The organism is uncultured Adlercreutzia sp. (assembly GCF_958431955.1).
Classification (GTDB): Bacteria; Actinomycetota; Coriobacteriia; order Coriobacteriales; family Eggerthellaceae; genus Adlercreutzia.
This window is the reverse complement of the sequence record NZ_CAUASN010000006.1, coordinates 1-56,341: the sequence shown is the minus strand read 5'-3', so window position 1 is coordinate 56,341 and position 56,341 is coordinate 1. Positions and strand designations below refer to the sequence as shown.

The following is a 56,341-nucleotide window of genomic DNA, read 5'->3' as shown; positions in this document are numbered from 1 at the left end:
GTAGGCGGTGGGAACGACCATGGAGGCCTTCGATTCCTTCATGGACTCGTTGACCAGGTGCATCTGGCGCAGCTTGAAGGCCATCTCGTCGGTGTGATAGAGCTCGGTGGCCTCCAGAAGCATGGCGGCGATGTCCTTCTCCACTTCGGCGAGCACCACGCGGGCATCGCGCTCGCGCTCGGCCCGTGCCTCGGCTGCCATCGACTCCTGCAGCTCTTTGGGAATGACGATGTCCCGGATTTCCACGAACAGGATGGATACGCCCCAGGCGCTCGTCTTCTCCTCGATGGCGCGGCGCAGCTCGTCGTCCAGCTGCACGCGGCGCATGGCCACGTCTGCCACGTTCTTGCGGCCGATGGCGTCGCGCAGGGCGGTTTGGGCCGCCATGGCCACGGAATCGTAGTAGTCCTCCACCTCGAGGCATGCCTTCTTCGCGTCCCAAACGGTCCAGAACACGGCGGCGTCTACGTTGATGGGCACTAAGTCCGCCGTGAGCGTCTCCTCGGCCCCGAAGCCGGTGAGCATGATGCGCAGGTCGGCATGGAGGGCGATGTGGTCGACGAAGGGGATGGTGAGATACAGGCCGGGCCCGGCCGTGCGGCTGTAATTGCCGAAGCGCAGGATGACGACGCGTTCCCAATGCGGGGCGATGCGCACGGTGAAAATGGCGAGCACGGCAACGATCAGGGCGATGCAGATGACCCAGATGTCGATGCCCCCTGTAAGGACGAGCCCTGCGAAGCCGACGAGCAGGAAGGCGATCGCGAAGAGCGCCGCGGAGAACACGACGGGGGCGTTCTCGTCGGTGTGCCTGGCTTTGGGGGAGTTGTAGCGCTCGATGACGGGGCGATCGGAAACGCCGCCGGTGTGCTGTCCTCCCGTTGCCTGCTGAGTCCGCTTGCGCCTAATGCTTGCCATCGGCATACCCCCGCTTCTCGTCGGCCGCCTCGGCGGCGGCATCGGCCATGCTCGTCACGACAGCGTCGAGGCGCCGTCGGATATCGCGGAACGAGAGCCCGAGGGCGCGGTATTCCCCGATGCACTGCTCGGCCATGGCGTCTATGGCCGCTTCCGGCGAGTCGTCCACCGCCACGTTCTTCTCCACGTACATGCCACGTCCGCGAACCGATACGATAAGGCCGCTTACCTCGAGGTCGCGGTAGGCCTTCGTGACGGTGTTGTAGTTGATCTTCCCCTCGGCCGACAAGGTGCGAAGGCTCGGCAGCTGCTCGCCGGCCTTGAAATAGCCCGAGCGGATGAGATGGGCGAGACGGTTGCGCAGCTGCACCCAGAGGGGCAGGTCGGACGACTCGTCTATAGCGAAGATCGGCTCGCCGGCGGCGGGCATCGTATCGGCGATGCCGCGGCCCTCCGGCGGTGTCTCCCGCGGCGGCTCCGGGCGCGCCGGCGGATTGGGCTCGGCTGCGGCTTGCTTGGCGTCGACAGGGTTCTTCTCGGTGATTTCCATTAGTGCACTCCACATACGATTACGGTCCAACGAAGACACAATGCGCCGATAAGGCACACGAAGTCCGAAACGGGAAGGGAGCGCTGCTCCTTGCAGAGTAGCGCGTAGGTTTCAAGAGCGAAGGGCAGCACGATGCCGAATCCCAGAGCGCCGATGAGGGCGGTGGGGAAAATGGCGTCGGAGAGAAGCAGGGCAAGCGAGGGCGCGGCAGCGGGATTGGCCTTGGCGGCCAGCAGGAAGATAGCGAGAAAAACAAGTTCGGCCGCCAGACAGGCAAGGTGCCACTTCTGAAGGGAACGGACGGCGTTGACATGCGGGGCCTCGCCGCGCGAGAAGTAGTCGATCAGCATGACGAGCGAAAGACCGGAGGAGAGCGCAGAGCAGAAGAAGAGGCCTATGAGGGCAAGGCTGTGCCAGAAGGCGATGCCGATGTTGCTGTAGAGGAACACGCCGGTGTACCCCATGACGGCCGCGGCGAGCAGCGCGCATGCGCTGTCGAGTATGTGCTTGACACGGCCCGAGAAGATTCTGAGGTGGAGCAAATTGGCCAGGGCCAGCAGCGTGCCGACGCCGAGGAGGGCGGAAAGGGCGCAGGCCCCGAAGGTGAGCACCGTGGGCCGTGCGGACGTGAAGATGAGCAGCGCGCGCTCGGGATAGTCGAGATCCCAGAGGAGGCACAGCATGGAGGAGGCGAGCGCGAGCGCGGCGATGGCGTAGGCGCGTCCGCGCAAAACGCGGAACTCGCGGCGCAGGGCATCGGATCGGACGAGAGGCCTGCGGTGCAACGCCAGGCTCCAGACAGCAGTGACCAGGAAGGCGCCGCCCGCGGCTCCTCCCAAGAAAAGGTAAGCTATGACCAGCGTCCCGTACAATACTGTCTCCTATTGCAGCATATAATCGACAGCGGCTTTGGAGCCGCGCAGTTCATCATAGCGTAAATAGGGCGAAACGCGAACCACTGAACTGCTAAAGTAATTCAGTAAAATGTATTGACTGATACACTGAATCACTATAGCATATCAGTAGAGCGGGAAGAGGGGACAAATCCTAGGCTGTTGCTTCTGCCGCCATTTCGAAAGGTGACTTGAGTCACGCATTGCGCGAGACGAGAGGGGAATCAAATGGCATTACTCGAGAAGAAGGTAGGACGCCGCAATTTCCTGAAGGGAAGCGCCGCCGCAGCTGCGGCCCTGGCCGCAGCGGGCATTTCAGGCTGTGCGCCAAACCAGGGGGAAGGAGAAAAGCTGAGCGGCACGGGCGCCGATGGGATGACGCCGCACAAGGTAGCCTCCGATGCCGTGGTGCTCGACGGCGGCGAGTGGATTACCGTCGATTGCTGGGGGAACTGCGGCGGACGTTGCGTGAACAAGGTCCTGGTTCAAGACGGTGTCGTGCTTCGCCAGAAGACTGACGATGTAGACGAGGACACTCTTGAGCATCCGCAGCAGCGTTCGTGCCCGCGTGGCCACTCCATGCGCCAGCATGTGTTCAATGCCAACCGCGTGAAATACCCCATGAAGCGCAAGAGCTGGCAGCCTGGTGGTGGCGAGAACGCCCATGGCGAGTTGCGCGGCGAAGAAGGTTGGGAGCGCATCAGCTGGGACGAGGCGCTCGATTACGTGGCAGACGAACTGAAGCGCGTCTATAACGACTACGGTCCGCGCAGCGTGGTTTGCATGGGAACCGATTGGCCGGTGCTCAACTTGCTCGGCGGCCGTCTGCAGTGGAACTCCACCGAATCCTATGGCAACTGGTACAACGCGCCCATCCGCATGGGCGGCTCCATCTCTAGCGGTCTGCCCGATTGCGGCAACAACAATGACCGCCTCGATATGCTGAATGCCGAGACCATCGTGCTCTATGGCGTGAATCCCGCTTGGCACAATGCCGGCAATGCCTCCTACTACTATCGTCTGGCAAAAGAGGCCGGTGTTCAGTTTGTGTTCGTCGGGCCCGAGTACAACGTGTCCGCCAGCATGCTCGACGCTCGCTGGATTCGCGTGCGCCCCGGTACCGACACGGCGCTTCTGCTGGCCGTGGCCTATGAGATGATTCGCCTGAATAACATCGATCTCGACTTTTTGCACAAGTACTGCATCGGCTACGATGCCGAGACGCTGCCGACCGGTGCCGAGGAGAACTTCCAGAGTTATGTGCTCGGCGAGTACGACGGAGTGCCGAAGACGCCGGAATGGGCGAGTGAGATCTGCGGCACCCCGGTCGAGGATATCACTTGGTTTGCCGAGGCCATCGGTGCCGAGCACGACGTCATGCTGCATCACAATTATGCCCCTTCGCGCTATCGCGGCACTATCGACTTGCCTCAGCTCTTCCTAACGGTAGGCTGCATGGGCGGCCATCTCGGCCGTTCGGGCAACTCCGTGGGTGCAACGTTCTCCATCGAGGCCGGCAATGGGGGCCATGCGGAGAAGCTCGTGCGCGTGGGTGCTGTCGTGGCCGAGCGCGCCACGGGCAAGACGGCGAAAAACGAGCTCGAGGACTCCCAGATGCCGAAGTCGACCATCTGGCGCGACATCCTCGCCGGCCACTACACCTGCTATGGCGACTACCGCAATGGCGAGATCGACAACGGGTTCGTGGGTCGCGACCCGAAGGAGTACGACTTCGATCCGAAGATCATCGTGAACGACTTCCATAATCCTCTGCAGGCAACCGAGGACATTAACTCCGGCATCGCCGCCTTCAAGAAGATGGACATGGTTGTCAATATCGACTATCGCTTCACGTTGACGGCCGAGTATGCCGACATCGTGCTGCCCTGCTTCACCGCATGGGAGGGCAATCTCGATCCCGCCCAAGGCGAGCTGGACGTTGCCACCAACGGCATCATCCGCATGTCGAAGTTCCAGTGCAACCGCGATTACGCTCTGTTCCCGCGTCCGGTGGTTCAGCCCCTGTTCGAGTCGAAGAACGAGCAGTGGATCTATACCCAGATTGCGGAGCGTCTGGGCTTTACGGGCGACGACATCTACCAAACGAGCAGCCTGCAGGCTTACTACGATAAGATCGAGACGGCCGAGTATCTCGACCCCGCCGATGGAGTCACCTATAAGCGGCTGGTCACTATCACCCAGGAGGACATCGATGCTTGGGGCGTGAACGGCGAGCCCCAGGAAGGCATCATCTCTCTGGCCGATGTGCTGGCTGCTGGCAAATACCAGGCGAGTCGCACCGAGGGCGATAAGTTGGGACACATCGGGTATGCGGACTTCGTCGCCGATCCAGAGGCCAATCCGCGCCAGTCCGAGAGCGGCAAGATCGAGATCTACTGCCAGAGCAAAGCGGATGAGATCAATCGCATGCAGCACGGTCCCGACGCCCTGAAGCCGTATCCGACGTTCCATGAGACTACCTGGCAGCAAAAGGACGCGGGCAACTATCACTTCCTGATGTATCAGCCCCATTACCTGCGTCGTTCGCACACTGCCTACGATGAGGGCACTTGGTTGCGTGAGGCTTGGCCGAACCCCGTGTTCATCAGCGCCGAGGATGCCGCCGCCAAGGGCATCGCCTCGGGCGACACGGTGCGCGTGTTCAACGACGCCGGCGCGTTTCTGCGCATTGCATCGGTCACCGAGACGCTCATGCCCGGCTGCATCGCCGTGCCCCACGGCGCCCGAACCTATCTGGATAAGGAGACGGGTCTCGATTTGGGCGGCAACGAGAACATGTGCGTCGACGCGCTGACTCAGGACGACTATTTCCCGACCTGCAACGGCTACAACAGCTGCCTGGTCGATTTCGAGAAGTACGATGGTGAGGCCCTGCAGCCCGATTGCCTGTTCGAGCCCGCTATCTGGACGGAGGAGTAAGCCATGAGCTTGGGATTCTATTTCGATCAGAGCCGGTGCACCGGCTGTCGCGTGTGCCAGATCGCCTGCAAAGATCGCCAGGGCTTGGAAGCGGCCGGCCCCATCCCGCGCCGTGTGACCACTTTCGAGAGCGGCACGTTTCCGAATGCGCGCCTCTACCATCTTTCGGTGGGCTGCAACCACTGCGACAGTCCGGCCTGTGTGGCCAACTGCCCCACCGGCGCCATGTACCAGGATGAGAGCGGTGTGGTGTTGCACGACGATGAGGTCTGTATTGGCTGTCGTACCTGCGTAAACTCGTGTCCTTACGGAGCTCCACAGTATGTTGAGGACCAGAATCTCATTGTGAAGTGCGACAGCTGCAAGGCGCTGCGTGACGGGGGCCTGAATCCGGTGTGCGTCGATGCCTGCATGATGCGCGCCCTGGATTTCGGCGAAGTGGACGATCTGGTTGCGAAATACGGTGCCGATCTGGTGAGCGAATTGCCAGCGCTGGGCACAGCGGAGACGAACCCGAACATCCGCATCAAGGCCAAGGAGTCTGCCTCCGAGACGTCCTTTAAGGAGGTCGTGCTGTAATGGGAGAGACGATGGCGGTCGAAGCATGCGGCGAGGAAGCCCTGAGGGCCGATGCCGAGGCGTGCTACGAGCTTGCTGCTGCTCGGGCTTACTTGTACACGCTGTTTCACAAAGTTCTCGGTGGCGAGCCGACGACCGAGCTTTTGGCCGCCATCGGCAGTGAGGCGACGGCGCAAGCCGTAGGGGAGCTGGCGAGAGAGGACGACACGCTGGCCAGCTTCGCGGCATTTGCCGGCGGAGTCGGCGATAAGGCGGAAGACGCCGCTTTCGTGGAAGAGGCGCGGGAGGAGTTCGCGCGCTTTTTCGAGGGCCCCGCCGAGCCGCCCGCCTACCCATGGGAGGGCCCTTACCTCACCCGCGAGACTATGGTGTTCCAGCCGAGCACGCTGGCCGTGCGCGCTGCTTATGCCGGTTACGGTCTCCAGGTGCGACGGCTCAAACATATTCCCGATGATCATGTGTCCATCATGGCCGCTTTCATGGCAGATCTCTCGGAACGAGCCGAGGCTGCCCTTCGCGCTGGCGATTTCGATCAGGGTCACGACCTCGTTGCGGCTATGTACCGTTTCTCCCAAGAGCACATGGCAACGTGGCTTCCGGAATATGCGGCTCAGTCTCTGCATGTGACCAAGGCGGTGCTTTATCCACAGGTCATCCATGCGCTGCGCTCGCTCGTGCAGCTCGATGGCGTTTTCCTGGGCGAGACGCTGGCCTGGCTTGACGAGGTCGGCCCAAGGCGCTTATCCGAGGTTGCCGACGATGCCGTCACAGTCAAGGCCGCAGCGCTTGACGATGCGACCGCGAAGCTGCATGGTCTGCGACTTCGCGGCTTGGAGGACAATGAGCTCATAGCTAGCCCCCGATAGCTCTTTCGTGTTGCGCCTGCCAGGCCGCTCCTCCCGGTCTGGCAGGCTTGTTGTAAAATGGGAGGCGGAAGGGGGGGGCTTCGTGGTCGAGAAAATCTCAGAGGAGAGCCTTCATCTTGTGGGGAATCGTTCGTTGCACGATTACGCCTCCCGCTATATAGCCATCGAGAACGCGTTCTGCGCGCGAGCGGAGTGCTTTGGCGTCGCCTTTGCCAAGAAGGTTCCGGGAGATGTCGGGATACGGGCCGGCGATTTTTCGAATGTCCCATCCGTCCATGTGTGCAACGACGGTAAGAGCGCCTTCGCGACATGGCGCTCTTCTGCATGCGATGCCTGCCGACTCGGGATGGGGACAGAGACGTTCGTACTCACATTGCAGTGCCCCCATCGCTGCTTTTTCTGCTTCAATCCCAATCAGGCCGATTTTGACGATCGCCGGCCAGCAGCGCGCGACGTGTGCCACCAACTCGAGATGCGTGCCGAACAGGGCGCGGCGTTCACCCATGTGGCCCTTACGGGCGGCGAGCCTCTGCTGTTTCCCGAGGAGTCCGTTGCCTTCGTGCATCGTGCGAAGGAGTTGTTTCCCGGAGTGCATGTGCGTCTTTACACGAGCGGATTCGGCGCGACCGATGAGGTGCTGCATCGCTTGGCCTGTGCGGGGCTCGATGAGATCCGCTTCAGCGTGAAGACCGATCAGGGCATGACCGATGTCGAGAAGGCGCTTGAGGTTATCGGCTCTGCCGTGGACGTCATTCCCGACGTGCTCGTGGAGATGCCAGTCATGCCCGACGAGAGCGAACTGATGAGGGATCTTCTCGTTCGGCTCGACGATCTGCGGGTTAAGGGGATCAACCTGCTTGAACTCGGATTCCCCTTCTTCAATGGTGACGAATTCTCCCGACGGGGCTATGAGCTGAAGCCTGATCCCTATCGCGTGCTCTACGACTATTCCTATGCCGGAGGTCTGCCGGTAGACGGCAGCGAGCGGGCATGCGCCGAACTGCTTGAATTCGCGCTGGGGCAGAACCTGTCCCTGGGGGTTCACTACTGTTCTCTGGAGAACAAGCATACCGGTCAGATATACCGGCAGAACGCGCGCTCTGCCGCCCTTTTCCCGCTGAGGTCGTTGTCCGCGCGCGATTACTTCCTGAAGTCCGCCAAGACCTTCGGAGACGATCGTGTCCCTGTCCGGGAGGTTTTGTCGCGCGAGAGAGTCGACTTCGACGATGCCGATGAGCTTGACTTCACGGAATTTCCCCTTGAGGCTATCTCCCTGCTGCAAGGCGAGCTTCCCGATATCGAGCTTGCCATCAGCTACGCTGTTTGCGAGTCGCGCAACGGCGAGGTTATCCTGCGCGAGCTGCGCCTCGATAAGACAACGCCAGCAACCTTTGATTTTGCGCAAGATTGGTAGCGGTTTCTGCTCTGGCGCTTGCCGGTCTTATGTAGGGTCCGCTCATTTGGGGGAGGGTGATCGGCGCTGATCGGGGTTTAAGCGACTTGCTCCGTTGGGTACTCGTAAGTCCTGCTGTAAAGTCCTTCGGGGGCGATGTCGATCTCGCCGTTGCTCCAGGTGAGAACACCATGCTCAATCGAGAACGCGGAAAAGACCTCGGCATTTCCTAAGGGCGCAAACGCCTCGAAGTCCAGTAACTCAGTGGCGTCGAGCAGTCTGGTCTCTCCGGTGCTGAACGTTACGAGCATGCATAGGTTACCAACGTACCGGGCGCTGACAATCTTCAAGTTCTCGTCTGGTTGACTGGCGCACATGTATCCCTGCGATATAAACATTTCGCTCCTCCTGTGTTATGCGAGCGGCTCGATCTTCTCGAAGGGCTTCTTCGCGACGGCGAGGTTCCATGCGCGATAAGCCTCCGCCTCATGCAGGGCGAGCCAGCCGCTCACCATTCGGTACTGGCGCAATGGCAGCTTGCCCGACAGCACTTCTCCATCGAGGCCAACTACTGCCTCTTCGTCTCCGTAAAATACATGCACATGAGGTTTGTAGTGCTGAGATACATCGTCGTAGTACATCTTTATGACGATGCCCTTGAATCGGCTGAGCTCTGGCATAATGCGGCTCCTTTCGAGATTTATGTTAGTTTACAGCACGTGTGCCGATATGACTATTCGACGGGGCCTTTTGCCGTGCTCCAGTCTCATATGTTGCCGGATGGTTGAGGCGAAGCGCTGCGACTTGTTCCGTCGGGCATTTGCAAGCTCTGTGCAGTACGGCGAAATTGGCTCGACCGCTCCGGCAATCCATCTCACCCATTCTCGGGTATATTTCGCGTTTTCCCAGTTCGTATGAGGGTAAATACCCGAATGCGGGCGATGACCTTGGGGCGGTTCCTCGGGTAGGCTGCGTTTCGTTCGGTTCGATAAGGGAGGGCCGGACGGAACCGATACCAAGGAGGATCTGCTATGGAAACCAATCTCTCTCGCCGCGGGTTTCTGACCGGCGCCGCTGCCGCGAGCGCCCTGGCCGCCATGGGGCTTGCGGGCTGCGCACCCACGACGGCGACCGAGGGCGGCACGAAGACCGCCGACACGGGAAGCGCCCCGTCTTGGCGCGACCAGCCCGAGATGCCCACCGAGTTCGTGGAGACCATCGACGCCGACATCGTCGTCGTGGGCGGTGGCAACGCGGGTATGCCGGCTGCGACGACGGCGGCCCAGAACGGCGCAAAGGTGGTCGTGCTGCAGAAGGAGGGTACCGTAGCCATGGCCCGCGAGGCCGTGGGCGCCCTGAACTCCAAGCTGGCTCCCGATCACATCGTGGACGTGCCCGAGCTTCTGAACCACGCCAACATGACCCAGTCTGGCGATGCGAACATGCTCATGTACAAGACCTGGGCCGAGAAGTCCGGCGAGATGATCGAGTGGATGGCCGACACCCTGGGCCCCAAGGGCATGCTCTTCCCCTTCGAATGGCACTGCCCCGACGACCCGCACGCCTATTATCCGGCCATGTGCTACAACCCCTGCATCGGCGAGTACAATCCCGACGGCCCGAACTACAACTCCTACGCCCACGTGGAGGTCATGGCCGAGGTGTTCCAGGAGCTCGGCGGCGAGATCCGTTTCGAGACGCCGGCTCAGCAGCTCATTCTGGACGAGTCCGGCCGCGTGACCGGCGTGGTGGCCGAGGGCAAGGACGGCTTCATCCAGGTGAACGCCTCCAAGGGCGTCATCGTGTGCACGGGCGGCTACGGCGCCAACATCGAGATGCTGAACGACCTGTGCCCGGGCAATTCCACCTGGTGCGCCCTGCGCGATTCCGTGACCGAGACCGGCGACGGCATCCGCATGGCCCTGTGGGCCGGCGCCGAGCTGGAGGCCGGCGGCGCGTGCATGGTGTGGAACCGCGCCATTCTGCCCGACGGTTTCGAGTTCTCCGAGGACCGCATGGGCGGCGACATCTTCCTGCCCGGCAGCCAGCCCTTCCTGCACGTGAACGTGAACGGCGAGCGCTTCATGAACGAGGACCAGTGCTATCCCATGAGCTATGCCGCCGGCGCGAACCAGCCGAAGCACTACAGCTGGATCGTGTGGGACGGCAACTACTGGGACGACATCGCCCAGTTCGACACTTGCGGTTGCTCGCGCCTGTACCCGGCGCCCTCCGGCACCGCCTTCAACGCCGACGTGTACGACTGCGAGGCCATCACCAAGGAGCACCTCGACGAGTTCTGGCTGGCGCCCCGTCTGGAGGCCGGCACCCTGAAGAAGGCCGACACCCTGGAGGAGCTGGCCGACATGATGGACTTCGACGCCGACCAGAAGGCGACGTTCTTGGCCACCGTGGCCCGCTACAACGAGCTGGCCGCTGCCGGTGAGGATACCGATTTCGGCAAGCCGGCCTATCGCCTCACCGACGTGGAGGCGGCGCCCTTCTACGCGGCGCGTATCGGCGGCGAGCTGCTCGTGACCATCCACGGCGTCATCACCGACGTGAATTCTCAGCCGCTGCGCAACGACGGCAGCGTGATCGAGGGTCTGTACGTGTGCGGTAACGACCAGGGCGGTTTCTACCCGCACAACTACCCGTCCAACTTCACGGGCATCAACGCCGGCCGCTGCGCCACGTTTGGCCGCATCGCCGCCAAGCACGCCCTCGGCGTGGAGTAGGCCGCAAGTTAGGAGAAACGCGCTTCCCGAGCCTGCCATCCCTCCCTTTCAGCAGGCGACCGTTTCGGGCTCCCCTTCGGGGGAGCCCTTTTGTGTTTGGGAGAAGAATGCCGCTTTTGTCCTAGCGCTGTACGAGGTCGATGAGCTCTTGGCGGGAGTGCACGCCGAGCTTCGCGTAGATGTGCTTGGCGTGGGTGGCTGCCGTCTCGCGGCTGATGATGAGCTCGTCGCGGATGTAGGGGATGGAGCGGCCCTGGGCAAGCAGCGCGAACACCTCGGTCTCGCGGGGTGTGAGCCGGTGCTCCGCGGCAAGTGCGGCAATGCGCGTCTCGGGGTCAGCTTCTGTGGCGGACTCGCTGGCGGGATCCGGCGCGGGTTGTTCGGTGGCGGCTTCCAAGAGTGTATCGGCACTATCCCGGCGAAGGGCGTTGTCGCTGGGCCTCGCATAGCTGCCGTCGCGAGCGGTGTCGGCAGTGCCGGCTTCGCTATCGAGGCCGACGCATATGTTGGAGGCTGTGTCGGTCTCGCCGGCAGCGCAGGCTTTGCCGTTACCGCCGCCGGCTTCGACGGCATCGCGCTCGGGTACGCGCAGAAAAGCCGACGTCTCGCCCATGACCATCATGGTGACGACGACGAGGACGACAATGCTCACGGTGCTGACCCACAGGACGGCCGCCGGATCAGCGGAAATCCACGGCTCCAGGGCGACCCATACCACCACGCCCAAAAGGTCGCCGGCATGCACGAACAGCCATCCGAGGCTTGATGACTGGGCCGGGGTAGCGCGTCCGGCGGCGGCGTAGTTCGCGAAGTAGATCTGCGCGATGAGGCAGAAGGTGAAGCGGCCGCCGAGCGAGGCGGCCACGGCTGCGATGCCCCCTTCGTCGCCGAACAGGATGACGGCGGCGAACCCGATGACCAGCGTGGGGCAGATCCAGCGGTAGAGGAAGAACATCGAGATGCGGCGCGGGCCCGACACGGCCAGGACGGCCACAATCGCCATCATGAGAGCACTGAACACGAGAATGGCCTGCAAGGCGAGGCCTTCCACGTGATCGGCTCGATTCATGCCCGCGATGCTGACAATGGCGAATACCGCCAAGATGCCGCAGCCTGTACGGCCGAGGCCCGCCAGAGGGTGCCGCGGACCGGTTTTTCCGGCAGCTCGGGCAGCTTGGGCCAGGCACCGCTCCGATTTGTCCGCGTTGTCGGTCCAGACGAGATGGAAGCACAGCCCCGACAGGAGGGGAAGCGCGGTTGCGACGGCGATGGACACCCAGCCCTCCATGGCCGAGACGAGCAGCACGAGCACCGCCGCCGACACTGCCGAGATCGGCGCGAGCAGTTCCGACGTATCGCGGGGGATGACCGCATAGTATTCGCCCCACATCACCCACAGAAGAGCGCTGCCGACGCCCGTCATCGTCGACCCGATGCCGAACAGCACGGCATTCGCCGCAGGATCGGTAACGGTGAGGAACAGCAGCGGCGTGCTCGCGGCCGTGAGAAGCGGTGCGGCGAGGCGCAGCGCGCGGTAGTTGGTCGGGGCGCCGAAGCGTGGCTCGGCGACGACGATGGCGATGAGGGTTGCCACCGAGGTGGCCAGCGGAAAGGCGGCGTAGTAGAGGGCCGGGCCCAAGGCCATGTCCCCTTGCCACGGCTCCGCGCTCACAGCTCCCGTGGCATTGGTGTAGAACACGCAGAACACCCAGGCGAGCAGAAACGCCCACCCCAACTGCCGCAAGGGCACCAGGTTTCGCGAACTGTCAAACATCCCACTCCTCTCCCTGTTAAGCGTTTATTGTAACGGCTACCTCGGGCCGAAGCGGTTTGTGTTTCTGAAACAGCTTGTTTTGCGCAGCAAACGCCGCGAGAGAAGCAAACGCCTTCGCGTCCCGGCGTCAACAGCTGCGTCGGCGCGCCCGTCCTTGGCGTACAATAAGCGCGATATGTCGAAAGTAGCGGAAAGGAAGTCCCTATGAGCAAAAGCGTCGTGGTGTTTCTGGCCGATGGATGCGAGCCGTTGGAGGTGGTGGCGCCCGTGGACGCGCTGCGTCGCGGCGGCGTGGAAGTGGTGCTGGCCTCCATTAAGGATGGCCTCGAGGTACGTGCTGCCCATGGGGTGAAGCTGCAGGCCGATGCCCCGCTTGCGACTCTCGATCTGACCGGTTTCGATATGGCCGTGGTGCCCGGCGGCTCGCTCGGGGTGGAAAACCTCGGCCGCAACGCCCGCGTGATGGCCGAGCTGACGCGCCGGATGGAAGCCGGCGAATACGTGGCCGCCATCTGCGCCGGCCCCACGGTGCTTGCCAAGGCCGGGCTGCTGAACGGCCGCGCGGCAGTATGCTATCCCGGCTGCGAAGAGGGCTGGCTGGCGGGCGTGTACCAGCCCGGCGCCGACGTGTTCGTGGATGGCAACCTCATCACCGCTACCGGCCCCGGTACGGCGCTTTCCTTCGGCATCCAGCTGCTGCGCACGTTGGAAGGCGACGCCGCTGCCGACGAGGTGGCCGCCGACATGCTGGCGAAGTAGCTGGTACGCCATTTCAAAATCAGCGAAAATGCACGGCTTGAAGTGCAAGACTCGCGCATATGCGCGGTTTCTGCAGCGAGCTCCCGCAAGATCTACGCATATGCGCGAGTATTGCGGGTTGTAGGTCCGACGACCGGAAGGCGCGCGGGCAGGCGTGCGGGCGGATGCGGGTGCGAGCTAGCGCAGCTTGAAGGTCATGGCCACGGGGTTGTGGTCGGAGTAGGCGAAGTCCAAGTCGACGGTGGCGTAGTCGATGCACTCCACATTGTCCGAGTAGATGAAGGTGTCCATGATCCAGCGGTCGTTGGTGCCGTCGTAGGGGCGGCCCGCATCGCGGCAGGTGGCGGCGTCGTCAAAGGCCTCGGTGCCGAGCGCGTCGAGCTTCGCCTTCGCGGCCACGGTGAAGCCCTCGGGCACGCCCTCGAAGTCGTAGGGCTTCGCCCAGCTCTCCACCGCCTCCACCTCGTTGCCGTAGATGTCGCCCGAGATGCCGATCATGTCGTGGTTGAAGTCGCCGCCCGCGATGACGTAGTTGCCGGCCTCGCGCTCGCGCACCATGACGTCGTAGAGCTTGGCGCGCTGGGCGGCCATGATGGACTCGTCGGCACCGTAGGCCGACAGGTGCACGTTGATGAGCACCAACTCGTGCCCGTTGCTGACAGGCAGGCGGCAGACCGAGAAGCAGCGGTCCAGATCGAGGAACTTGCCGAAGCCCTCGGAGATGGGCAACTGGTAGCGCACGGCCCCGGCGATGGGGAACTCGGAGAAAGTGGCCAGGCCCGCGCGGTTTGCCCCGTGGGGCGCGTAGAGGGGCCACGCGAGGAAGGCCGAGTCGTAGTTCTGGCAGAACACGGCCGCATCGGCGGGGAACTGCTCGCGCAAAAGCGCGTACTCGTCGATATGGTGGCTGCGGGTGCCGTCCACGTCCACTTCCTGGAACAGCACGAATGCCGGATCGAGCGCGGCGATGGCCTCGGCGCTGCCCTCCACGTCCGCGCGCGCCACCTCGGGGCTTTCCGCCACCGAGCCGGTTCCGCCGTCCATGAAGAAGTCGAAGGCGGGGTTGTACGCCCCGAAGCCGATGTTCGCCGAGACGACGGTCAGCTCCGCGCCTGCCTCCACGGCATCTGCCGACGGGCCTCCCGTCAGCGGCGCATCGGCGGAAAGCGGCAGCTCGTCCTCCAGCCGCTCGTAGCTGAGCACCACATAGGCGACGTAGGCTGCCGCCGCGAGCAGTGCGGCCGCGAGCAGCGTCCCGATAATCTTGCATACGGTTTTGGCCATCATCCCTCCTTGTGTGGATGCACAACGCAGGCGGCGCGACGGATCTGCGCGCGCCTGCCTTCCATTGTACCCTCTTAGAGGGGGGCGGCAGCCGACGGTTCGCAGCGCAAGGCGACGCCGTGTTGCGGGGCATTCTCTGATACCCCTTCAGTACCCTCTCGCCAGTTGAATCAAGCTCAAAGGTAATGATATGACAACGATAGGGTAAAAGCAGGCCAAGATCGAACCTTCTGCACAGTCTGTTAACAGTTAATGACAGTGCGGTAACAGTGATCTTACGCAGCGGTGCCATATTTTTGTGCAGTCGTATAGTCTCTACACACGCCATACTCAACCAGCCCCAGGCTTCCGTTCTCCGGAGCGGCTGTGGCGCCATCGAAAAGAGGAGGATCCCATGGAGACGGCACGGAAGAACAGGCGCACCACCGCGACCAGGGAAGTCCTCCGCAGCAACGACACGGCGAAGCGCTCGGCCGAGATCGTGGTGGCCGCCCGCGAATTGTACGAGGAGAAGGGGCTCGCCCACACCTCCATCCAGGACATCACCAACCACGTGGGCGTCACGCGCTCGCTGTTCTACCACTACTTCCAGAACAAGGAGGAAGTCACCTCCGCGGTGCTCGACCAGTACATCACCGACTTTCTGGAAGCCATGCAACACTGGCACGAGGACCGCGCCGCCCAGGAGACCGACGAGTCGCTGCACTCCATGGTGAAGATCATGCGCATGGTGCTCTTCGAGAAGAACACGTTCCGCATGGCGCTCTCGACCCAGGAGAATGCCGCGCTCTACCTGGACTTCCTCAACCGTTTCGCCGCCCAGGGCGCCGAGTTCATGGTGTCGCACCCGCTCGTGCAGCACACGAAGTACAGCGAGCCCTCCGATCACCTCTACGAGACCTTCTACGTGCTCATCGTGGGGCTCGTGAGCTATCTGCGCTCGCATCCCGACGCCGACGACGACGTGCTCATCGACGTGGTGTCCCAGATGCTGCACTTGGAGGAGCCGCGCACGGCGTCCTAGCGACTCCGCGCACGCCGGCTCGGTGTGGCGAATCGGTTACGTTTGACGCGCAGGCGCTCAAGTTAGCTATCATCGGTAGGTAAGGAAAATCGGCGCCTCGGCGCCCGCCCGATGAGGCCGCAGCGGCAGGAGAGGAGCGCCCCGTGGACATCAAGCGCGTGCTGGCCAGCGCTCCCCGCAAGCACGATGCGGGCCCCGCGCGTCCGCTGCTCACCCCGTGGGGCGAGGCGCTCGATCCTGCTGACGTGCGCGCCGAGCACCCCCATCCCCAGTTCGCCCGCGAGTCGTTCACGATGCTGAACGGCTGGTGGGACTACGCCATCGTGCCAGCGGGGAAGGGTCCGGCCGCACGACCCCCCGACCGCCTCGACGGCCGCATCCTCGTGCCCTTCTCGCCGGAGTCGCTCCTCTCGGGCGTGGGCCGCACGCTGGCCCCCGACGAGCTTCTGTGGTACGTCCGCCGCGTGCCGCGCCCCGAGTTGCGCGAGGGCGATCGGTGCCTTTTGCACTTCGAGGCCGTCGATTTCGCCTGCGTCTGCTCGGTGAACGGGCGCATCGTGGGCACCCACGAGGGCGGTTATCTCCCCTTCGCCTTCGACATCACCGATGCGCTCGCCGCCAGCGACGGCGAGGCGGCCCTGGCCTACCAGCAGGGAGGCGACTTCGTCATCGCCCTGGCCGTGCGCGACCCGAGCGATACGGGTACGCAGCTGCGCGGCAAGCAGCGCCTCGAGCACGGCGGCATCTGGTACACGGCCCAAAGCGGCATCTGGCAGCCGGTGTGGATGGAGGTGGTGCCCGAGCGGCACATCGAGTCGCTCGTTTTGCGGCCCGACGCCGAGGGGGAGCTGCTCGTCGTCGACGTGGACGTGCGGGGCACGGCGGGTCTGCTGCGCCTGTACGTGGCGGACGGCGAGGGGCGCCAGGTGGCCTCGGCGGCCGTGGCCGTGGAAGAGGGTGCCACGCCTCTGGGCGCTCCGTCCGACGGGGCGGCGCGCCGCCGGGTGCGCGTGGCGGTTCCTGTGCCCGGCTGCCGGCTCTGGAGCCCCTCCGACCCGCACCTCTACGACCTCACGCTGCGCTACGGCGCCGATGCCGTGCACAGCTACACCGCCTTCCGCACCGTGGAGGTGGCGCGCGACGAGAAGGGCGTCTTCCGCTTCCTCCTGAACGGCGAGCCGCTGCTGCTGTGCGGCGTGCTCGACCAGGGCTACTGGTCCGACGGCCTGATGACCGCTCCCTCCGACGAGGCGCTCGCCTACGACATCCAGGCCATGAGGGACGCCGGCTTCAACATGCTGCGCAAGCACCTGAAGGTGGAGGCCGACCGCTGGTACTACCACTGCGACAGGCTCGGCATGCTCGTGTGGCAGGACATGGTGAGCGGCGGCGGGGCCTACGGGTCGTGGGAGACGAGCTTCAAGCCCACCTTGTGGCGGGGCAGCTGGAACGCCTACGACGACACCGTGCCCGCGCACCAGGAGAAGCTCGGCGCCGGCGACGCCCGCTACCGCGATGAGTGGCGGCGCACCTGCCGGGGCACCGTGGGGTATTTGCGCAACCACCCGTCGGTGGTGTGCTGGGTGCTGTTCAACGAGGGTTGGGGGCAGTTCGACGCGCGGCTGGCCACCGAGGCCGTCCGGCGCATCGACCCGACGCGGCCGGTGGACGCCGTCAGCGGCTGGTACGACCAGGGCTGTGGCGACTTCCTCTCGGTGCACAACTACTTCCGCGCCCTGAAGGTGTACCCCGATGCGCCCGACCGGCTCTTCGGGCGCGCGGCCGAACGCGGCGGCCGGGCCTTCGCCATCTCGGAGTTCGGCGGCGCCTCCCTGCGCGTGGAAGACCACAGCGCCTTCGCCGAGAGCTACGGCTACGACACCTTCCCCGATGCGGCGAGCTGGGCGGCGGCCGTGCGGCGCGCTCTCGACGAGGCGGCGGCGCTCGAGGGCGCGGGTCTGGCGGGGTTCGTGTACACCCAGCTGTCGGACGTGGAGGAGGAAGTGAACGGCATCCTCACCTACGACCGGCGAGTGAACAAGCTCAAGGAGGGAACCCATGGATGCGCCGATGACGGGGAATAGCTCTGCGAGGCGGGAAGGGCCGGGTTTTCCCGATGAGCCGCCCGCGCGGCTGCGGGAGCTGTTCGACGAGGTGTTCGGCGCAAGGCCGGCGGCCTCGGATGCGCGTGCGGCCTGCGACGGGGTGGTCGACGATGGTGCCGGCTGCCCCGCGTCCGACGTCCCGCGCGGCTTCGTCGTGGCCTCGGCGCCCGGGCGCGTGGAGGTGGCCGGCAACCATGTGGATCACCAGGGCGGCCGCGTCATCTCGGCGGCCATCGGCGAGCGCACCTGGGGGCTCGCGGCCGAGAACGGCCTGGGGCGCATCCGCGCTGTCATGGAGGGCTTCGGCACCGACGAGGTGGACCTGTCCGACCCGTCGTGGGCGGCGCCGCGCCCGGTGGAGGCGCTGACCCCCGGCGCGATGGTGCGCGGCATGGCGGCCCTGTTCGAGGCCCGCGGCGGTACGGTGCGGGGCTTCGACATCGTCACCTGCTCGGACGTGCCGCCGGGCTGCGGGCTGTCGTCGTCGGCCGCTTTCGAGGTGATGCTGGGCGCGGCGCTGGAGGGACTGTTCGGCCCGGGGCCGTTCGCGGCATCGGCGGCAGATGCGCCCGCGCCCGACGTGCCTGTGGGCAGCGCGGCTGCGGGGGAGGTTCCGCTCGACGCGGCGGCGGTGGCGCTCGTTGCGGTGGAGTGCGAGCAGCGCTACTTCGGCAAGCCCTGCGGCGCCCAGGACCAGCTGGCGAGCGCTTGCGGCGGGGTGGTGACCATCGACTTCGCGCCGAAGGTGCCGGTGGTGGAGCCGGTGTCCCTTGATGCTGCGGCCGAGGGGTACCGCATCGTGCTCGTCGACAGCCGCCAGGACCACTCGCTGCACCAGGACGAGTTCGCCGCCATTCCCGCCGACATGCGCATGGTGGCCAACCTGCTCGGCGTCTCCCGTTTGGGCGACGCGCCGGTAGATACCCTTCTGGCCCAGCTGCAGCGCGTGCGCACCGAGCTGGGGGACCGCCGCGCCATGCGCGCTCTGCACTACTACGACGAGGTGGCCCGGGTGAACGCCCAGCGGGCGGCTCTGGCCGCCGGCGACTTCGGGCTCTTCCTGCGCGAGGTGCGCCTGTCGGGAGCCTCATCGGCCCAGTTCCTGCAGAACGTCTCGCTGCGCGATGCGGGCTCGGAGACGCGCCAGCCGGCCATGGTCATCCAGAGCCTGGCGGCGCACCTGCTCGGCGAGCGCGGGGCGTGGCGCATCCACGGCGGCGGCTTCGGCGGCTCGGTGCTCGTGTTCGTGCCGAGCGTGGAGACCGCCGGCTTCATGGAGGCCATGGACGGCCTGCTCGGCTATGCGGCCTGCCGCGAGGTGAACCTGGGGGCGCCCGGCGTGCGCGCCCGGCACCTGTCATGACCGCGGCGGAAAACCCCGCGTGGATGGCCGGCTCTCCCGCGGGGCCCTTGGAGATAACCATCAACCTGGCCAAGCCGGAGAAGGACCCGGGCGCCATCGCCCGGGCTGCGGAGCCTGGCGGCGCGACGGAAGCTGCCGACGATTGCATTCTCTGCTGGCATCGCGCCACCGACGGGAGCCTTGCCTGCGCCGGCGCCGGCGGCGGGGACGTGCGCCCGGTAAAGCTCGCCGACGAGGAGTGGGCCTGGTGGTTCTCGCCCTACGGGTACTTCCCCGAGCACCTCATCGTATCGGCACCGGTGCACCGCCCCATGGCCATCACCCACGGAACGATCGACCGGCTGCTCGATTTCGCCGACGCGTTCCCGCGGTGGTTCATCGGCTCGAATGCCGACCTGCCCATCGTGGGCGGATCGCTGCTTGCCCACGATCACTTCCAAGGGGGAGGCCACCGATTCCCCCTCATGAAGGCGCCCCTGGCACGCTCGTTTGCATTGCCTGAGCTGCCGGGCGTGCGCGCCGGCATCGTGCGCTGGCCGGCCTCGGTGGTGCGCCTGCGCTCGACCAACCGCGCCTCCCTGCGAGAGGGCGCCTGTCGCGTGTTGGACGTCTGGCGCTCCTTCTCCTTCGAGCCCTGCGGCATCCGGGCCTTCTCGCCGAGCGGCGTGAGCGGCGACGGCGCGGGGAAGGCCCCGGATGGGGACGGGCGGAGACCGGCGGCGGTTCCGCAGCCCATTCCCCACAACACGCTGAACCCCATCCTGTGGCGCGAGGGCGATGACTACGTGATGGACCTCGTGCTGCGCAACAACCGCACCACACCCGAGCGCCCTTACGGCCTGTTCCACGTGCCCGAGCGCCTCTTCCACATCAAGAAGGAGAACATCGGCCTCATCGAGATCATGGGCCGCGCCATCTTGCCGGGGCGCTTGGCCGCCGAGCTACCCGAGGTGCGCCCGGTGTGCGATGCCGCCTACTACGAGATCCTCCAGGCCACGGGCGTCTTCAAAGACGACGAGTGCGGCCACGCCGGCTGGAACGCCCTCATCGCTGCGTTGTGAAGATGGGGCTATCCCCGGTAGAAGCCCTCATCGCTGAATTGAGACCAGGTCAAATACATCTCTCGATAGTTCTCGCTGATGAATGACTGAATCTGCCTTACCTCTCGTTCGTTGAGAATGCCAGGCGATTGGAGTACGGAACTGCCGTCGTCTCTCACGAAGAACTTCGCGGATCCCTGCTCGGTCAGCTTTCGGTCGCTTGCGTGGACGTGCATGCACTCCACGATGCAGTGGCTGGTGAAGTAAAGGTAGTAGCCGCAGACTTTGAAGTTGAAGTATTTCGGCATGCTATGCCGCCAAGTACTTAAGGCTGCGAGCGAGGTATTCGCGGACGATTTCAAGCTCGATATCGTCCATGGTCGTTTCCCAGAGCTCTTCTTTGGGGCCAAATACCGCGGCGCTTGTCGGACGGTTGAGGTTGAGAACGCGCACGCTTCCGTTTTCGGCATGAGTAAACGCATACCCGTTGACGATAACATCGGCGTCATCTGCGATTTGTGCAACATCAGGCATAGCTGACCTCCACAGACTTTATCGGTGCGAGAAACGGGTCGGGATCGATATAGAGATTCTGCAGGATGGGAACGAGGTCGATGTACTCCTCGGTGTCGGGCAGTCCCCGGTACCGTGCGTTGACGACTAGGTAGCCGTGGTCCCACTCAACCACATCAAGGTACCGCTCGAGGTTGCGGGGCGTGCGGAAGCGAATGTTGTGAGCACCAAATGAGAAGCAGCTTAAGTCGCCGCTGCTGCTCAAGAGGGCTGAATCGCTTGCAGACATGGTTTCGCTCCGTCCCTGGACGTTTCTTCCCAACAAGCATACCAAAGAGTTGTGAAGTAAAAGTCGACTCTTTTCACAGGCTCCCTCATGCGCCCACGCGATGCTGCCGCCCGTCGTCATGCTCGCAGGGCATGGGAAGGTATTGGGAACGGGTATTTGCCCCTGCTGCCGAGCGGGGAAGATAATGGCATCGGAATCATCGGCGCGGACGGCCCGTTTGCGGGTTCGCATATCCGCGCCGCATCTCGCGTGAAAGGACAACGAGCATGACGCAGCTGGAGCTGACCCCCATCTGGGACAAGGTGTTCCCGAAAAGCGACAAGGTGAGCCACGAAAAGGCCACCTTCCACAACCGCTACGGCATTTGCCTGGCGGCCGATCTGTACAAGCCCGTAGACGGCACGGCTCCCTTTGCGGCCATCGCCGTGTCGGGCCCGTTCGGCGCCGTGAAGGAGCAGAGCTCGGGGCTCTACGCCCAGACCCTCGCCGAGCGCGGCTACCTCACCATCGCCTTCGACCCGTCTTTCACCGGTGAATCCGGCGGCAGCCCCCGCTACATGGCCTCGCCCGACATCAACACCGAGGACTTCATGGCCGCGGTGGACTACCTCGTGAATCGCGACGACGTTGACGGTGAGCGCGTGGGCATCCTCGGTATCTGCGGCTGGGGCGGCATGGCCGTGAGCGCCGCGTCGTGCGACCCGCGCATCAAGGCGACGGTCGCCTCCACTATGTACAACATGTCCCAGGTGAACGCCAACGGCTACTTCGACGCCGAGGACAGCCCCGCTGCCCGCAACGAGAAGCGCGCCGCCCTGGCCGCCCAGCGCACGGCCGATTACGCCGCCGGCGACTACGTCCGCGGCGGGGGAGTGGTGGATCCGCTGCCCGAGGACGCCCCGTACTTCGTCAAGGACTATCACGCCTACTACAAGACGCCGCGCGGCTACCATGCCCGCTCGCTGAACTCCAACGACGGCTGGAACGTGACCGGCTGCGAGAGCTTCCTGAACTTCCCGACCGCCGTCTATGCCGGCGAGATCGAGGCGCCGGTGATGCTCGTGCACGGCGAGCGCGCCCACTCGCTCTACTTCAGCGAGGCCACCTTCGAGGACCTGAAGGCCGGCATCGCCCCCGACAACAAGGAGCTCGTCATCGTGCCGGGCGCGAGCCACACCGACCTCTACGACCAGACGGACATCATCCCCTGGGACACCATCGCCGCTTTCTACGAGAAAGCTCTGGGAGCGTAGCGGTTTCCATCGCCGCCCTCAACCGCAACGAGAAGCATGACTGGTACTGGGGTTGCCCTGCCTCCTGCGTTTTTGGCGGCGCTGGCGATTAGGAGCAGAAAGGTGTGAGAATTCGCAAAAATAAGGACGTAAAAGTGCGGAAATTCACACAAATCAGGACGAACTTGGGTTAAGGACGGAAGATGCCGTCACGCTTCGATGGAAGAGCGGTTGCCGCTACGCCTCCGGCTCGATGCGCTTGAGGGGGCGGGCGGGCACGCCGCCGACGACGGTGAGGGGCTCCACGTCGCGGGTTACCACGGCTCCGGCGGCTACGATCGCGCCGTCGCCGATGGTCACGCCGGGCAGCACCGTGGCGTTCGCGCCGATCCACACGTCGTTGCCGATATGGATGGGAGCCGGGATGAGGTCGCCGCGATGGGCCGGGTCCATGCCGTGGTTCAAGGTGGCCAGCACCACGTTCTGCCCCACGAGCACGCGGTCGCCCAAATAGATGCCGCCCTGGTCTTGGAACTTGCAGCCGGCGTTGACGAACACGTTGCGGCCGAGGTGGATGTTCTTGCCGCAGTCGGAGTTGAAGGGCGGGAAGAGGGCGAATCCCGCATCGACGGCCCGACCCGTCAGCTCGGCCATGAGCGCGCGCAGCTCGTCGGGGGTGTGGTAGCGGTTGTTGATCTCCATGCAGATGCGGATGGCCTCCTGGCTCACGCCGTGCATGAACTCGTGCTCGGCCGACCCGCCCACCACGGTGCGGCCGGCGTTCAGGTGATCGAGGTAGTCTTGCAGGTTCATGGGCCGCCTCCTGTTGCATTCGACTTTCTTCTCCTTGTTATACCGAAGGCCCGCGGTAATATCAAATGCACATGTCGCATCCATTGGTATACTTTTGGGGAATGCAAGCCGTGGTCGGAAAGGTGCTCCCATGGACATTCGCGTGCTGCAGTACTTCCTCGCCGTCGCCCGCGAGGAGAGCATCACCAAGGCGGCCGACGCGCTGCACATGACTCAGCCCCCGCTCTCGCGGGCCATGCGCGATTTGGAGGTGGAGCTGGGCGTGGAATTGCTCGTGCGCGGCCCCAAGCGCGTCACCCTGACCGAGGACGGCCTTCTTCTGCGCGAGCGGGCCCAGGAGCTGGTGGATCTGTTCGAGAAGACGCGGGCGGAGGTGGGCGCCACCGACGAGGCGGTATCGGGCGATGTGCACATCGCCGGGGCGGAAACCGAGGCCGTGGACCTTCTCGCCCGGGTGGCGGCGCGGCTCCAGGAGCGCCAGCCGCTTATCGGGTACCGCCTGTTCTCGGGGGATGCCGAGCGCGTTTTCGAGAAGCTCGACCGGGGGCTTGCCGACTTCGGGCTGTTGATAGAGCCCGCTGTGGACGTGGACCGCTACGAGATGCTGCGGCTGCCCCACGAGGATAGGTGGGGCATGCTCGTGGGTGCCGACGACCCGCTGGCCGCGCTGCCGGCCGTCACCCCGGCCGACGTGCGCGCCGCGCGGCTCATCGTGCCCCACCGCGCCGGCGCCCGCGGCGAGCTGGCAGCCTGGATGGGCGTCGACGCCTCGGCGCTCGCCATCGCCGGCCGCTACGATCTGCTCTACAACGCCGCCCGCTTCGCTCGCGAGGGAGCCGGCTGCGTCTTCGCCCTCGACGGCATTGTGGACGCCTCGCCGGGCTCGGGCCTCGCCTTCGTGCCCTTGGATCCGCCCCGCACGGCCGGGGTGTACCTCGTGTGGAAGCGCAGCCAGGCCCATTCCCGCGCCGCGCGGCTCTTCCTCGAGGAGCTGCGCCAGCTGGTCGCCGAGATGGGGGAGGAAACCCCTTCGGAACCGGCGGCCGCCTAGGCGCTGCGGGCGGTGCCGCCCAGGATGTGGCGCACTACCTCGAAGCGCTCGATCTTCGCGTCCTCGTCGGCGCGGATGCCCGCCTTCTGCTTCGCGATGGCGAGCTGGTCCATCACTGTGTCGACGCCCTCCAGATCGGGCAGCAGCAGGCCCCGCTTGAAGCCGCGGGTCACGATGACGCCGTAGCGCATCGGATCCAGCTGCTCGAGCGAGTGCACGGGCTCCGGCTCGCCGAGGACGTCCACCGAGTAGGACAGGGCGTCCAGCTCGTCGGGCCGCACCTGCGGGAAGCGCGGATCCTCGGTGGCGGCGGCCACGCCGTTCATGATGACCTCCTCGGCCAGGCAGTCGCGGGCCGGTGCGATGGTGCCGATGCACCCGCGCAGCTTGCCGTCCTTGTGCAGGCTCACGAAGGCGCCGGCCCGCCGTCCCGTCATGGAGTCGGGCAGCCCCTGGGGCACGGCGAGCACCTCGCCGCTTCCCACGATGGACTCCACGCTCAGCCGCGCGAGGGCCACGAGGGGGTCTACCTCGGGATCCAGCACGAGCGAGAGGATCTCTTCGTTCGCCTCGCGCTCCTCTGCGTCAAGGGAGTCGTCGGCATCCCGGTCCCAAGCGAGGGGGTGCCGGTGTGCCGGCGTGCCCGAATCGGGGGCTCCAGGGGTCTTCGCCGATGCCGCGCCGGCGGCACTGGCCGAGGCGACGGCGGCACCGGCAGTCTTGCCCGCAGCCGCCGCGTCGACGTTGCTGCGCGCCCCGCCCTCGCAACGGTCTTGCCGCTCGCCCGCGCGCTCGGCATCGGGCAGCGCGCCATCTTCCGGCCCCTCAACCGCCTCCTCGTGCTCGCGGGCGGCTTTGGCGTGGGCGCCGCGAATCTCGGCTTCCACTTCCTCCTCGGTGCTGGAAGGCCCTGCCTCCACCTCGAAGGCGGCGATGGCGTAGCCCACCCCGAAGGGCCCCTCGTAGCTGAGCAGCTGGGGGCGGAAGGGAAGCCCCTCCAGCGCGCCGGCCATGATCTCGAAGGAGCGCAGCCCGCATTCCGCCGCGTTCTCGCACATCACCGGGTCAAGCGCGAAGAGCTCCTGCAGGTTTCCGCGGGCGAACACGCCTTCCACGGCGCGGTCGAACTTGGGGCCGGCCGGGTTGAAGCCGTAGGGGCCGTCCTCCTTCAGGCGGTGGGACAAATCCCCGCTGGCGATGAGCACGCAGCGCATGTCCAGCCGCTCTGCGGCCCGGGTGATGGACTGCCCGAGGAAGTGGTGGTCGGAAGGCGAGAGCGCCGAGAGCCCCACGCGCAGCACCGGCACCTCTTCCAAGTCCACCGTCTGGGCGAGGAAGTGCAGGGGCACGAAGGCGCCGTGGTCGATCTCGGTCTGGGCGGCCGGCGCCCCGGCCACGGGAATGGACCGCCGGGCGAGGCGGTCGGCCACCGCCTGGGCGAACTCGGCGTCGCCGCGAGTGGTCACGGTGATGTGGGGCTGCCCGAACTGGGCCATCGAGCCGGTTTCCTCGTCGGCGTTGGAGATGAAGAAGCCGTCGCGGTAGAGCGGCGCGTGGGGAGAGGCGATGACGATGATATCGGGGTCGGCCTCGGCCACGCGCCGGGCGACCTCCTCGTAAGCCGCCGTGGTGTCGGCGACGGCCGCCTCCTGGCCCTGGCCCACGGCGGGCACGATGAGCGGCGGATGGGGGACGGCGTAGGCGGCAAGAAGGCCCATGGCACACCTTCCTCTTCTGGTAGGGCGAATAAACGACGTTTCAGCGAGGAATATGGTGAGGGATGACGGCTGCGATGAGCCTCTCTCTCAGCGAACTGTCACAGTATCGTTAGCAGTTTTCCTTCGGTGGCAACTAGTCCCACGGGTCGGTCGAAGGGCTCCCGGGCATCGCGTTTCTCCAGGTCGTCGATGAGCTGCCGCTCGCGGATGAGCCCGAGGGAGCGTCCGGGGAAGGTGGAGAGGAAGGTGTCGTAGAAGCCGCCGCCATAGCCGAGGCGGAAGCCATGGGTATCGAAGATGAGCCCGGGCACAAGGGCGAGCGCGCACTTGTCGACGGCTGTGGCGTCGATGCGGGTGGCGGCATCGTCGGCCGGCTCGGGAATGCCCGCGAAGCCCGGCGCCGCGTCGGCGAGCGAGCCGATGGCGTGCCAGGTCATCGTGCGGGTGCCGGGTACCACGCGGGGAAGCGCCACGACTTTGCCGCGGCGCAGGGCCTCCCGGATGAGCGCGCGGGTATCCACCTCGCTGCCCACCGAGCAGTAGGCGAGCACGAGCGGCGCCTCGGAGAAAGCCTCGCTGGCCGTCACGCGGGCAGCGATGGCCTCATCGGCCTGCGCTCGGTAGGCGGCGCCAAGCCCCTCGCGCAGGGCGCGGGCTTCGGTGCGCAGCCGCTTTTTCTCTTCCGTTCCCATGGATCGCATGATAGGCCGCCCCGTGCCGCCGCGCTGCCAAGAACGGCCGTCCTGTCGGGAAGCGCGTCGCGGATAACCGCTCGCGGCCGCCCTCTTGACTTAGAGCTGACTCCAACCTTTACTCTTCTCGACAGCGAGACAACAAGAGGAGCCTATGAGAGGAGCACCTATGACGGCATCTTACGAGGGCGTGGGCAAGCTCGGCTTCGGGGCCATGCGCCTGCCCCTGACCGATCCGGATGATGTGACCGCCATCGACATCGAGCAGGTCAAGGCCATGGTGGACGAGTTCATCGCCCAGGGCGGCACCTACGTGGACACGGCCTTCGTCTACCACAACGGCTGCTCGGAGGGCGCCCTGCGCCAGGCCCTCGTCGAGCGCTACCCGCGCGAGGCCTTCACGCTGGCCACGAAGTGTCTGGCCTGGGCGTGCGCGAGCAAGGAGGAGGCTCAGGCCTGCCTGCCCACCTCCCTGGAGCGTCTCGGGGTGGACTACATCGACTTCTACCTGCTGCACAACGTGGGCGGCAAGCGCACGGCCAAGTTCGACGAGTACGACATGTGGAACTACGTGGCCGACGCGAAGGAGCGCGGGCTTGTGCGCAACATCGGCTTTTCCATCCATGACGGGGCCGACGTGCTCGACGAGCTGCTCACGGCGCATCCGAACATGGACTTCGTGCAGCTGCAGGTGAACTACCTGGATTGGGACGATCCGGTGACCGAGTCGGCTCGCTGCATGGAGGTGGCGGCCAAGCACGGCGTGCCCGTCATCATCATGGAGCCGGTGCGCGGCGGCCGTCTGGCGAATCTGCCTGAGCGCGGCGCGGCGGTGCTCGCCGAGGCGAACCCCGAGGCGAGCCAGGCCTCCTGGGCCTACCGCTTCTGCCTCGATCTGCCCGGCGTGCTCGCGGTGCTCGCCGGCGCCTCCACGCTCGAGCAGATGCAGGACAACATGCGCACCTTCCAGACGCACACCCCGCTGAATGAGCAGGAGCGCGCCGCTATCGACGGTGCCATCGCAGCCCTGCGCTCGGTGGACCTCATCCCCTGCACCAACTGCGGCTACTGCGTGAAGGACTGCCCCGAGGGCGTGAAGATCCCCGTGGCCCTGAACCTGCTGAACTTGGAGAAGACCACCGAGGACCGCGAGTTCGCCAAGGGGCTCTACAGCTGGCAGGCCGCCGAGGGCCCCGCGTCCAAGTGCATCCAGTGCGGCACCTGCGAGGCCATGTGCCCCCAGTCCATCAACATCATCGACCACCTCGCCGAAGCCGTGGAACACTTCGAGGGGTAGGGGAGGCGCGCGCAGGCGCTCTATCCCACTGTCGTTACAAAGATGGCTAGCACAGGGATGCTCACCAAGGCCAGTACGGTGGTGACGAAGGTGCCCTGGGCCATGACCCGGGAGTTGCCGCCGTACTGGTAGCAGAGCATGGTGCCGTTGGTGGCCACGGGCATGCCCGATAGCACCAAGATGATGGAGAACAGAAGTCCTGACGGCACGAACCAATGGAACACTGCCCAAATAATCACCGGCATGCCCAGCAGTCGGAACAAGGCGCAGGCCCACAGACGCGGCCCGCCCAAAAGGTCGCGCATGGGCATGTTCGCCAGCGACGAGCCGATGATGAGCAGCGCCGCCGGTGTGGTGATAGACCCTAGCGTGTATAGTGCGTCTCCTAGCACGGGCACGCTGTGCACGTCGCCCAGGGCCAACCCGATGGCCGCAATGCACGCCAGCATGACCGGCGTGACAAAGGTGCGCCAGCTCGGCCGCACCCTCACGTCGCCGTCGGTGTCCTGGGTGAGGAACCAGGCGCCCACCGAGAACACGAGAAAGTTGAAGGGCAAGTTGAACACCGTGGCGTAAATGAGGGCCTCGGGGCCGAAAATAGCGGAAATGACGGGGAATCCGATGAACCCCACGTTCCCAAAGCACAGCATGAATCGATACACGCCCCGATGTCCTGCTGGTATGCGCAGCAGGGTGGTGAAGGCGTAGGCTACGGCCACCAACACCACGTAGCTCGCGCAGGACAGGGCGAAGGTGAGCAGAATCTCACGACGCCCTGGAAGCTCGTCGGCGGCGAGTACCGAGCCCAAGATGAGTCCCGGCAGCGCCAGGTTGATGACGAGCCGCGAGAGCATGCGATCGAATTCCACGATCATGAACCGGGTCCTCTTCGCCCCGTAGCCTACACCCACGATGATGAACAGCGTCACCAGTTCCTGCACGATTGTCAGCATTCCCGCGTCCATGGTCGGACTTACCCTTCCTGCTCCCATGTTCAACGATGCCAGTGTACGATAGTGTTGCCGTTCCCATGGCGTATACTGGCTTCGCGGCGCCATAGGCACGTTAAAGGGGTGCCCGCGTCCTAGCCCACCGTTCCAAGGAGCTCCCGTGATCACCGTCGATGACATTCTCGCGCTGCCCGCCTTCGAGACCGTGGAGCTGGCGGCTCCGTGCCCGGGGGCCGGGGAGCGGGAGGTGAGCAACGTCGGCATCCTGGACTGCCCTCCCGACTACAACAACTACAATGTGTACGGGCCGCGCGAGCTGATTGTGACCAATCTCGGGTTTGCCTACGCCAATCCGCTTCTGGCCGAGCAGTCGCTTCTCGCCATGATAAAGCGCAACGTTGCCGCAATCGCCGTGAAAACGGTGTACCAAGCTCCGGTGAGCGAGGTGGTTCGTACGGCCAGCACCGAAGCCGGAGTGCCGGTGTTTATCTACGATGGTGCCTACCACGAGCGCGTGGCCTACGAGTCTCTCGATCTCATCCAGCGCGACCGCGCCGCTGCCGACAAGAGCCGGGCAGTGGACGGCCTGTTGGCCCTGCGAGGCGGTGCGGCTGTGCGTAGCGCCCTCTACGAGTTGACGGGTGCTACCGGCGCTACGCTGCTGTGCGTCGCCTGCTGCCCGGTGTCCCGAGATGCAGGTTCCTTCTACGCGCTCATGAACGTGGTGGACGGTACCCTGTCGGTGGTGCGCGACGATCGTCGCCTGGTGGAAACCGTGAGCACCTGCCGTTACGGCGACGTGATCCTGACCTTCATCTCTTGCGTGTCCTCCGACGAGGAGAAGCGCCAGGCACTAGAAGAGCGCTGCTCGAAGCTGCTGACCACGGTGCATTCTCTGCACTGCGGCATGAGCGACACCCTGTGGATCGACAACGGTGACGTGGCTGTGCGCCAGGCTCTGGCCGCGGCTGATGCCGCCCTTGAAAGCGGCGTGCCGGTGCAGCGGTGGTGCGACATGCGTTTTGCGGCCGCCTCCCAGGCCGTGCGGGCTGACCGATTGTACCAGAGCATGGTGGACGACTGTAAGGGGAAGCTGTCGGCTTATGACGAGGAGCATGGCACGAACTTGGTGGAAACCGGGCAGGCCCTCGTGCGTACCCAGGGCGATGTGCGCGAAGTGGCCGAGCGCCTGTTCCAGCACCCGAACACCATTCGCTACCGACTGCGGAAGGCCAAGGCGCTCATGGCCATGGAAGGCATGTCGGACCGGCTGTTCATCAGCTATCTGGGACTCGTTTTTCTGCCGGAGCTGGGCGATCTTGATGAAGAGGCTCCGTCCTGCTGAGCTTTCCAGGTTGCTGGGCCTTGCGGTCTGCGGACCGGCTCCGGAGGTTAGCGGACGCCCTTGACTAGGTGATCTTCCGGCTCGCGGGACGTCTTCGCTGTTGGGGTTTCCGGTGCTACTGGCCCCCGTTCTCCCGATCCTTCAAGGCTGCGGCAGCCGCGTCGATGAATTGGGAATCGGTACGCGTCTTATCGATGAGACTCGCAGTGACGTAGGCTGCAAGTCCCGTGGCCATGCCGATGAGAATGGGCAGCGAGCTGGCCGTACCCAGCAAAACGAAGGCCGCCGTAACCGTCACCGCCGACAATCCCAGCGCGTATAGGCCGGCTTTGGGGCTGAACCGCTTCAGCGCGAAGCTGGCAACTAGGGGCACGAACACGCAGCCGGACAGGTACCCGTAGCTAATATCGATGCCCACCAGCACGTCGTTGATCGCCAGAGCGCACACCATGACCACAACTCCGATGAGGGCCGCGAACAGCCGCGTGACGGCCACTTCCGACAGGCCGCGGCGCTGGCTTGTCCCGCCCGCATCCTCGTCGGCGACCTGCGTCTCTGTACTGGGGGCGCGGAGACTCCGACGGCTTGGCGCAAACCGGCAGTACAGATCATTGTAGGCAATGGTGGAGGCGGCCAGAATGGTGCCGCTCGACACTGACATGGTGGCGGCCATGGCGGCGGCCAGCACGAGCCCCCGTACGCCCACGGGCAGAAATGTGGTCACTCCCACCACGAAGACGTTTTGGGGATCGGCCATAGCGGGCATGAGTACTGCCACGCTCATGCCGATGACGACGGTGGCGAAGGCGTAGGCGATGGAGTACACGCCGGCGCAGATGGTTCCCACTTTCGACACGCGCTCGCTTTTGGCGGTGAAGATACGCTGCCAAATGTCTTGGCCGATGATGAGCCCCGGCACGTATAGCAAAACATAGGCGAAGCTCTGGTCGAAGCCCATATTGCCCACGGACAGGAAGTCGGCAGGCAGCTGAGAGGTTAAGGCATCCCAGCCGCCGACGGCCGACAAGCAGAAGATGGGCGCGAGAATGAGAATACCCACGGTCTTCACCACGAACTGCACGATATCGGTCATGGTGACCGACCACATGCCCCCGGCGAAAGTGTAGGCAATAACGATGCCACCCCCGGCAATCATGGAAAGCGTGGCATCGAGCCCCAGCACTCCGTTGATGATGGTGCCGATGGCGATGACCTGCACCACCGATAACGTCACCGTGTACACGAGGGTGAGTACGGTGCTGAATAGCCGCGCTGTAGGGCCGTAGCTGCCTTCCACCACCTCGTTCACGCTGAGGGCCCGCAACTTTGACAGTTTGCTCGTAATAAGCAGCCCGGCCAGAATGAGGCCACAGCCGATGCTAACGTTCAGCCACACGCCGCCGAAGCCGTACCGGTAGCCTAGCTCGGCGCTGCCCACGGTGGAGCCTCCTCCCAGGGCCAGGGCAGCCATGCAGCCGAAGAACAGGGGGAAGGACAGTCGGCGGCCGGCAACCAGGTAGTCCTCCTTGGTTTTGGTGAATCTCAGGGCTATGAATCCGATGGCTACGATGACGATGAAGTACACGGCGATGATGGCGTAGTCGATGGGCGAGAGGGCCATGGTGCGCCTCCGATCCTTCCATTGAAAGATGATGGGCCGGCACTGGGGCAGAGACCGTACATCGAGTCCCTCGGAGAAGGGGACGGCCCGAAGGCCGCAGTTCCAGCGCCACCTATGCTAGGTCGCGCCAACCGCAGCGCTGTTGTTCCGCGGAACAAAAACGGGTTCGCAGGTTTTGTCACCGCGTCCAGGGGGTGTCACCTCGTCCTCTTCGTACCATGGCAGCGTTCTCTTCCCCTCCGCCGCTCCGTCGAGACGCGGGGGCCGTCGGAGGGGATTCGGCCAGCAAAGAAAAGGAGCATCACCATGACGGATTCGGTCTTCCAGGGTCGCAGCCTTCTTTCCACTCGCGACTACACCAAAGATGAGCTGATGTGGCTCATCGGCTTCGCCGAACACTTGAAGGACCTGAAGCGGCAGAATATCGCCCATCACTACCTGGAGGGCAAGAACATCGCGCTTTTGTTCGAGAAGACGTCTACCCGCACCCGCGCCGCCTTCACCACTGCCTGCATCGATTTGGGCGCGCACCCGGAGTACCTGGGCAAGGGCGACATCCAGCTCGGCAAGAAGGAAACGGTGCGCGACACTGCGCTCGTGCTCGGATCCATGTTCGATGGCATCGAGTTTCGCGGCTTCAAGCAGTCCAACGTGGAAGAACTGGCTGAGTACTCCGGCGTGCCGGTGTGGAACGGGCTCACCGACAAGGAGCACCCCACTCAGATGCTCGCCGACTTTATGACCATCAAGGAGAACCTGGGCACCCTGGAAGGCGTCACGCTGGCCTACATCGGCCAGGGCCGCAACAACGTGCAGAACTCCCTTATGATCACAAGCGCCATCCTCGGCGTGAACTACGTGAACGCCACCCCGGCCGAACTGGAGCCCGACCCCGAGATTCTGGCTGTGGCGAAGGCTCTGGCCGAGCAGAGCGGCGCCACCATCACCGTGACCAACGATCCTGTGGAGGCCGTCGCCGACGCCGATGTGGTGTACACCAATGTGTGGGCCGCCATGGGCGAGGAGGGCCAGTTTGCCGAGCGCGTGCGTCTCATGAGCCCCTACCAGGTGAACGCCGAGCTTGTGAGCCACATCAAGAACCCAGACTGGATCTTCCTGCACTGCCTGCCGGCCTTCCATAACGCCGAGACCGACTACGCCGCCGACATTGAGGCCAAGCACGGCATCTCGGCCATGGAAGTGACCGACGACGTGTTCTACAGCGACCACGGTCGTCAGTTCCAGCAGGCTGAGAATCGCATGCACACCATCAAGGCCATTATGGCGGCTACCCTGGGCAATCTGTACGTGCCCAGCGTGTAGGCCTCGCCGCATCGGAAGAGAGGGGCGTGTCCCATGTCCGAAACTGTCGTAATCGAGCCCGAGAAGGGCAAAAAGAAGTTTAAGATGCCGAACACCTACGTCATCCTGTTCGGCGTGATCTGCCTCATCGCTGTGCTCACATGGTTCGTGCCCGGCGGCGCCTACGACCTAACCGAAGACGGCGATGCCATTGCTGGCACTTACCACACAGTGGCATCGAACCCCCAGGGCCTGTGGGACGTGTTCATGGCGCCCATCACCGGCATGCTGGGTTCGGGTGCTATCAGCGGCGCCATTTCCATCTCGCTCACTATCCTGCTGTTTGGCAGCTTCCTGGAAATGATGGATCGCACCGGCGCCTTGAAGACCGCTATCAAGCGCATCACCACCAAGCATGCCGAAAACATGCATCTGCTCATTGCCATCCTAGTCGTTATTATGGCGTTCTTCGGCACCCTGGAGGGGGCCTACGAGGAGGGCATCGTGTACTTCCTCATGTTTGTGCCGGTCATGCTGGCGCTGGGGCTCGACACGGTGACTGCCATCCTCATTGTGGTGCTGGGCACACAGATCGGCTGTCTGTCTTCGGTGGTGAACCCGTTCTCCGTGGGCATTGCCTCGGGTATCGGCGGCATTTCCGCCGGCGAGGGCATGATCGTGCGCCTGGTGCTGTTCGTCGTCTCTACGGCGCTCGTTATCTTCATTATCTGCCGCTACGCCGACAAGGTGAAGGCGCATCCTGAGAAGTCGGTGCAGTTCTTCCGTCGCCAGCAGGATCTGCTGGAATTCCCGGCGGCCGCGGAAGGCGACCTGTCCCTGTCGCCGCGCCAGAAGCGCGCCCTGGTGGTGTTCTGCCTCACCTGGGTTGTCCTCATCGTCGGCTTGGTGCCTTGGACCTCGCTGAACCCTGACTGGACGTTCTTCGAGCAATTCACCGCCTGGGTGGGGGTTACCCCGGTGCTGCGCGAGCTACTCGGCTGCGACATGGTGCCCTTCGGCTCCTGGTACTTCCCCGAGATTTCCATGCTGGTCATGGTGGCAACTCTCGCTATCGGCCTAGTCATGCGCTACGACGCCGACACCATCATCGACACGCTTATCGCCGGGGCGGCCGGCCTTGTGTCCACGGCCTTCGTGGTACCGCTCGCCCGGGGCATACAGGTGGTCATGGACAACGGCCAGATCACCCCGAGCATCCTGAACGCCTGCGAGTCCACCCTCTCGGCCCTGCCGCCCATCGCCTTTGTCATCGTGGCTCTGGTTCTGTACACGCTCATCGCCTGCCTCATTCCCTCGTCCACGGGCTTGGCGGCGGCTACCATGGGCATCATGGCGTCGTTGTCGCAGTTCGCCGGCGTGGAGGTGTACATTATGGTCATCATCTACTGCATGGCCTTGGGGCTCGCGAAGATGATAACCCCCTGTTCTATTGTGGTGATGACCTGCACATCTGCGGCCCATATGAGTTACGGCGACTGGGTGAAGAAGGTACTGCCCATCTTCGGCGTGCTGTTCGCATTCTGCTGCGTGTTCCTGTGCGTGCTGGTGATTCTGTAGTCCTTCACCCATTCGCTTTGCACTGCTGTTTTGTCGGCTTCGGACCGCGACTTCCGCGGTCGCAGCCCCCCGAAAGGAGAAACCCATGACTGAAGAGAAGAAGACCGAGACCGTGTTCGACGAGCCCGGCGAGCAGGTGTTCGTGCGCAACGCCACCAATCCCTTGAAGAAGGTGATGATGTGCTCGCCGCGCTTCTACAAGTTCAACGGCATCAACGTTATTACCGCTGAGTGGATGCGCAAGGGCGATGAAGAGCGCAACGATGTGATGGTGGCCGAGTGGCAGATGCTCGTGGATGCCTACGAGGCCAACGGCATCGAGGTGGTGCAGGTGCAACCTCGACCCGAGTTCGAGGTGATGACTTTCGCCCGCGACTATGGCTGCATGGTAAAGGAGGGCGCCGTGATCGGCCGGTTCCGCCATCCGGTGCGCCAGGTGGAGACCGTGGCCTACGAGGAGAAGTTGAAGGAGATGGGCGTGCCCATCGTGGCCCGAGTGAACGCTGGCTGCATGGAGGGCGGCGACTTCTGGATGATCGACGATCACACTCTGGCTTTCGGCCAGGTTGACCGCACCGACCAGGCTGGCGTCGACAACCTGCGCGACCAGCTGCAGAAGTTTGGCTACACGGTGGTGGGCGTGCCCTGCCCGCCCGACAACCTGCACCTGGACATGATCTTCAACATCGTGGCACCCCAGGTGGCCCTGGCCTGCATCGACCAGCTGCCCTACAACTTCCTGCAGATGTTGAAGCGCCGCAACTTCGAGCTTATTCCCGTGGCCAGCGAGGACATGTACAAACATGGTTGTAATGTGCAGTGCATCGGCGATGGCAAGGTGGTGGCCATCCAGAAGAACAAGCACATCAACGATAAGATGCGCGCACTCGGTTTGGATGTCATCGACGTGCCGCTGGATCAGATCCTGCACGCCGGCGGTGGCCCTCACTGCCTGACCCAGCCTATCTATCGTCCGTAACCGACGCACCTTCGGCGAGGCCCGCAGTTTGTGCCGGCTGCTGGCCTCGCCTGGTGAAGGAGCTCGGGCCCGCCGCTCGCGCCGCCGACCGCCGGGCCGCCCTTGCCACCCTTTGTTCCCAGGAGGATTTCCCATGAAGGTTCTCATCAGCGACTACCCCGACTCCATGATGCCCGATCACACGCTGGAGATACGCACTCTCGTCGAAGGCCTTGGTCCTGATACGGTTATCGATGTCTTGTCATACGCCGACGACGCCCGGGCGGAGTTTTATGCGCACCTGGCCGATGCCGATGCGTTGCTCACCGCGTTCATTCCCATGGACGACGAGGCCCAGGCGGCCGCGGCCAACCTGAAAGTGATCTCCATCAACGCCACCGGCTACGACAACGTGGATCTGGCAGCGGCCACGGCTCGGGGCATCGGCGTGTGCCCGGTGGGGGAGTACTGCACCTGGGACGTGTCCGAGAGCGCCATCGCCTACATGTGCGCGCTGAACAAGCACTTCAAATTCTACCAGCGCGAAATTGACGACGACCACAAATGGGACTACGCTGCCGCCCCCCAGTGGCCGCGCCTGCAGGATCAGACACTGGGCATTGTGGGCTTCGGAAAAATCGGGAAGTGTACGGCTCGCAAGGCGGCGGGTCTGGTCGGTCGCGTCATTGCCACCGACATTGCGGGCGACGATGCAGCCTTCGGGGCCTTGGGCGTGGAACGGGTGACCCCCGAGGAGCTATTTGCCCAGGCCGACATCATCGTGAACCACATGAACCTCACCGAGGACAACGTTTACTACTTTAACGAGGCCACCTTCGCCGCCATGGAGCGTCGTCCTATCTTCATCAATTTGGGGCGCGGCTTGTGCGTGGACGAAAGGGCTCTGGTAGCGGCTCTGGATGCCGGTCAGCTGCGAGCCTTTGGGGCCGATGTGCTCTATGATGAGACGCCGGATTTGGCCTCAAGCCCCCTTGTGGGCCGTGACAACGTTATGCTCACACCCCATTCTGCGTTCTATTCCTCGTCGTCCATCGAAGATTTGGAGCGCCTGTCCTGCCAGAATATCGTCCACTACCTGAAAGGCGAGAAGGACAAGGTGTTCAAGCTGGTGAACTAGCGGGTGCGACGGGGCAACGGAGCGCGGCTGCGAAGTCGCGCTCTTTTTATGTGCGGCATTGTGGCGGGCGTATACTAGGCGGCCGCTGCGTTAGCTTCGTCGAAAGGAAGGCCATGTTCACCATCGGTTGCCATCTGTCCAGTGCCAAGGGATATCTGAAGATGGCGAAAGACGCGGTCTCCATCGACGGGAACACCTTCCAGTTCTTCACGCGCAATCCGCGGGGCGGTCGTGCCAAGGCCATCGACCCGGCCGACGTGGCCGCCTTCCACGAGTACGCCGGCGAGCACGGCATCACGCGCTTTCTCGCCCATGCGCCCTACACCATGAACCCGGCCGCCGCCAAGCCCGAGACGCGCCAGTTCGCCATCGAGCTTTTGACCGACGACCTCATGCGCATGGAGAACACCCCCGGCCAGCTGTACAACATGCATCCCGGATGCCATGTGGGCCAGGGCATGGAGACGGGCATCGAGCTTATCGCCGACGCCCTGAATCGGGTGCTCACCCCGGACCAGTCCACCACGCTTCTGCTGGAGACCATGGCCGGCAAGGGCACCGAGGTGGGCGGCCGCTTCGAGGAGCTGGCCGCCATCATCGACGCGGTGGGGCTTTCCGACAAGGTGGGCGTGTGCCTGGATACGTGCCACGTGTGGGACGGCGGCTACGATGTCGCCGGCAACCTGGACGGCGTGCTGGAGGAGTTCGACCGCGTTATCGGGCTCGACCGCCTGCGCGCCATTCACCTGAACGACTCGAAGAACCTGCTCGGCGCCCGCAAGGACCGCCACGCCCCCATCGGCGAGGGACACATCGGCTTCGAGGCGCTTTCAGCGGTGACGAACCATCCCGCCCTGCGCGATCTGCCCTTCTTTCTGGAAACGCCCCAGGACGACCTGGCCGGCTGGGGCGCCGAGATCGCCGCCCTGCGCGCGGCGCATGTCAGCTAGCTGGGGCCAGTCTAATCATCCTAAGGCTTTACTCTGCACAGCCACTACGGAGACCTCGCTAGCAGGGCGCTGCGCCTATGAGCATGCTGGCCACTTGGGCGGGGTCGCGGGGCGTGGGCGGCGTGTCGAAGATGCGGCGCAGGTTTTCCGGGTACTGCGAGGCGATGATGTCGGCCAGCTGCTCGACGGTGATGTCCATGCCGCTGTTGAACCAGCGCTCTATCATGTGGTGCGCCATGCGCGCAATGCCGTCCAGCTGGTATTCTACGGCGGCGTCAACGACTATGCCGCGCTCAGCTAGCACGGTGCGCATCTCCTCAATGTGGGTGGTCACGGACGGCAGCGAGAAATCGTAGTCCCAGTTGCGGAAGAAGTTGCCGTAGACAGGAAACAGCTCGCTGAGCAGCCGGATGGAGGCAGCGTGGCCCTTCGTAATATTTAAGGTACGACCGATTTGGTAAAGCCCCAGCATAGCGCAGTACAATTGGTACCAGTAGGCCACATCTTTTATGCTGGAGAAACTGCGGTAGAACGTGGAGCGCGAGATGCCACACTCGTCGCAGATGTTCTGCACCGTGATGGCGGAGAACGGCTTGCGGGCAGTCACTGCTGCCAAGGCGCGCAGTATTTGGCGCCGCTGCTGAATATGCGCGAGGCAGTCCTTCGAGTCCATGGCATCCCCCTACCGAGAGTAATCCCTTCCATAGGACGAGTATGACACAGCATCCCCCTGCACCTTACCAAGATGTGACACACACGAGCCCATTTGTTCCGCATCTCGGAACAGCCGCGCCCGTTGTTTCTTGAGTGCCGCATAGGAGCGCCCCTATGCTCGTTGCGTTAAGACACGACGCCTTGCGAAGGAGGGCATTATGACCGAGAGCACGAACGAGCTTGATAACAACGACATCATCGAGGAGCCGCCTGTCGTCGCACCGCACACCATCGACCGTCGCGGCTTCCTGCGCGGCGTGGGTGCCACAGCCCTGCTAGGGTCGCTGGCGGTGCTGGGCGGCTGTGCGCCCGCCGCGCAAAAGGAGCCTGCGAACGCCGAGGCGGTCGCGGAGCCCCTCAGCGTCGACAGCACCGAGGACTGCGACATCGTCATTGTGGGTGCCGGCGGTTCTGGCCTGGCTGCTGCGGTGGAGGCCGGCGAGGCGGGCGCCCGCGTCATCTGCGTGGAACGCGAAGCGGTTGCAGGCGGCGGCGAGGCCGGCGTGGAGGGCATCTTCGCCGTGGGCTCCCGCATGCAGGAGCAGGAGGGCGTGACGAACCTCTCCACGGGCGCGCTCATCCGCCAGGAGCTGGAGGCCGCCCAGCAGCGCGTCAACGGACCGCGCTACGTCGATATGGTGCATAACTCTGGAGACAACGTCAATTGGCTTCTCGATCATGGGGTAACTTTCATGAGCGTAGACGCTGACAATGGCACCGAGAAGGTCTTCCATCGTTTTGAGGAAGATAAGGGCGCCGTGGGCTACGTACCTCACATGCTGAAGGCTGCCGAAGAGGCTGGGGTCGATATTCGCTACAACACCCTAGCCAAGCAGATTGTCATGACCGACGGGAAAGCCACCGGCATCATCGTTACCGACGAGGGTGGCAAGAATATTCAAGTCAATGCCTCCTCGGTCATCGTGGCCACGGGCGGTTTTGCGGAAGACTTCAAAATGGTATCAAAGAACGGTATAAATACGGAAGACGCTGTGTACGTGGGCATGCCCGGTCATGATGCTACAGCCCATAACATGCTTATTGAGGCGGGCGCGAAAGACTATAGTCAAAGCACCGCGTATCTCATGGCGCTTGCGGTGCGCGGGCTTCCTGGGTATTTCGAAGGCGGCAAGTTCAGCTTCCTTATCGGTGTGGCCGCTCCTTACAGTATCTGGGTCAACGAGAACGCGGAGCGCTTCGTGAACGAGAACTTCTCGTCGGTGAACGCCATGCTCATGACGGTGCCCACCTGGCCCAACAAGAAGACCCATATCCTGATGGACCAGGCTATGCTCGACATCTACATGAACGGCGAGCAGGATGCCGCCGATCAGCTGAACAACGGCCTGGCTTCGGGCGAGGTGGTGAAGGCCGACACCGTCGAGGCCCTGGCGCAGGCCATGGGCGTGGACGCCACGGCGCTCGCCGGCACAGTAGAGCGCTACAACGGCTACTGCACCGCCAAGGACGACGCCGACTACGGCAAAGATGCGGAGTTCCTCATTGACTTCGGCACTGCCCCCTACTACGGATTCCACGTGACGCCCGACGTGCAGGTGGCCATCGGCTCCATTCAGACCGACCGTAACTTCAACGCCATCACCGACGCCGGCGACCCCATCGAGGGCCTGTACGTGGTGGGCGTGGAAGGCGCTATGCTATGGGCGAACATCTACACCATCAATATTGCAGGCGGGGCGAACGCGAACAATATCAACTCCGGACGCGTCGCCGCCAAGCACGCCCTGTCGCGCCTGTAGGCCGAAGAAAACTCCGCCCTCCCTTAGAAGGCGCCCCAACGGGCGCCTTCTTTTGGTTGAGCTGCTAAATAGCCAAGTACGGATCGATATATAACTTAGGATTCGTGTAAAATCATGGGCATGTATAACTTAGGATTCGTGTAAAATCATGAGCATATATAACTTAGGATTCGTGAAAGCTCTTCAATAATACCTGATAGGGTGTGTAATGGCTACTTTTTTCAAACGTGATGCCTATGCAAAGCTCCTCCAATGGAAAAACGAGAGTGCTGGAAGCACTGCTATGCTCATAGAAGGAGCCCGCCGTGTTGGCAAGTCCTCACTCGCTATGGAATTCGGCCGTCAAGAGTACGGTAGCTGCATTCTCGTGGATTTCTCCAGATCAACTGAGGAGTTCAAGCAGACCTTTCTGGATACACGAAGCAATTTGAACCAGTTTTTTCTTTACCTGCAAGCCTTCACGGGGGGATCGTACATCGAGAGGGATACCCTCATCGTGTTCGACGAGGTGCAGTCGTTTCCGCAGGCAAGGGAGTTCATCAAGCATCTCGTAGCGGATGGGCGATACGATTACATGGAAACGGGATCGCTCATCTCCTTGAAACGCAACGTGTCCGATATCCTCATCCCTTCCGAGGAAGAGGCCATTGTTTTGCGCCCCTTCTGCTTCGGTGAGTTTCTGGATGCGTTTGGGGAGGGTGGCTTGCGTGCTCTCATTGCCGAGAGCCGCAGGGCGCTCACCCCGCTGCCAACTGAGCTGCATCGAAAGGCCGAGCTCTACTTCCGCGAATATATGCTGGTAGGCGGCATGCCCCAAGCAGTGGCTGCCTATGTGGACGCACGCGATTTCGGGAAGGTGGAGCGCGCAAAGAAGGCTATTCTCCGACTGTACCGGGAGGATATCGCAAAGTACGGCGGGGAAGACGCCCATAAGATCCGCTCGCTATTCGACGATATTCCCAGCCAGCTTTCACGTAAAGAGAAGAGGCTGGTCTTGGCGGAGCTCGACAAGGGCGCTCGAACGCGCGAGTACGAAGACGCTATCAAGTGGCTGTCAGATGCGTGCCTCGTGAACAACTGCTACAACTGCACCGACCCTGATGTGGGGCTCAACATGACACGCGGCGATGCGGTGAAATGCTACCTTGCCGATACGGGCCTTCTGGCCACGATGGCTTACGGTGACGACGAGGAGTCATCGCCTTCGCTCTATCAGGAAATACTGAAAGGCAGAATCGAAAGCAATGAAGGGATGCTGGCGGAGAACGTCGTGGCACAGCAGCTTGTTGCCGCCGGGCGCTCCCTCCACTTCTACTCGTCCTATTCGCGGGTAGCGGCCGAGCGCATGGAAATCGACTTCCTCATCAGGCAGCCCTACCCCAACGCAGCCATGAAGACGCGCATCGCCCCTGTCGAGGTAAAAAGCGGAAGGCGCTACAAAACCGTCTCGCTCGACAAGTTTAAGAGCAAGTTCGGGAAGAAGGTCGGCACCGAATTCGTGCTGCATCCGCGCGCTTTGGAAGTAAAGGGGGATCGGATTTGCCTGCCGCTATACATGAGTGGTGTTGTGTAGGGCCTGCTAAATCACGAAGAAGTACACGCTGAAGAACTGCAGGATGCTTCCGGCCAGCACGAACAGGTGGAAGATGGAGTGCAGGTAGCGCACCTTCTTGAAGATGTAGAACACCGCGCCCACGGTGTAGCTGATGCCGCCCGCAGCCAAAAGCCAGAAGCCGATCGCGTGCAGTTGGGCGTACAGCTCGGGCAGGAAGAACACGATGGCCCACCCCAGCGCCACGTACAGCACGGCCGAGATCCAGCGGGGGCGGAAGGTCCAGAACGCCTCGCAGGCGATGCCGACGAGCGCCACGGCCCACACGAAGGTCGCAAGCCACAGGCCGCCCACATGCCCGAGTGTGATGAGGCAGTAGGGAGTGTAGGTGCCGGCGATAAGCAGGTAGATGCCCGAGTGGTCGAGCACTTTGAACACGCGCTTGGCCGCGTCGGCCGCAAGGGCGTGGTACAAAGTTGACATGAGGTACTCCAGCAGGAGCGCGATGCCGTACACGAGGGCCGCGGCCAGAAGGATGCCGCCGCCGTCGCCGACCGATTTCACGATGAGCAGCACGAGGGCCGCCACGGCAAGCCCTGCGCCCACCCCGTGGGTCACCGCATTGAAGATCTCCTCGCCCAAGGTGTACTCGCGCACGCTCTTCTTGCCGGAGCGGCGCAGCAGATCCCGTATCTCGGGACACACTTTGGCTCCCGCTGCCGAGGCGTTGGGCGAAAGCTGCGGATGTGCAAAGGCGATGGCGCGAGGCATAGCGGCTCCTTCTCGAAGATATCGGCCCATGATAGACCATCGGTTTGCCTTTGCCCGCAACGGCGGGGAAACAGTGGGGGAAAGGTAATGCACTGCTGGGGAGCTAACGCATTGTTTTGGGTCGAACGTATCGAACGGGCTCGCCTTCCCCTGAAAACAGGCAGTGTACGCGGGGAATATCGTCAAAATACCCCCTTTGTGGTTATGGCTTTTCCCCGCTTGGGGGGATACGTCGTCACGCCGTCGCACCTATGCTGAGACCAGTTTCGGCTCGGCGTGAACGAGCCTGGGTCGAGAGAGTTGAGGCAACAAAGGAGGAACTCATGGAAGAGGCAATGCAGAACGGCGTTTCTCGCCGCGGTTTTCTGAAGGGCGCCGGCTTGGCGGGCGCGGCAGCTCTCGCGGCCGGTGTGACGGCGGGATGTGCGCCGGCGGCGCCGACTGCCGAGCTGAGCGACACCGGTGACGGCGCGAGTGACGGCGCGGTTGCCAGCAGTGGGGCGGCCACGCCCGGCTACGCCGCGACCGAGGATTGGCTCGGTGCCGCCCCTCAGATCTCCGATGACGAGATCGTGGAGGTCATCGAGTGCGACGTTGTGGTATGCGGCGGCGGCCATGCGGGCATCCAGGCGGCTCTGGCCGCGGCCGAGGGCGGCGCGAAGGTGGCCGTGATCGAGCAGTCGCCCGAGGAGAGCCGCAAGGTGAAGGGCGAGGACATCGGGCACGTGAATTCCCAGTTCCTCATTGAGCGCGGATTCGGGCCCTACAACGAGGGCGAGATCGTGCAGGAGTTCTGCCTGCGCGCCGGCGGTCGCGTGAACACCGAGGTTATTCGCAAGTTCGTGGCGAACTCCGGCGAGATGTTCGACCATGCGGCCTCGCTGGTGAACTGGCCCGACGACCGCATTAAGCTGGTGAGCGAGGCCGATCCGTCTATCAGCCCCTTGGACGACAGCATGATCTGCGTGCATCAGAGCGGCCTTTCCCTGGACGGCACCGTGGATTACCCGCTCTACCGCGGCGGCTTCAAGACCTGGCCCTGCGTGGTGCAGTTCATGGGCCCCATTCAGCATCAGCCGGTGGACGGCGTGGCGGCCCTGTCGCGCCTGGACGAGTTCCAGCAGTTCTCCATTTTGGAGGGCAAGGACCTCGGTGCCACGTGGTACTGTGGCGAGAAGGCCACGGTGCTCACCCAGGACGAGAGCGGCGCGGTGACCGGCGTCATCTCCGAGCGTTCCGACGGCTACGCGAAGTACGTGGCCAGCAAGGGCGTCATCCTGTGCACCGGCGACTTCGCGGCCAACACCGACATGACGTGGAATCTGCTGACGGAGTACCGCGAGCACAATGAGCGCATGGGCATGGACGCCTCGTCGCTGCAGGGCCAGTCCGACTGCATGGGCGAGGGCCACAAGATGGGCTGCTGGGCCGGCGGCTTCATCGAGGCCGGCCCGCGTGGCGCCATGAGCTTCGGCGGCGGCGCCTCGGGCCCGTGGGGGTCGAGCCCCTTCCTGTGGCTGAACTCCCAGGGCGAGCGCTTCATGAACGAGGCGGCCATCTGCGACTCCATGGCCATCGCGGTGCGCCAGCCCTTCGGCGGCTTCACGCTGGTCACCGACGCCAACTACGAGGAGACCCTGAAGAATTCCTCGCTCGACCACGGCTGCGCCAACTTCGGCCGTCCCGACTACTACACCGAGCTGGTGGAGGACATGCAGGCCCTTCCCGTGGACGATCCGGCGGGCGGTACGGTGCGCATGTGCACGGTGGCGGAGCGCATGCCCTCCCAGGTGTATGCCGCAAGCACCTTGGACGGCCTGGCCGATATGCTGGGCTACGCGGGTGAGACCAAGGAGGCGTTCCTGGCCAGCATCGAGCGCTACAACGAGCTGTGCCATGCCGGTGAGGACAGCGATTTCGGCAAGGACGCCGTGCTGATGACCCCCATCGAGAACCCGCCGTTCTACGGTTGCGGAAACGCCGCGGCCGAGGGCTTCGGGGCCAACACGCGCACTATGGGCGTGAGCCTCGTGACCCTGACGGGCCTTGAGACCAACGGCGATCTGCAGGTCGTGAATCAGAACTACGAGGTTATTCCGAACCTGTATGCCGCGGGCAACACCCTGGGCGGCCGTTACGGCTTGCAGTACACCACGCCTTTCGCCGGCAACTCCATCGGCATGGCCATGACCCACGGTCGCGTGGCCGGCAAGCTGATCACCGGCCAGGAAGTGCTGTAGCGCGCTGAATGCTCTTCCGGCGAAGGCATCGGTTTCCACGCCTTCGCACTCTTCTTTAGGCCCCGCCCCGAACCGGCTTCCCTCCCTCCGGTTCGGGGCGGGGCCATTTTGCATGTGAAATGGCCAAGGAGGCGAAAAGGGAGCGAAAATTGCAGTTAGCAGCGTCCTGAGGCCGAGAGATCCTCAAGAAATAACGAATTTCATATAGTCCAGGGCGAATCGAAAGGTTCCAGACGCTGCTAACTGCAATTTCCGTGCCGAATGAGGGCAGTTCGCTGATCGGCGCGCCCGACGGTGGGGCCGCGAGATCGGGTCGGTGCTTTCTTCTTAGCATTGGAACAGATCGAGAAGCTCGGTGCGCGAATGCACGCCGAGCTTCTCGTATATATGGCGCACATGCACCTTCACGGTCTCCTTCGACACGTACAGCTCGCCGGCGATGTAGGTGGCGGTGCGCCCACGCGCGAGCAGGGCGAGCACCTCGCTCTCGCGAGGAGAGAGGCCGTGCTGTTCACCCAGCTGCGCACAGCGGGCGTCGATGGGATCGGTCGCGGGAATATCGCGGCCCTCTGGATCGCCTTCAGGCGCCGGGGCAGCGCTTGCAGCCGAGCGGGAATTTCCCCGGGCGAAGGCCACCGTGGCCAGGGCCACGAGGTAGCCGACGAACAAGGTGAGCGATACCGTCGTCTTTATCAGATCGTCGAGCGCGGGGCTAGCGAGGATGCCGCCGCCGAGCGCTACCGTGACAAGGGCGATGGAGAGACTCCAGCGCCGAGCCGCCGGGATGCAGTCGGCCTGGTCGGTTCGCAGGGGGCCGGTGAAAGCGTACAGATGCCAGCCCATCAGGGCGGCGAAGAAGGCGAATCCGATGCCGGTGAGGACGCCCAGCACCGTGCCTACGATGCCATCGGGCTGCACGGGAACGAAGCAGGGGATGGAGGGGAGTGCCGCCATGATCGGGCACAGGGCGGAGAAGGCCGTGCGCAACCGCAGCGGTTGGGGCACGGAGGTGGCGATCAATCCCAATGCGCCCGTGCAGAGGACGAAGCCCAGAAAGACGCCGCGCGATATGGTCTCGGCATGGACGAACCCGTCGGTAGGGTGCGGCGTGCCGCAAGTAAAGCCGAGCACGACGCAGCAGATGGCGGCTCCGCCTAGGATGGGCCACAGCGCCGGCGCATCGGTCTTTGCGTGCGGTGTCGGAATGGCCTCGTCAGTATGCTTCTGGCGCAGAATGCCGAACGACAGGGCGCAGCCGACAAGCGGCGTGAGGATGTTCATGGCCAGCATGATGGCAGTGCTGGCGAAGGAGAAGCAGGCGATGGCGATAAGGGCGGCCAGGGTCAGCGCCCAGCTGATGGTCGCGAGCACGGCGATTGCGGGCAGCAGAGCCAGTCGGTCGCGCCAGCCGATCATAAGGTCGACGGCGCCGATGCCGTAGGCGATGCCGGCGATGGCGAAGCAGAGGCTGAACCCCTCGTTGGGGGCGGCTAGCCCGATGGCGGCGAACAGAGCCGCTGCCACCCATGCGCCCGCTCCGGTTGTGGGAGCGATCAGGGGCGTCGGCAGCTTTTTCAGCGTCGTGGCAAGCAGCAGGCCGCTGCCGAGAAGCAGGCCGATGCCCACGCCTGCGACCAGGGGCAAAAACCCCGCCGGCCGATCCAAGGCGATCAGGCAGCCGATAATGGAGGCGCCCGATGAGAGCAGGGCGGCGGTGGCGTTGGTCAGCAGCAGGCCGAGGCCCAAGACGCCGATGCCCAGGGGGCTTCCGCTGCGATTTCCCCTATTCGCCATGACCGCTCCCTTGCTGCTCGCGCAGGGCCTTCAGGATGGCGCGCTTTCTGGCCTGCTTGGCGGCGTAGGCCTGCTTCTCGGCGCGGTTGCGGGCGCGCTCGGCTTCCTCGGCGGCGCGCTCGTCGGCGTGGGCGGCTGCCTCGGCCTCGCGCTCGGCTCGGCGTGCGGCCTTGCGCGCCTCGCGCTCGGCGGCGGCCTCGGCGTCGGAGAAGCGGCAGCCGCAGTAGTTCTGGCGGTACATGCCTCCTTCGCGAGAGCGGCGGGTGGCCTCGTCATAGAAGGGACGGTAGTCCTCGAAGTGCGCGCGTATGCCCTCGCGCTCGCAGGCGCGCTCCAGTTCCTCACGGATAATGCGCGTGTACTGGTAGGGGCTCACCGACAGCGTGGTGCCCAGGGCATCGAAGTCGTGCTCGCGGGCATAGCGGGCCGCCTCCTCGAAGCGCAGGCGGTAGCAGGCGCGGCAGCGGGCCTCGCGAGCGGCGCGGGCCTCGGAGCGCTTGGCGCCCGCGGCGTCCGGGGCGCTCTCCGCAGCATCGCCCTCCTCGTTCACGATCACGCCGAACCGCTCCTCGGCTGCATCGCCGGCGCGCCCGGCTGTCGCTTCCCAGGCTTCGGCATCGTAGACGCCCTCGACCACCTCCAGCCCCTCCTCGGCCGCCCACGCACGCAGCGTGTCCAGCCGGTGCGCGTACTCGTCGGCGGGGTGGATGTTGGAGTTCGCGAAGAACACCACGGGCTCCACTCCCTCGGAGCGCAAAATGCGGACCGGCTCCAAGGAGCACGGTCCGCAGCAAGCATGTAGGAGTATGCGGTTCAAGTGCGGCTTACTCGGCGGCCAGGGGGCTCGGGGTCGAGTACACGCGGGAGGCGCACTCGCGATCCAGGTCGTAGAGGCCCTTCGGGTCGCCGCCGAACAGCTTCATGTTGGTGATCATGGTGTCGGCGTTGTCCTCTTCCTCCAGCTGCTCGTCGATGAACCAGCCGAGGAACTTCTGGGTGCGGTAGTCGTGGGCGTCCACGGCGGCGGCGTAGATGTCGTGGATGAGCGCGGTCACGTACTTCTCGTGCTCCATAGCGGCCTCAAGGGGCTCCATGAAGTTGGCGAAGGTCTTGTCGGGCTGGTCGATGGCCAGAAGGCGCACCTTCTCGCCGTTCTCGTGCAGGTACTTGCGGAAGATGAGCGCGTGGTCACGCTCCTCGGCGGCCTGGATCTCGAAGTAGTTGGCGTAGCCGGACAGGCCCTCCTCCTCGTAGTAGTCGGCGAAGGAGAGGTACAGGTAGGCGGAGTACAGCTCCTTGTTGATCTGGTCGTTGATAAGTTCGTACACCTTGGCGTCCATGGACGGTTCCTTTCTGCTTGGCACCCCGCGTCGGGGCGCATTTGAACCCAGACAGAATACCGCTAAATCGTCGGCGATCGTGGCAAATCTGTGCAAATAACTCGCTTTTTGACAAAAGCGTTACGCGCGCACAGGGGGCGACCATCATAATAGGCGCGATCAAAATCCGAGGGAGAGAACCGCGCATGCTACAGCTGAGGAACATCTGCAAATCGTACCGGACGGGCGACTTCACCCAGGTGGCGCTCGACGACGTGTCCATCTCGTTCCGCGACAACGAGTTCGTGGCCATCCTGGGGCCGTCGGGATCGGGCAAGACCACGCTTTTGAACGTGATGGGCGGCCTGGACCACTACGATTCCGGCGACATGATCGTCGACGGCATCTCCACCCACCAGTACAAGGACCGCGACTGGGACACCTTCCGCAACAACCGCATCGGGTTCGTGTTCCAGAGCTACAACCTTATCCCGCACCAGACCATCCTGCAGAACGTGGAGCTGGCGCTCACCTTGTCGGGCGTGGGGAAGGCCGAGCGCACGCGCCGCGCGAAGGAGGCGCTCGCGGCCGTGGGGCTCGCCGAGCACGTGGGCAAGCGGCCGAGCCAGCTGTCGGGCGGCCAGATGCAGCGCGTGGCCATCGCCCGTGCCCTCATCAACGACCCCGAGATCGTGCTGGCCGACGAGCCCACCGGCGCCCTCGACTCGCACACCTCGGTGCAGATCATGGACCTGCTCACCCAGATCGCCAAAGACCGCCTCGTCATCATGGTCACCCACAACCCGGAGCTCGCGGCCGAGTACGCCACGCGCACGGTGAACCTGGCCGACGGCGTCATCCGGTCGGACACCGACCCCTACTTCCCCACCGAGGAGGAGATGCACCTCTCGCAGAAGCCCATTCGCCGCACCTCCATGAGCTTCCTCACGGCGCTCGCGCTGTCTGCGAACAACCTCATGACCAAGAAGGGCCGCACCATCATGACGGCCTTCGCGGGCTCCATCGGCATCATGGGCATCGCGGCTATCCTCGCGCTCGCCAACGGCGTGGACAACTACATTCAGAAGACCGAGGAGGAGACGCTGTCGGTGTACCCGCTGCAGATTATGTCCACGGGCTTTGACATCACGTCTCTCATGGGCATGGGCTCAGACGACGGGGATACGCCGGCCGACGGGGGCGGCGAGGGCGACGACGTGCTGTCGGCGGCGGGGCTTTCCGGCGGCACCTACGGCGACGAGAACGACCCGGCCGCGCGTGACGCGGTGCCCGAGTCGAAGATGGTCACCAGCATGTTCGCCAGCCTGGAGAACAACGACCTGGCCTCGCTGAAGCAGTTCCTCGACGAGGGCGGCGACGGCATCGACGGCTACGTGAACTCCATCGAGTACCGCTACAACGTGGTGCCCCAGATCTTCGACGGCAACACCGAAGGCGGAGTGCGCCAGATCAACCCCGACACCACGTTCTCGGCCTTCGGCATGGGCAGCAGCTCTTCCAACGCCCTCATGTCCACCATGTACTCCACCGACGTGTTCAGCGAGATGATGGGGAACTCCGCCATCGTGGAGGACCAGTACGATGTGAAGGCCGGCCGCTGGCCTGCGGCCTACGACGAGTGTGTCGTCGTGCTCACGTCGGGCGGCACGCTGCCCGATCTGGTGACCTACGCCCTCGGTCTGCGCGACCATGCGGTCTTGGAGGACATGATCGACCAGTTCATGAACGAGGAGGACGTCGTCTCGCCCGACGACGATCTGGAGTTCACCTACGAGGAGATCATGGCGGTGCCGCTGAAGATCGTGAACGCCGCCGATTTCTACACCTACGACGAGGAGAACAAGGTGTGGGTGGACAAGACCGGCGACGAGGACTACATGCGCGGGCTCGTGGATGCCGGCGAGGAGCTGAAGATCGTCGGCGTGGTGCAGCCCTCCCCGGAGGCGAAGGCCACGGCACTCTCCACGGGCATCTACTACACGCCCGAGCTCACCTACCACCTCATCGACGCGGCGAAGGAGACGCCCATCGTGCAGGAGCAGCTGGCCGAGCCGACGGTGGACGTGTTCAACGGCACGGAATTCGCCGAGGAGGAGGACGGCGCCGCCTCGGGCTTCGAGATGGAGTCCCTCTTCACCGTGGATGAGGATGCGCTTCAGGACGCCTTCAAGTTCGACGAGTCGAAGATCGAGGTGGACACGAGCTCCATCAGCGGGGGCCTGTCTGCCGACGACCTGCCCGCGCCGCCCGCCCTCGATGCGAGCGACCTCGACCTGGACATGTCCTCGGCCTTCAGCCAGCAAGCCATGGGCGAGATGATGGGCGCCGCCATGGCCGGCTACGCCAACGCGCTCGGTGCGGCCTACCAGGAGGCCATGGCCGGTGTGGCCGAGGGAGGCGCGCCGCCCGACTTCCAGACGCTTGCCCAAGGCACCCTCGAGAGCTACATGCGCAGCACCGAGTTCCAGGCGCTCGTGGGGCAGTACGCCGGCAAGATCGTGGACGCGAACGCCATGCAGCAGGAGATGGCGTCGAAGATCTCGGCGGCTCTCGAGCGCTCGATGACGGCGTACATGGAGGAGGCCATGGGCATCATCGGCTCGAAGACCGAGTCGTCGGTCCAGAAGGTCATCGGCCAGCTGCAGGAGAACATCCCGCTCGCCATGTCGGTGGACGCCGATGCCTTCCAGAACGCCTTCCAGATGGCCATGACCGAGGACGAGCTGCGCGAGCTCATCATGTCGCTCATGACCGACGGCACGCGCTCCTTCGACGGCAACCTGGCGAAGCTCGGCTACGCCGATCTGGCCAAGCCCTCCGAGATCGAGATATACCCCGACAATTTCGAGGACAAGCAGGAGGTCATCGCCATCCTCGACGGGTACAACGAGCGCATGGAGGCCGCCGGGGAGGGCGACAAGAAGATCTCCTACACCGACTTCGTCGGCACGCTCATGAAGTCGGTCACCACCATCGTGGACATGATCAGCTACGTGCTCATCGCGTTCGTGGCCATCTCGCTCGTGGTGTCGTCCATCATGATCGGCATCATCACCTACATCTCGGTGCTCGAGCGCAAGAAGGAGATCGGCATCCTGCGCGCCATCGGTGCCAGCAAGGGCGACATCAGCCGCGTGTTCAACGCCGAGACCATCATCGAGGGCCTCACCGCCGGCCTCATCGGCGTGGGCGTCGTGGCGCTCGTGTGCATTCCCGTGAACGCGCTCGTGCTCGCGCTTTTGGACGTGCCCGACGTGGCGCTGCTGCCGCCGGTGGCCGCGGCCATTCTCGTGGCCATCAGCGTGTTCCTGTCGTTCATCGCGGGCCTGTTCCCGGCCATGGCCGCCGCCCGCAAGGACCCGGTGGAGGCGCTGCGCTCGGAGTAGAGGTGCGACGCGGCTAGAAGGCTCTGACGGGCGATTCCCCGTGGCTGAGGGCTCCTCTTAGTTGTCGTTACCCACAAGCCCGTTCACGAGGGCGGACACGATGGAGATGACGATGGAGGCCACAAACGCGCTGCCGAAGCTGGCGATGTAGAAGCCCGCGCCGAAAAGCCCGTTGGCAAGCCATGCGGCGATGTAGAGCAAAAGCGTGTTCACGATGAGGTAGAAGATGCCCAGCGTGAGCACCGTCACCGGCAGCGACAGCACCTGCAAAATCGGCTTGATGGACATGTTGATGAGCGACAGGATGAGCGCGAAGAACACGATGCCCACCCACGAGGCCCCTCCGTTGACGATCTCGACGCCCGGCACGATCCACACGGCGGCCGCGACGGCGATGGCGGTGACGATCCAGCGAATAATGAAGTTCATGATTGCCTCCTTTTCCAGTGGCCCCATTATGTCAAAATGAGTCTATGACGAGAAAGCATGACAACAAGTCGAAACGCACCAGTAACCGCGCCGCCAGCTCCTGCGCGCTCTGCCCGGTGTTCGGCCGCTGCGGCGGCTGCAGCCAGCTGGACGTGCCCTATGGGGTCCAGCTTGCGGCGAAGCAGCGGGCCGTGGCCGATCTTTTCGCCGATTTGGCTCCCGCCGAGACGATGCTGCCCATCTTGGGCATGGAAGAGCCCTTCCACTACCGCAACAAGGTGATATCCCCCTACGCGCCTGCCAAAGGAAAGGCCCGGAAGAACGGCGCGGCCAAGGGTGGTGCGAAGGGGAAGGGGAGAGGCGGCGACGTCCGGTTCTCCCGCGCCGACATCCTCACGGGTATGTACGAGGCGGGCACGCACCGCCTCATTCCCACCGACGCATGCGCCATCGAGAACGAGGTAGCCAAGCGGGTGACGCTGGCCATCCGCGACATCATGGCCCGTTGGGGCATGGAGCCCTACGACGAGGACGCGGGCACCGGGTTTGTGCGGCACGTGGTGGTGCGCGCGGGCCACGAGAGCGGGGAAGTGCTCGTTACCGTGGTCACCAACGGCGAGGAGTTCCCCTCGGCGAAGGCCTTCTGCCGCGAGCTGGTCCGCCGCGTGCCCGAGGTCACCACCATCGTGCAGAACGTGAACACGCGCCAGACCAATGTCATCCTCGGCGAGAAGGAGCGCGTGCTGTACGGCCCGGGCTTCATCCTGGATACGCTCTGCGGGCTGTCCTTCCGCATCTCGTCCCGGTCGTTCTACCAGGTGAACGCCACGCAGACTGAGGTGCTCTACGACGAGGCCATCCGCCTGGCGAACCTGACGGGCGCCGAGACGGTCATCGACGCCTACTGCGGCACGGGCACCATCGGGCTCGTGGCCGCCAAGCGGGGCGCCGCCCGCGTTATCGGCGTGGACACGGTGGAATCGGCCATTCGCGATGCCACGGGCAATGCCCGCCACAACGGCGTGGAGAACGCCGCGTTTGTCGCCCAGGATGCTACGGCGTTCATGGAGGAGCTTGCCGCATCGGGGGAACGGCCCCGTCCGCTCGTGCTGCTCATGGATCCGCCGCGGGCCGGCTCGACCCCCGCCTTCCTGCGCGCCGCCTGCGAGCTTGCCCCCGAGCGCATCGTCTACATCTCGTGCAATCCCGTCACCCAGGCTCGCGATGTGCGGCAGCTCGTGGAGGGCGGTTACGTGGTGCGCGCCATCCGCCCCGTCGACATGTTCCCCCACACCGACCATGTGGAATCCATTGTGATGTTGGAGAAGAAATGACCGATCTCTTGGAAAAGGCCCGGCGAACCATCGCCGACCACAACTTGGCCGCCCCCGATGCGGCGGTGCTGCTCATGGTGTCGGGCGGCTCCGACTCCACGGCGCTCGCCTATCTGGGAGCGGCTCTGCGCGAGGCCGGCGACATCGGCCCGGTGGCCATGCTGCACGTGAACCACCAGCTGCGCGGCGACGACGCCGACGGCGACGAGCGCTTCGTCTCGTCGCTGGCCGAGCTACTGCGCATCCCGCTGTTCATCTGCTCTATCGACATCGCCGCCGAGGCCGCGCGCTCCCACGAGAACGTGGAGGCGGTGGCGCGGCGCGAGCGCTACCTGGCTGCCAACGAGGCCCTGCGCTCGATGTGCCAGCACGAGGGTTGCCCGCTCTCCGAGGCGCGCATCTTCACGGCGCATACCGCCGACGACCGCATCGAGAACTTCTACATGCGCTCCATCGTGGGCACCGGTCCCGGGGGCTTCCGCTCCATGCGCTACGAGAACGGCCCGGTAGTGCGCCCCCTGCTCGACGCGACCCGCGACGAGCTGCGCGCCTTCCTGGCCGCGCGCGAGGCCGCCGGCGAGCCCTGCGCGTGCGACGAGGACGGCAACCTCTGGCGCGAGGACGCCACCAATGCTCATACTGACCGCTTCCGCGCCTATGTGCGCCACAAGGTGGTGCCGCCCTGCAAGGAGTGGAACGAGGCGCTGCCCGAGGTGCTCGTGCGCTCGATGAACCTCATCGCCGACGAGGACGACATGCTGGAGCAGATGGCCGCCGAGGTGGCCGAGCGCGACAGCGAATGGGTGGCCGAGGACGACACCTTCGGCATCGACCGCTCCGAGGGCTTCCGCCTGCGCCCGGCCTTCGGCGCCGTGGCGCGGCCCCTGCAGCGTCGGGCGGTGCTCGCGCTTCTGCAGGCCATGCTCGGCCCCGACGCCCGGGTGGACGCTTCCAGCGTGGAGGCGGTGCTCGACGGCTTCGCCGAGGGCAAGCCGCGCGGCGGGTACGTGGCCAACATCCAGCACGATCTGGCCGTGAGCGCCAACAAGCAGGGCGTGCTCGTGGAGCCCATGGCCTATTTCCGCGCCCGCAGGAAGAAAGCGTGAGCGCCCTGCCGCACGCGGAGAGACGCCCCTGAGAAAGGATTTCCCATGACCAACGACGAGAGCAAGCTGAACGGGGAAGTGGCCGCGAAGGTGGCGGCCGACGAGTTGCGCCAGGCGGTGGCCGAGGAGGCCGGCGAGGCCCCCGCGCCCGCACAGCCCGCCTTCGAGGTGGTGCTCGCCAGCGCCAGCCCCCGCCGCCGCGAGCTGCTGGAGGCCGCCGGCGTGAGATTCATCGTGCACACGCCGGAAACGCCGGTGGACGAGACCCTCGAGCCCGACCTGGCCGCCAACCCCGAGGAGGCGGCGAAGAAGCTCGCCGAGCGCAAGGCGGGCGCGGTGGTGCAGGAGGTGCTCGCCCAGAACTACACGGGCATGCTCATCGTCATCGGGGCCGACACCATGGTGGTCCTCAACGGGAAGATCTACGGCAAGCCCCGCAGCCTGTCGGACGCGAAGCACATGCTGCGCGAGCTTTCGGGCCGCACCCACGAGGTCATCACGGCCGTGTCGGTGTGGATGATAAGCGCCCCGGCCGCCGAGGACATCTCGCTGGGCTTCCGCACCCTCGCCGATACGAGCTACGTCACGTTCCGCGACCTCACCGACGAGGAGATCGCCGACTACCTGCGCAAGGGCGAGTCCTTCGACAAGGCCGGCGCCTATGCCATCCAGGGCGAGGGGGCCGCACTCGTGGATCGCTACGACGGCGCCTGGGACACCATCGTGGGCCTGCCCGTGGGCCGTCTCATCCAGGAGTTCCCCGACCTTCTGCAGGCGGAAGTGAAGTAGGGCGCAAGCCTTATGCTGCAGCCGCTGGCCGGCTCGCCCCGGCGCGCGGCGGCCCGTTCCGAATGAAACAACTGTGTTGCGTTCCCGTATCGCGGGCGTTCGTTTTCAGGGCAATGGTACACTGGGCCTTGATTAGGGAACGTCCGAGCCCGCGCGGCCGGACGACGGAAGAAAGTAGTTCACGTGCATAACGACATTTCCGAGATTTACTTCTCCGAGCAGGATCTCGCCAATCGCGTGCGCGAGATGGGCGAGGCCATCACCCGCGACTACGCCGACGTGGCGGGGCCGGAGGGCATCGTGGTCATCTCCATCCTGCGCGGCGGCGCGGTGTTCACCTGCGACCTCATCCGGGCCATCGACCTGCCCCTCGAGGTGGACTTCATGGCGGTGTCGTCCTACGGCAGCGGCGTGAAGAGCTCGGGCGTGGTGCGCATCCTGAAGGACCTGAACACCGACATCCGCGGCCGCCACGTCATCATCGCCGAGGACATCATCGACTCGGGGCTCACGCTGAAGTACCTGATGCAGAACTTGGAGTCGCGCGGGCCGGCCTCCATGACCGTGGCCGCGCTCATGCGCAAGGACACCGAGAACCAGGCCGACATCCCGTGCCGCTACGTCGGCTTTGCCTGCCCCGACAAGTTCATCGTGGGCTACGGCCTCGATTATGCCGAGCGCTACCGCAACCTTCCCTACATCGGCGTTCTGAAGCCCGAGATCTACCAGTAAAGGCAGAAACCCACTATGGCAGACAACAACCCCAAGATTCCCACCCCCTCGTCATCGTCGCGCACCACCATGGTCATGGTCGTCATCCTTCTGGCCGTGGCGTTCTTCGTGGGCAGCCAGTTCATGCGCACGGGCGTGGCGGGCACGACCGTCACCGACCAGCTCATCACCTCCGAGTTCACCCAGGCCGTGGAGCAGGGCCGCGTGAAGTCGGTCACCTACTCGGCCGGCGACTACACCGTGTCGGGCACCTACTTCCCCGCCGCCACCGCCGGCGCCGGCGCGGCCGATGCGTTCAACGGCGCCTTCGATGCTATGAACGCCCTTCTCGCCACGCAGAAGAATCCCGACGGCGAGGCGCTCTCGGGCATCGCTACCACCACGCTCGACCCGGCCACGCTCGGCAAGGAGCACAACTACACCTCCACCTACGTGGGAAGCGACTCGCTCGGCGAGCTTCTGGCGTCGCATCCCGATGTGTCCTACCAGGTGACCCTGCCGAGCCCCTTCCTGGAGATCATCGCCACGCTTCTGCCCATCCTCATCATCGGCGGCCTGCTCTTCTTCTTCTTTTTCAAGATGCAGCAGGCGAACAACTCGCAGATGAACTTCGGCAAGGCCAAGACGAAGAAGGCCGCCGAGGAGCGCCCCGACGTGAAGTTCTCGGACGTGGCCGGCGTGGACGAGGCCGTGGAGGAGATGCAGGAGATCAAGGACTTCC

At 64.3% G+C, this 56,341-nt stretch carries 49 protein-coding genes (1 of these 49 cut by a window edge); 28 read left to right on the top strand and 21 right to left on the bottom strand.

Going from position 1 to position 56,341, the window contains the following annotated elements; translation table 11 throughout:
• The 3 genes in view from Q5064_RS03345 to nrfD are tightly spaced (each overlapping or abutting the next) and all read right to left on the bottom strand, a layout consistent with a single transcriptional unit that may run on beyond the window.
• Positions 1 to 918: the 5' portion of a slipin family protein gene (locus tag Q5064_RS03345; RefSeq protein ID WP_302962290.1), read on the bottom strand. Its footprint begins 42 nt before the window's first position; the window shows 918 of its 960 coding nt (coding positions 1-918); the start codon lies at positions 916 to 918; its stop codon lies beyond the left edge, outside the window.
• Positions 905 to 1,468: a GntR family transcriptional regulator gene (locus Q5064_RS03340; protein ID WP_302962288.1), complete on the bottom strand. Its 564-nt coding sequence runs from the start codon at positions 1,466 to 1,468 to the stop codon at positions 905 to 907. Before Q5064_RS03340 ends, Q5064_RS03345 begins: the two co-directional genes overlap by 14 nt.
• Entirely contained in the window at positions 1,468 to 2,340 is an 873-nt protein-coding gene (nrfD, locus tag Q5064_RS03335; RefSeq protein ID WP_302962286.1) for an NrfD/PsrC family molybdoenzyme membrane anchor subunit, read from the bottom strand. The genes Q5064_RS03340 and nrfD overlap by 1 nt, the downstream gene beginning before the upstream one ends.
• 249 nt (positions 2,341 to 2,589) lie before the next feature.
• On the opposite strand from nrfD, the gene Q5064_RS03330 reads away from it, so the two are divergent.
• The 4 genes from Q5064_RS03330 to Q5064_RS03315 all read left to right on the top strand — a co-directional run bounded on the left by Q5064_RS03330 (position 2,590) and on the right by Q5064_RS03315 (position 8,160).
• Positions 2,590 to 5,301, top strand: a complete 2,712-nt coding sequence (locus tag Q5064_RS03330) for a molybdopterin-dependent oxidoreductase (RefSeq protein WP_302962285.1) — start codon at positions 2,590 to 2,592, stop codon at positions 5,299 to 5,301.
• A 3-nt stretch (positions 5,302 to 5,304) separates the two neighbouring features.
• Positions 5,305 to 5,880: a 4Fe-4S dicluster domain-containing protein gene (locus Q5064_RS03325; protein ID WP_302962284.1), complete on the top strand. Its 576-nt coding sequence runs from the start codon at positions 5,305 to 5,307 to the stop codon at positions 5,878 to 5,880.
• Positions 5,880 to 6,746: a molecular chaperone gene (locus Q5064_RS03320; RefSeq protein ID WP_302962283.1), complete on the top strand. Its 867-nt coding sequence runs from the start codon at positions 5,880 to 5,882 to the stop codon at positions 6,744 to 6,746. The genes Q5064_RS03325 and Q5064_RS03320 overlap by 1 nt, the downstream gene beginning before the upstream one ends.
• A gap of 82 nt (positions 6,747 to 6,828) precedes the next feature.
• The gene (locus Q5064_RS03315; protein ID WP_302962281.1) at positions 6,829 to 8,160 is read left to right on the top strand and encodes a radical SAM protein; all 1,332 of its coding nucleotides are present in this window, start codon (positions 6,829 to 6,831) and stop codon (positions 8,158 to 8,160) included.
• Between the two features lie 77 nt (positions 8,161 to 8,237).
• On the opposite strand, the gene Q5064_RS03310 is transcribed toward Q5064_RS03315, so the two are convergent.
• Positions 8,238 to 8,537: a DUF2442 domain-containing protein gene (locus Q5064_RS03310; protein WP_302962279.1), complete on the bottom strand. Its 300-nt coding sequence runs from the start codon at positions 8,535 to 8,537 to the stop codon at positions 8,238 to 8,240.
• Positions 8,538 to 8,552: 15 nt separating this feature from the next.
• The gene (locus Q5064_RS03305; RefSeq protein WP_028026907.1) at positions 8,553 to 8,819 is read right to left on the bottom strand and encodes a DUF4160 domain-containing protein; all 267 of its coding nucleotides are present in this window, start codon (positions 8,817 to 8,819) and stop codon (positions 8,553 to 8,555) included.
• A gap of 351 nt (positions 8,820 to 9,170) precedes the next feature.
• On the opposite strand from Q5064_RS03305, the gene Q5064_RS03300 reads away from it, so the two are divergent.
• Positions 9,171 to 10,877, top strand: coding sequence for an FAD-dependent oxidoreductase (locus Q5064_RS03300; RefSeq protein ID WP_302962277.1), 1,707 nt, complete (start codon positions 9,171 to 9,173; stop codon positions 10,875 to 10,877).
• A 121-nt stretch (positions 10,878 to 10,998) separates the two neighbouring features.
• Here Q5064_RS03300 and Q5064_RS03295 read toward each other — a convergent pair whose 3' ends face one another.
• A complete protein-coding gene (locus tag Q5064_RS03295; RefSeq protein WP_302962275.1) occupies positions 10,999 to 12,651 on the bottom strand; it encodes a response regulator transcription factor in 1,653 nt (550 codons plus the stop codon).
• Between the two features lie 204 nt (positions 12,652 to 12,855).
• Here Q5064_RS03295 and Q5064_RS03290 point away from each other — a divergent pair, with 204 nt between their 5' ends.
• Positions 12,856 to 13,410: a DJ-1 family glyoxalase III gene (locus Q5064_RS03290; protein WP_302962274.1), complete on the top strand. Its 555-nt coding sequence runs from the start codon at positions 12,856 to 12,858 to the stop codon at positions 13,408 to 13,410.
• 177 nt (positions 13,411 to 13,587) lie between these two features.
• Here the strand turns inward: Q5064_RS03290 and Q5064_RS03285 are convergent, their stop codons facing one another.
• Entirely contained in the window at positions 13,588 to 14,694 is a 1,107-nt protein-coding gene (locus Q5064_RS03285; RefSeq protein WP_302962273.1) for an endonuclease/exonuclease/phosphatase family protein, read from the bottom strand.
• A 394-nt stretch (positions 14,695 to 15,088) separates the two neighbouring features.
• Between Q5064_RS03285 and Q5064_RS03280 the strand changes: the two genes are divergently transcribed.
• From Q5064_RS03280 to Q5064_RS03265, 4 genes are all read left to right on the top strand, one after another.
• Positions 15,089 to 15,718: a TetR/AcrR family transcriptional regulator gene (locus tag Q5064_RS03280; protein ID WP_302962272.1), complete on the top strand. Its 630-nt coding sequence runs from the start codon at positions 15,089 to 15,091 to the stop codon at positions 15,716 to 15,718.
• A 143-nt stretch (positions 15,719 to 15,861) separates the two neighbouring features.
• Positions 15,862 to 17,802 carry a glycoside hydrolase family 2 protein gene (locus Q5064_RS03275; protein WP_302962270.1) on the top strand — a complete coding sequence of 647 codons (1,941 nt, stop codon included), beginning with the start codon at positions 15,862 to 15,864 and terminating at the stop codon, positions 17,800 to 17,802.
• Positions 17,777 to 19,186: a galactokinase family protein gene (locus Q5064_RS03270; protein WP_302962267.1), complete on the top strand. Its 1,410-nt coding sequence runs from the start codon at positions 17,777 to 17,779 to the stop codon at positions 19,184 to 19,186. The genes Q5064_RS03275 and Q5064_RS03270 overlap by 26 nt, the downstream gene beginning before the upstream one ends.
• Entirely contained in the window at positions 19,183 to 20,247 is a 1,065-nt protein-coding gene (locus Q5064_RS03265; protein ID WP_302962265.1) for a hypothetical protein, read from the top strand. Before Q5064_RS03270 ends, Q5064_RS03265 begins: the two co-directional genes overlap by 4 nt.
• 8 nt (positions 20,248 to 20,255) lie before the next feature.
• Here Q5064_RS03265 and Q5064_RS11350 read toward each other — a convergent pair whose 3' ends face one another.
• Genes Q5064_RS11350 through Q5064_RS03255 form a run of 3 tightly spaced genes read right to left on the bottom strand, consistent with a single transcriptional unit; the run spans position 20,256 to position 21,028 of the window.
• Positions 20,256 to 20,534 carry a DUF4160 domain-containing protein gene (locus Q5064_RS11350; protein ID WP_368389091.1) on the bottom strand — a complete coding sequence of 93 codons (279 nt, stop codon included), beginning with the start codon at positions 20,532 to 20,534 and terminating at the stop codon, positions 20,256 to 20,258.
• Position 20,535: 1 nt separating this feature from the next.
• Positions 20,536 to 20,760: a hypothetical protein gene (locus Q5064_RS03260; protein ID WP_278798971.1), complete on the bottom strand. Its 225-nt coding sequence runs from the start codon at positions 20,758 to 20,760 to the stop codon at positions 20,536 to 20,538.
• The gene (locus Q5064_RS03255; protein ID WP_302962262.1) at positions 20,753 to 21,028 is read right to left on the bottom strand and encodes a hypothetical protein; all 276 of its coding nucleotides are present in this window, start codon (positions 21,026 to 21,028) and stop codon (positions 20,753 to 20,755) included. Before Q5064_RS03255 ends, Q5064_RS03260 begins: the two co-directional genes overlap by 8 nt.
• Positions 21,029 to 21,294: 266 nt before the next feature.
• Between Q5064_RS03255 and Q5064_RS03250 the strand changes: the two genes are divergently transcribed.
• The gene (locus Q5064_RS03250; protein ID WP_302962261.1) at positions 21,295 to 22,281 is read left to right on the top strand and encodes an alpha/beta hydrolase; all 987 of its coding nucleotides are present in this window, start codon (positions 21,295 to 21,297) and stop codon (positions 22,279 to 22,281) included.
• Positions 22,282 to 22,497: 216 nt separating this feature from the next.
• Here the strand turns inward: Q5064_RS03250 and Q5064_RS03245 are convergent, their stop codons facing one another.
• Positions 22,498 to 23,073, bottom strand: coding sequence for a DapH/DapD/GlmU-related protein (locus Q5064_RS03245; RefSeq protein WP_302962259.1), 576 nt, complete (start codon positions 23,071 to 23,073; stop codon positions 22,498 to 22,500).
• Positions 23,074 to 23,203: 130 nt separating this feature from the next.
• Here Q5064_RS03245 and Q5064_RS03240 point away from each other — a divergent pair, with 130 nt between their 5' ends.
• On the top strand, positions 23,204 to 24,124 hold the full coding sequence (locus Q5064_RS03240) for a LysR family transcriptional regulator (RefSeq protein ID WP_302962257.1): 921 nt from the start codon (positions 23,204 to 23,206) through the stop codon (positions 24,122 to 24,124).
• Here the strand turns inward: Q5064_RS03240 and amrA are convergent.
• On the bottom strand, positions 24,121 to 25,842 hold the full coding sequence (gene amrA / locus Q5064_RS03235; protein WP_302962256.1) for an AmmeMemoRadiSam system protein A: 1,722 nt from the start codon (positions 25,840 to 25,842) through the stop codon (positions 24,121 to 24,123). The genes Q5064_RS03240 and amrA overlap by 4 nt on opposite strands.
• 98 nt (positions 25,843 to 25,940) lie before the next feature.
• Positions 25,941 to 26,534: a 5-formyltetrahydrofolate cyclo-ligase gene (locus Q5064_RS03230; protein ID WP_302962254.1), complete on the bottom strand. Its 594-nt coding sequence runs from the start codon at positions 26,532 to 26,534 to the stop codon at positions 25,941 to 25,943.
• 169 nt (positions 26,535 to 26,703) lie between these two features.
• Here Q5064_RS03230 and Q5064_RS03225 point away from each other — a divergent pair, with 169 nt between their 5' ends.
• Complete coding sequence (locus tag Q5064_RS03225) at positions 26,704 to 27,831, top strand: aldo/keto reductase (protein ID WP_302962252.1); 1,128 nt, start codon at positions 26,704 to 26,706, stop codon at positions 27,829 to 27,831.
• 20 nt (positions 27,832 to 27,851) lie between these two features.
• Here Q5064_RS03225 and Q5064_RS03220 read toward each other — a convergent pair whose 3' ends face one another.
• Entirely contained in the window at positions 27,852 to 28,796 is a 945-nt protein-coding gene (locus Q5064_RS03220) for an AEC family transporter (protein WP_302962250.1), read from the bottom strand.
• A gap of 145 nt (positions 28,797 to 28,941) precedes the next feature.
• On the opposite strand from Q5064_RS03220, the gene Q5064_RS03215 reads away from it, so the two are divergent.
• Positions 28,942 to 30,126, top strand: a complete 1,185-nt coding sequence (locus tag Q5064_RS03215) for a helix-turn-helix domain-containing protein (protein WP_302962249.1) — start codon at positions 28,942 to 28,944, stop codon at positions 30,124 to 30,126.
• 115 nt (positions 30,127 to 30,241) lie between these two features.
• Here Q5064_RS03215 and Q5064_RS03210 read toward each other — a convergent pair whose 3' ends face one another.
• Complete coding sequence (locus Q5064_RS03210; protein ID WP_302962246.1) at positions 30,242 to 31,747, bottom strand: sodium:solute symporter; 1,506 nt, start codon at positions 31,745 to 31,747, stop codon at positions 30,242 to 30,244.
• Between the two features lie 306 nt (positions 31,748 to 32,053).
• On the opposite strand from Q5064_RS03210, the gene argF reads away from it, so the two are divergent.
• The 5 genes from argF to Q5064_RS03185 all read left to right on the top strand — a co-directional run bounded on the left by argF (position 32,054) and on the right by Q5064_RS03185 (position 37,673).
• Positions 32,054 to 33,070: an ornithine carbamoyltransferase gene (argF, locus tag Q5064_RS03205; protein WP_151431102.1), complete on the top strand. Its 1,017-nt coding sequence runs from the start codon at positions 32,054 to 32,056 to the stop codon at positions 33,068 to 33,070.
• A gap of 33 nt (positions 33,071 to 33,103) precedes the next feature.
• Positions 33,104 to 34,627, top strand: coding sequence for a YfcC family protein (locus Q5064_RS03200; protein ID WP_302962244.1), 1,524 nt, complete (start codon positions 33,104 to 33,106; stop codon positions 34,625 to 34,627).
• An 85-nt stretch (positions 34,628 to 34,712) separates the two neighbouring features.
• Complete coding sequence (locus Q5064_RS03195; RefSeq protein WP_201757614.1) at positions 34,713 to 35,606, top strand: dimethylarginine dimethylaminohydrolase family protein; 894 nt, start codon at positions 34,713 to 34,715, stop codon at positions 35,604 to 35,606.
• A 133-nt stretch (positions 35,607 to 35,739) separates the two neighbouring features.
• Positions 35,740 to 36,723 (top strand): NAD(P)-dependent oxidoreductase, encoded by a 984-nt coding sequence (locus tag Q5064_RS03190; protein ID WP_302962239.1) that lies wholly within the window; start codon positions 35,740 to 35,742, stop codon positions 36,721 to 36,723.
• A 113-nt stretch (positions 36,724 to 36,836) separates the two neighbouring features.
• Positions 36,837 to 37,673 (top strand): deoxyribonuclease IV, encoded by an 837-nt coding sequence (locus Q5064_RS03185; RefSeq protein ID WP_302962237.1) that lies wholly within the window; start codon positions 36,837 to 36,839, stop codon positions 37,671 to 37,673.
• A gap of 58 nt (positions 37,674 to 37,731) precedes the next feature.
• Here the strand turns inward: Q5064_RS03185 and Q5064_RS03180 are convergent, their stop codons facing one another.
• A complete protein-coding gene (locus tag Q5064_RS03180; protein ID WP_302962236.1) occupies positions 37,732 to 38,289 on the bottom strand; it encodes a TetR/AcrR family transcriptional regulator in 558 nt (185 codons plus the stop codon).
• Between the two features lie 256 nt (positions 38,290 to 38,545).
• Between Q5064_RS03180 and Q5064_RS03175 the strand changes: the two genes are divergently transcribed.
• Complete coding sequence (locus Q5064_RS03175; protein WP_302962234.1) at positions 38,546 to 40,147, top strand: FAD-binding protein; 1,602 nt, start codon at positions 38,546 to 38,548, stop codon at positions 40,145 to 40,147.
• A gap of 208 nt (positions 40,148 to 40,355) precedes the next feature.
• Positions 40,356 to 41,720, top strand: coding sequence for an ATP-binding protein (locus Q5064_RS03170; protein ID WP_302962231.1), 1,365 nt, complete (start codon positions 40,356 to 40,358; stop codon positions 41,718 to 41,720).
• Positions 41,721 to 41,726: 6 nt separating this feature from the next.
• On the opposite strand, the gene Q5064_RS03165 is transcribed toward Q5064_RS03170, so the two are convergent.
• The gene (locus Q5064_RS03165; protein ID WP_302962229.1) at positions 41,727 to 42,470 is read right to left on the bottom strand and encodes a hemolysin III family protein; all 744 of its coding nucleotides are present in this window, start codon (positions 42,468 to 42,470) and stop codon (positions 41,727 to 41,729) included.
• Between the two features lie 323 nt (positions 42,471 to 42,793).
• On the opposite strand from Q5064_RS03165, the gene Q5064_RS03160 reads away from it, so the two are divergent.
• A complete protein-coding gene (locus tag Q5064_RS03160; protein ID WP_302962227.1) occupies positions 42,794 to 44,710 on the top strand; it encodes an FAD-binding protein in 1,917 nt (638 codons plus the stop codon).
• 327 nt (positions 44,711 to 45,037) lie between these two features.
• On the opposite strand, the gene Q5064_RS03155 is transcribed toward Q5064_RS03160, so the two are convergent.
• From Q5064_RS03155 to Q5064_RS03145, 3 genes are read right to left on the bottom strand one after another with little or no spacing between them, the layout of a single operon-like run.
• Positions 45,038 to 46,504 carry a helix-turn-helix transcriptional regulator gene (locus Q5064_RS03155; protein WP_302962225.1) on the bottom strand — a complete coding sequence of 489 codons (1,467 nt, stop codon included), beginning with the start codon at positions 46,502 to 46,504 and terminating at the stop codon, positions 45,038 to 45,040.
• The gene (locus Q5064_RS03150) at positions 46,494 to 47,321 is read right to left on the bottom strand and encodes an epoxyqueuosine reductase QueH (RefSeq protein WP_302962223.1); all 828 of its coding nucleotides are present in this window, start codon (positions 47,319 to 47,321) and stop codon (positions 46,494 to 46,496) included. Before Q5064_RS03150 ends, Q5064_RS03155 begins: the two co-directional genes overlap by 11 nt.
• Before the next feature lie 7 nt (positions 47,322 to 47,328).
• A complete protein-coding gene (locus Q5064_RS03145; protein ID WP_302962221.1) occupies positions 47,329 to 47,844 on the bottom strand; it encodes a ferritin in 516 nt (171 codons plus the stop codon).
• Between the two features lie 185 nt (positions 47,845 to 48,029).
• Between Q5064_RS03145 and Q5064_RS03140 the strand changes: the two genes are divergently transcribed.
• Entirely contained in the window at positions 48,030 to 51,230 is a 3,201-nt protein-coding gene (locus Q5064_RS03140) for an ABC transporter ATP-binding protein/permease (protein WP_302962220.1), read from the top strand.
• 57 nt (positions 51,231 to 51,287) lie between these two features.
• Here Q5064_RS03140 and Q5064_RS03135 read toward each other — a convergent pair whose 3' ends face one another.
• Positions 51,288 to 51,659 (bottom strand): phage holin family protein, encoded by a 372-nt coding sequence (locus Q5064_RS03135; protein ID WP_302962218.1) that lies wholly within the window; start codon positions 51,657 to 51,659, stop codon positions 51,288 to 51,290.
• Positions 51,660 to 51,703: 44 nt separating this feature from the next.
• On the opposite strand from Q5064_RS03135, the gene rlmD reads away from it, so the two are divergent.
• From rlmD to Q5064_RS03110, 5 genes are all read left to right on the top strand, one after another.
• Positions 51,704 to 52,993 carry a 23S rRNA (uracil(1939)-C(5))-methyltransferase RlmD gene (gene rlmD / locus Q5064_RS03130; RefSeq protein WP_302962216.1) on the top strand — a complete coding sequence of 430 codons (1,290 nt, stop codon included), beginning with the start codon at positions 51,704 to 51,706 and terminating at the stop codon, positions 52,991 to 52,993.
• Entirely contained in the window at positions 52,990 to 54,099 is a 1,110-nt protein-coding gene (tilS, locus tag Q5064_RS03125) for a tRNA lysidine(34) synthetase TilS (RefSeq protein ID WP_302962213.1), read from the top strand. The genes rlmD and tilS overlap by 4 nt, the downstream gene beginning before the upstream one ends.
• A 45-nt stretch (positions 54,100 to 54,144) precedes the next feature.
• Positions 54,145 to 54,888, top strand: coding sequence for a nucleoside triphosphate pyrophosphatase (locus Q5064_RS03120; protein ID WP_302962210.1), 744 nt, complete (start codon positions 54,145 to 54,147; stop codon positions 54,886 to 54,888).
• Positions 54,889 to 55,071: 183 nt separating this feature from the next.
• Entirely contained in the window at positions 55,072 to 55,620 is a 549-nt protein-coding gene (hpt, locus tag Q5064_RS03115) for a hypoxanthine phosphoribosyltransferase (protein ID WP_302962208.1), read from the top strand.
• A gap of 15 nt (positions 55,621 to 55,635) precedes the next feature.
• On the top strand, positions 55,636 to 56,341 hold a 706-nt coding region (locus Q5064_RS03110; protein ID WP_368389090.1), incomplete at its 3' end, for an ATP-dependent metallopeptidase FtsH/Yme1/Tma family protein.

What these genes read in the sequence shown, in the direction of transcription:
- Q5064_RS03340 (WP_302962288.1), bottom strand. Translation starts at nt 1,468, where the DNA reads ATGGAAATCACCGAGAAGAACCCTGTCGACGCCAAGCAAGCCGCAGCC.
- Q5064_RS03330 (WP_302962285.1), top strand. Translation starts at nt 2,590, where the DNA reads ATGGCATTACTCGAGAAGAAGGTAGGACGCCGCAATTTCCTGAAGGGA.
- Q5064_RS03325 (WP_302962284.1), top strand. Translation starts at nt 5,305, where the DNA reads ATGAGCTTGGGATTCTATTTCGATCAGAGCCGGTGCACCGGCTGTCGC.
- Q5064_RS03320 (WP_302962283.1), top strand. Translation starts at nt 5,880, where the DNA reads ATGGGAGAGACGATGGCGGTCGAAGCATGCGGCGAGGAAGCCCTGAGG.
- Q5064_RS03310 (WP_302962279.1), bottom strand. Translation starts at nt 8,537, where the DNA reads ATGTTTATATCGCAGGGATACATGTGCGCCAGTCAACCAGACGAGAAC.
- Q5064_RS03305 (WP_028026907.1), bottom strand. Translation starts at nt 8,819, where the DNA reads ATGCCAGAGCTCAGCCGATTCAAGGGCATCGTCATAAAGATGTACTAC.
- Q5064_RS03300 (WP_302962277.1), top strand. Translation starts at nt 9,171, where the DNA reads ATGGAAACCAATCTCTCTCGCCGCGGGTTTCTGACCGGCGCCGCTGCC.
- Q5064_RS03295 (WP_302962275.1), bottom strand. Translation starts at nt 12,651, where the DNA reads ATGTTTGACAGTTCGCGAAACCTGGTGCCCTTGCGGCAGTTGGGGTGG.
- Q5064_RS03290 (WP_302962274.1), top strand. Translation starts at nt 12,856, where the DNA reads ATGAGCAAAAGCGTCGTGGTGTTTCTGGCCGATGGATGCGAGCCGTTG.
- Q5064_RS03285 (WP_302962273.1), bottom strand. Translation starts at nt 14,694, where the DNA reads ATGGCCAAAACCGTATGCAAGATTATCGGGACGCTGCTCGCGGCCGCA.
- Q5064_RS03280 (WP_302962272.1), top strand. Translation starts at nt 15,089, where the DNA reads ATGGAGACGGCACGGAAGAACAGGCGCACCACCGCGACCAGGGAAGTC.
- Q5064_RS03270 (WP_302962267.1), top strand. Translation starts at nt 17,777, where the DNA reads ATGGATGCGCCGATGACGGGGAATAGCTCTGCGAGGCGGGAAGGGCCG.
- Q5064_RS03265 (WP_302962265.1), top strand. Translation starts at nt 19,183, where the DNA reads ATGACCGCGGCGGAAAACCCCGCGTGGATGGCCGGCTCTCCCGCGGGG.
- Q5064_RS11350 (WP_368389091.1), bottom strand. Translation starts at nt 20,534, where the DNA reads ATGCCGAAATACTTCAACTTCAAAGTCTGCGGCTACTACCTTTACTTC.
- Q5064_RS03260 (WP_278798971.1), bottom strand. Translation starts at nt 20,760, where the DNA reads ATGCCTGATGTTGCACAAATCGCAGATGACGCCGATGTTATCGTCAAC.
- Q5064_RS03255 (WP_302962262.1), bottom strand. Translation starts at nt 21,028, where the DNA reads ATGTCTGCAAGCGATTCAGCCCTCTTGAGCAGCAGCGGCGACTTAAGC.
- Q5064_RS03250 (WP_302962261.1), top strand. Translation starts at nt 21,295, where the DNA reads ATGACGCAGCTGGAGCTGACCCCCATCTGGGACAAGGTGTTCCCGAAA.
- Q5064_RS03245 (WP_302962259.1), bottom strand. Translation starts at nt 23,073, where the DNA reads ATGAACCTGCAAGACTACCTCGATCACCTGAACGCCGGCCGCACCGTG.
- Q5064_RS03240 (WP_302962257.1), top strand. Translation starts at nt 23,204, where the DNA reads ATGGACATTCGCGTGCTGCAGTACTTCCTCGCCGTCGCCCGCGAGGAG.
- amrA (WP_302962256.1), bottom strand. Translation starts at nt 25,842, where the DNA reads ATGGGCCTTCTTGCCGCCTACGCCGTCCCCCATCCGCCGCTCATCGTG.
- Q5064_RS03230 (WP_302962254.1), bottom strand. Translation starts at nt 26,534, where the DNA reads ATGGGAACGGAAGAGAAAAAGCGGCTGCGCACCGAAGCCCGCGCCCTG.
- Q5064_RS03225 (WP_302962252.1), top strand. Translation starts at nt 26,704, where the DNA reads ATGACGGCATCTTACGAGGGCGTGGGCAAGCTCGGCTTCGGGGCCATG.
- Q5064_RS03220 (WP_302962250.1), bottom strand. Translation starts at nt 28,796, where the DNA reads ATGGACGCGGGAATGCTGACAATCGTGCAGGAACTGGTGACGCTGTTC.
- Q5064_RS03210 (WP_302962246.1), bottom strand. Translation starts at nt 31,747, where the DNA reads ATGGCCCTCTCGCCCATCGACTACGCCATCATCGCCGTGTACTTCATC.
- argF (WP_151431102.1), top strand. Translation starts at nt 32,054, where the DNA reads ATGACGGATTCGGTCTTCCAGGGTCGCAGCCTTCTTTCCACTCGCGAC.
- Q5064_RS03200 (WP_302962244.1), top strand. Translation starts at nt 33,104, where the DNA reads ATGTCCGAAACTGTCGTAATCGAGCCCGAGAAGGGCAAAAAGAAGTTT.
- Q5064_RS03195 (WP_201757614.1), top strand. Translation starts at nt 34,713, where the DNA reads ATGACTGAAGAGAAGAAGACCGAGACCGTGTTCGACGAGCCCGGCGAG.
- Q5064_RS03190 (WP_302962239.1), top strand. Translation starts at nt 35,740, where the DNA reads ATGAAGGTTCTCATCAGCGACTACCCCGACTCCATGATGCCCGATCAC.
- Q5064_RS03185 (WP_302962237.1), top strand. Translation starts at nt 36,837, where the DNA reads ATGTTCACCATCGGTTGCCATCTGTCCAGTGCCAAGGGATATCTGAAG.
- Q5064_RS03175 (WP_302962234.1), top strand. Translation starts at nt 38,546, where the DNA reads ATGACCGAGAGCACGAACGAGCTTGATAACAACGACATCATCGAGGAG.
- Q5064_RS03170 (WP_302962231.1), top strand. Translation starts at nt 40,356, where the DNA reads ATGGCTACTTTTTTCAAACGTGATGCCTATGCAAAGCTCCTCCAATGG.
- Q5064_RS03165 (WP_302962229.1), bottom strand. Translation starts at nt 42,470, where the DNA reads ATGCCTCGCGCCATCGCCTTTGCACATCCGCAGCTTTCGCCCAACGCC.
- Q5064_RS03160 (WP_302962227.1), top strand. Translation starts at nt 42,794, where the DNA reads ATGGAAGAGGCAATGCAGAACGGCGTTTCTCGCCGCGGTTTTCTGAAG.
- Q5064_RS03155 (WP_302962225.1), bottom strand. Translation starts at nt 46,504, where the DNA reads ATGGCGAATAGGGGAAATCGCAGCGGAAGCCCCCTGGGCATCGGCGTC.
- Q5064_RS03145 (WP_302962221.1), bottom strand. Translation starts at nt 47,844, where the DNA reads ATGGACGCCAAGGTGTACGAACTTATCAACGACCAGATCAACAAGGAG.
- Q5064_RS03140 (WP_302962220.1), top strand. Translation starts at nt 48,030, where the DNA reads ATGCTACAGCTGAGGAACATCTGCAAATCGTACCGGACGGGCGACTTC.
- Q5064_RS03135 (WP_302962218.1), bottom strand. Translation starts at nt 51,659, where the DNA reads ATGAACTTCATTATTCGCTGGATCGTCACCGCCATCGCCGTCGCGGCC.
- rlmD (WP_302962216.1), top strand. Translation starts at nt 51,704, where the DNA reads ATGACGAGAAAGCATGACAACAAGTCGAAACGCACCAGTAACCGCGCC.
- tilS (WP_302962213.1), top strand. Translation starts at nt 52,990, where the DNA reads ATGACCGATCTCTTGGAAAAGGCCCGGCGAACCATCGCCGACCACAAC.
- Q5064_RS03120 (WP_302962210.1), top strand. Translation starts at nt 54,145, where the DNA reads ATGACCAACGACGAGAGCAAGCTGAACGGGGAAGTGGCCGCGAAGGTG.